The sequence below is a fragment of the Shimia sp. MMG029 genome (assembly GCF_027947445.1).
In the GTDB taxonomy this organism is placed as follows: domain Bacteria; phylum Pseudomonadota; class Alphaproteobacteria; order Rhodobacterales; family Rhodobacteraceae; genus Shimia.
Window position 1 is genome coordinate 1 of the sequence record NZ_JAQJIM010000006.1, and the last position, 57,671, is coordinate 57,671.

The 57,671-nt window shown below is 58.9% G+C and carries 49 protein-coding genes, 2 tRNA genes and 1 pseudogene (1 of these 52 running past the window's edge); 21 read left to right on the top strand and 31 right to left on the bottom strand.

The window, feature by feature from the left end:
• Positions 1-437: 437 nt before the first annotated feature.
• Both PJL69_RS14260 and PJL69_RS20400 read right to left on the bottom strand, forming a co-directional pair.
• Positions 438-848, bottom strand: coding sequence for a TetR/AcrR family transcriptional regulator C-terminal domain-containing protein (locus PJL69_RS14260; RefSeq protein WP_271310255.1), 411 nt, complete (start codon positions 846-848; stop codon positions 438-440).
• Between the two features lie 21 nt (positions 849-869).
• Positions 870-1,013: pseudogene (locus PJL69_RS20400) on the bottom strand (TetR/AcrR family transcriptional regulator); the annotation flags it as partial.
• Positions 1,014-1,266: 253 nt separating this feature from the next.
• Here PJL69_RS20400 and PJL69_RS14265 point away from each other — a divergent pair.
• The 6 genes from PJL69_RS14265 to PJL69_RS14290 all read left to right on the top strand — a co-directional run bounded on the left by PJL69_RS14265 (position 1,267) and on the right by PJL69_RS14290 (position 7,775).
• On the top strand, positions 1,267-1,515 hold the full coding sequence (locus tag PJL69_RS14265; protein WP_271310256.1) for a hypothetical protein: 249 nt from the start codon (positions 1,267-1,269) through the stop codon (positions 1,513-1,515).
• A 4-nt stretch (positions 1,516-1,519) separates the two neighbouring features.
• The gene (locus PJL69_RS14270; RefSeq protein ID WP_271310257.1) at positions 1,520-1,660 is read left to right on the top strand and encodes a hypothetical protein; all 141 of its coding nucleotides are present in this window, start codon (positions 1,520-1,522) and stop codon (positions 1,658-1,660) included.
• Positions 1,661-1,686: 26 nt separating this feature from the next.
• Positions 1,687-2,022 (top strand): hypothetical protein, encoded by a 336-nt coding sequence (locus PJL69_RS14275; protein ID WP_271310258.1) that lies wholly within the window; start codon positions 1,687-1,689, stop codon positions 2,020-2,022.
• 395 nt (positions 2,023-2,417) lie between these two features.
• Positions 2,418-3,113, top strand: a complete 696-nt coding sequence (locus tag PJL69_RS14280) for an ImuA family protein (protein WP_333781883.1) — start codon at positions 2,418-2,420, stop codon at positions 3,111-3,113.
• Positions 3,004-4,419 (top strand): Y-family DNA polymerase, encoded by a 1,416-nt coding sequence (locus PJL69_RS14285; RefSeq protein WP_441347500.1) that lies wholly within the window; start codon positions 3,004-3,006, stop codon positions 4,417-4,419. Before PJL69_RS14280 ends, PJL69_RS14285 begins: the two co-directional genes overlap by 110 nt.
• Positions 4,416-7,775: an error-prone DNA polymerase gene (locus PJL69_RS14290; RefSeq protein ID WP_271310260.1), complete on the top strand. Its 3,360-nt coding sequence runs from the start codon at positions 4,416-4,418 to the stop codon at positions 7,773-7,775. Before PJL69_RS14285 ends, PJL69_RS14290 begins: the two co-directional genes overlap by 4 nt.
• 18 nt (positions 7,776-7,793) lie before the next feature.
• On the opposite strand, the gene PJL69_RS14295 is transcribed toward PJL69_RS14290, so the two are convergent.
• Positions 7,794-10,814 (bottom strand): cyclic nucleotide-binding domain-containing protein, encoded by a 3,021-nt coding sequence (locus tag PJL69_RS14295; RefSeq protein WP_271310261.1) that lies wholly within the window; start codon positions 10,812-10,814, stop codon positions 7,794-7,796.
• A 237-nt stretch (positions 10,815-11,051) separates the two neighbouring features.
• On the opposite strand from PJL69_RS14295, the gene PJL69_RS14300 reads away from it, so the two are divergent.
• Entirely contained in the window at positions 11,052-11,441 is a 390-nt protein-coding gene (locus PJL69_RS14300) for a DUF3307 domain-containing protein (RefSeq protein WP_209100018.1), read from the top strand.
• A 23-nt stretch (positions 11,442-11,464) separates the two neighbouring features.
• Here PJL69_RS14300 and PJL69_RS14305 read toward each other — a convergent pair whose 3' ends face one another.
• The 3 genes from PJL69_RS14305 to PJL69_RS14315 are packed head-to-tail and all read right to left on the bottom strand — an operon-like array spanning position 11,465 to position 13,756.
• Complete coding sequence (locus PJL69_RS14305; RefSeq protein WP_271310262.1) at positions 11,465-12,235, bottom strand: MaoC/PaaZ C-terminal domain-containing protein; 771 nt, start codon at positions 12,233-12,235, stop codon at positions 11,465-11,467.
• Positions 12,236-12,245: 10 nt separating this feature from the next.
• A complete protein-coding gene (locus PJL69_RS14310) occupies positions 12,246-13,478 on the bottom strand; it encodes a beta-ketoacyl-[acyl-carrier-protein] synthase family protein (RefSeq protein WP_271310263.1) in 1,233 nt (410 codons plus the stop codon).
• A gap of 8 nt (positions 13,479-13,486) precedes the next feature.
• Positions 13,487-13,756, bottom strand: a complete 270-nt coding sequence (locus PJL69_RS14315; protein WP_209100012.1) for an acyl carrier protein — start codon at positions 13,754-13,756, stop codon at positions 13,487-13,489.
• Positions 13,757-15,088: 1,332 nt separating this feature from the next.
• Between PJL69_RS14315 and PJL69_RS14320 the strand changes: the two genes are divergently transcribed.
• Positions 15,089-16,852, top strand: a complete 1,764-nt coding sequence (locus PJL69_RS14320) for a patatin-like phospholipase family protein (protein WP_271310264.1) — start codon at positions 15,089-15,091, stop codon at positions 16,850-16,852.
• A 37-nt stretch (positions 16,853-16,889) separates the two neighbouring features.
• Here PJL69_RS14320 and lepA read toward each other — a convergent pair whose 3' ends face one another.
• Positions 16,890-18,692, bottom strand: a complete 1,803-nt coding sequence (gene lepA / locus PJL69_RS14325; protein WP_271310265.1) for a translation elongation factor 4 — start codon at positions 18,690-18,692, stop codon at positions 16,890-16,892.
• Between the two features lie 86 nt (positions 18,693-18,778).
• Here lepA and PJL69_RS14330 point away from each other — a divergent pair, with 86 nt between their 5' ends.
• Both PJL69_RS14330 and PJL69_RS14335 read left to right on the top strand, forming a co-directional pair.
• Positions 18,779-20,194: a hypothetical protein gene (locus tag PJL69_RS14330; protein ID WP_271310266.1), complete on the top strand. Its 1,416-nt coding sequence runs from the start codon at positions 18,779-18,781 to the stop codon at positions 20,192-20,194.
• Positions 20,195-20,683: 489 nt separating this feature from the next.
• Complete coding sequence (locus tag PJL69_RS14335; RefSeq protein WP_271310267.1) at positions 20,684-22,342, top strand: adenylate/guanylate cyclase domain-containing protein; 1,659 nt, start codon at positions 20,684-20,686, stop codon at positions 22,340-22,342.
• Here PJL69_RS14335 and arsJ read toward each other — a convergent pair.
• The 5 genes from arsJ to PJL69_RS14360 all read right to left on the bottom strand — a co-directional run bounded on the left by arsJ (position 22,339) and on the right by PJL69_RS14360 (position 26,849).
• Positions 22,339-23,595, bottom strand: a complete 1,257-nt coding sequence (gene arsJ / locus PJL69_RS14340) for an organoarsenical effux MFS transporter ArsJ (protein ID WP_271310268.1) — start codon at positions 23,593-23,595, stop codon at positions 22,339-22,341. The two genes, PJL69_RS14335 and arsJ, sit on opposite strands and share 4 nt — an antisense overlap.
• Positions 23,596-23,761: 166 nt before the next feature.
• Positions 23,762-24,772 carry an ArsJ-associated glyceraldehyde-3-phosphate dehydrogenase gene (locus tag PJL69_RS14345; RefSeq protein WP_271310269.1) on the bottom strand — a complete coding sequence of 337 codons (1,011 nt, stop codon included), beginning with the start codon at positions 24,770-24,772 and terminating at the stop codon, positions 23,762-23,764.
• 108 nt (positions 24,773-24,880) lie between these two features.
• Positions 24,881-25,939, bottom strand: coding sequence for an ACR3 family arsenite efflux transporter (gene arsB / locus PJL69_RS14350; RefSeq protein WP_271310270.1), 1,059 nt, complete (start codon positions 25,937-25,939; stop codon positions 24,881-24,883).
• A gap of 13 nt (positions 25,940-25,952) precedes the next feature.
• Complete coding sequence (locus PJL69_RS14355) at positions 25,953-26,285, bottom strand: ArsR/SmtB family transcription factor (protein WP_271310271.1); 333 nt, start codon at positions 26,283-26,285, stop codon at positions 25,953-25,955.
• A gap of 87 nt (positions 26,286-26,372) precedes the next feature.
• On the bottom strand, positions 26,373-26,849 hold the full coding sequence (locus tag PJL69_RS14360; RefSeq protein WP_271310272.1) for an Lrp/AsnC family transcriptional regulator: 477 nt from the start codon (positions 26,847-26,849) through the stop codon (positions 26,373-26,375).
• A 95-nt stretch (positions 26,850-26,944) separates the two neighbouring features.
• On the opposite strand from PJL69_RS14360, the gene PJL69_RS14365 reads away from it, so the two are divergent.
• A complete protein-coding gene (locus PJL69_RS14365) occupies positions 26,945-28,348 on the top strand; it encodes an aminotransferase class V-fold PLP-dependent enzyme (RefSeq protein WP_271310273.1) in 1,404 nt (467 codons plus the stop codon).
• Positions 28,349-28,356: 8 nt separating this feature from the next.
• Here PJL69_RS14365 and PJL69_RS14370 read toward each other — a convergent pair whose 3' ends face one another.
• The 7 genes from PJL69_RS14370 to PJL69_RS14400 all read right to left on the bottom strand — a co-directional run bounded on the left by PJL69_RS14370 (position 28,357) and on the right by PJL69_RS14400 (position 35,083).
• Positions 28,357-28,776, bottom strand: coding sequence for a PaaI family thioesterase (locus tag PJL69_RS14370; RefSeq protein WP_271310274.1), 420 nt, complete (start codon positions 28,774-28,776; stop codon positions 28,357-28,359).
• A 117-nt stretch (positions 28,777-28,893) separates the two neighbouring features.
• On the bottom strand, positions 28,894-29,670 hold the full coding sequence (locus PJL69_RS14375) for an SDR family NAD(P)-dependent oxidoreductase (RefSeq protein ID WP_271310275.1): 777 nt from the start codon (positions 29,668-29,670) through the stop codon (positions 28,894-28,896).
• A gap of 1 nt (position 29,671) precedes the next feature.
• Positions 29,672-30,697 (bottom strand): phosphotransferase, encoded by a 1,026-nt coding sequence (locus PJL69_RS14380; protein ID WP_271310276.1) that lies wholly within the window; start codon positions 30,695-30,697, stop codon positions 29,672-29,674.
• A gap of 42 nt (positions 30,698-30,739) precedes the next feature.
• Positions 30,740-31,402 carry a histidine phosphatase family protein gene (locus tag PJL69_RS14385; RefSeq protein WP_271310277.1) on the bottom strand — a complete coding sequence of 221 codons (663 nt, stop codon included), beginning with the start codon at positions 31,400-31,402 and terminating at the stop codon, positions 30,740-30,742.
• Positions 31,403-31,407: 5 nt separating this feature from the next.
• Positions 31,408-32,397: an NAD(P)H-dependent flavin oxidoreductase gene (locus PJL69_RS14390; RefSeq protein ID WP_271310278.1), complete on the bottom strand. Its 990-nt coding sequence runs from the start codon at positions 32,395-32,397 to the stop codon at positions 31,408-31,410.
• 168 nt (positions 32,398-32,565) lie between these two features.
• Positions 32,566-33,405, bottom strand: a complete 840-nt coding sequence (locus PJL69_RS14395; RefSeq protein ID WP_271310279.1) for an alpha/beta fold hydrolase — start codon at positions 33,403-33,405, stop codon at positions 32,566-32,568.
• A gap of 52 nt (positions 33,406-33,457) precedes the next feature.
• Entirely contained in the window at positions 33,458-35,083 is a 1,626-nt protein-coding gene (locus tag PJL69_RS14400) for a long-chain-fatty-acid--CoA ligase (protein ID WP_271310280.1), read from the bottom strand.
• Between the two features lie 251 nt (positions 35,084-35,334).
• Between PJL69_RS14400 and PJL69_RS14405 the strand changes: the two genes are divergently transcribed.
• Positions 35,335-36,246 carry a pirin family protein gene (locus tag PJL69_RS14405; RefSeq protein ID WP_271310281.1) on the top strand — a complete coding sequence of 304 codons (912 nt, stop codon included), beginning with the start codon at positions 35,335-35,337 and terminating at the stop codon, positions 36,244-36,246.
• Between the two features lie 35 nt (positions 36,247-36,281).
• On the opposite strand, the gene PJL69_RS14410 is transcribed toward PJL69_RS14405, so the two are convergent.
• Positions 36,282-36,875 (bottom strand): TetR/AcrR family transcriptional regulator, encoded by a 594-nt coding sequence (locus tag PJL69_RS14410; RefSeq protein WP_271310282.1) that lies wholly within the window; start codon positions 36,873-36,875, stop codon positions 36,282-36,284.
• Positions 36,876-37,004: 129 nt separating this feature from the next.
• Between PJL69_RS14410 and PJL69_RS14415 the strand changes: the two genes are divergently transcribed.
• From PJL69_RS14415 to PJL69_RS14445, 7 genes are all read left to right on the top strand, one after another.
• Positions 37,005-37,247, top strand: coding sequence for a hypothetical protein (locus tag PJL69_RS14415; protein WP_271310283.1), 243 nt, complete (start codon positions 37,005-37,007; stop codon positions 37,245-37,247).
• A gap of 99 nt (positions 37,248-37,346) precedes the next feature.
• Entirely contained in the window at positions 37,347-38,660 is a 1,314-nt protein-coding gene (locus PJL69_RS14420) for a homoserine dehydrogenase (protein ID WP_271310284.1), read from the top strand.
• An 80-nt stretch (positions 38,661-38,740) separates the two neighbouring features.
• On the top strand, positions 38,741-39,715 hold the full coding sequence (gene glpX, locus PJL69_RS14425; RefSeq protein WP_271310285.1) for a class II fructose-bisphosphatase: 975 nt from the start codon (positions 38,741-38,743) through the stop codon (positions 39,713-39,715).
• Positions 39,716-39,805: 90 nt separating this feature from the next.
• Positions 39,806-41,554 (top strand): single-stranded-DNA-specific exonuclease RecJ, encoded by a 1,749-nt coding sequence (recJ, locus tag PJL69_RS14430; RefSeq protein ID WP_271310286.1) that lies wholly within the window; start codon positions 39,806-39,808, stop codon positions 41,552-41,554.
• Positions 41,555-41,720: 166 nt separating this feature from the next.
• A tRNA-Glu gene (locus tag PJL69_RS14435) sits at positions 41,721-41,795 on the top strand.
• A 45-nt stretch (positions 41,796-41,840) separates the two neighbouring features.
• A tRNA-Glu gene (locus PJL69_RS14440) sits at positions 41,841-41,915 on the top strand.
• 218 nt (positions 41,916-42,133) lie between these two features.
• Complete coding sequence (locus PJL69_RS14445) at positions 42,134-42,349, top strand: hypothetical protein (RefSeq protein ID WP_271310287.1); 216 nt, start codon at positions 42,134-42,136, stop codon at positions 42,347-42,349.
• Between the two features lie 8 nt (positions 42,350-42,357).
• On the opposite strand, the gene PJL69_RS14450 is transcribed toward PJL69_RS14445, so the two are convergent.
• The 5 genes from PJL69_RS14450 to PJL69_RS14470 form a co-directional block, all read right to left on the bottom strand.
• Positions 42,358-42,849: an SAM-dependent methyltransferase gene (locus PJL69_RS14450; RefSeq protein ID WP_271310288.1), complete on the bottom strand. Its 492-nt coding sequence runs from the start codon at positions 42,847-42,849 to the stop codon at positions 42,358-42,360.
• Positions 42,850-42,953: 104 nt separating this feature from the next.
• Positions 42,954-44,672, bottom strand: a complete 1,719-nt coding sequence (locus tag PJL69_RS14455) for an ABC transporter ATP-binding protein (RefSeq protein ID WP_271310289.1) — start codon at positions 44,670-44,672, stop codon at positions 42,954-42,956.
• Positions 44,672-45,613 (bottom strand): ABC transporter permease, encoded by a 942-nt coding sequence (locus PJL69_RS14460; RefSeq protein ID WP_271310290.1) that lies wholly within the window; start codon positions 45,611-45,613, stop codon positions 44,672-44,674. The genes PJL69_RS14455 and PJL69_RS14460 overlap by 1 nt, the downstream gene beginning before the upstream one ends.
• Entirely contained in the window at positions 45,613-46,593 is a 981-nt protein-coding gene (locus PJL69_RS14465) for an ABC transporter permease (RefSeq protein WP_209099958.1), read from the bottom strand. Before PJL69_RS14465 ends, PJL69_RS14460 begins: the two co-directional genes overlap by 1 nt.
• A 110-nt stretch (positions 46,594-46,703) precedes the next feature.
• A complete protein-coding gene (locus tag PJL69_RS14470; protein ID WP_209099957.1) occupies positions 46,704-48,269 on the bottom strand; it encodes an ABC transporter substrate-binding protein in 1,566 nt (521 codons plus the stop codon).
• 238 nt (positions 48,270-48,507) lie between these two features.
• On the opposite strand from PJL69_RS14470, the gene PJL69_RS14475 reads away from it, so the two are divergent.
• Positions 48,508-49,239 (top strand): STAS/SEC14 domain-containing protein, encoded by a 732-nt coding sequence (locus PJL69_RS14475; protein ID WP_271310291.1) that lies wholly within the window; start codon positions 48,508-48,510, stop codon positions 49,237-49,239.
• 156 nt (positions 49,240-49,395) lie between these two features.
• On the opposite strand, the gene tuf is transcribed toward PJL69_RS14475, so the two are convergent.
• Genes tuf through rpsL form a run of 4 tightly spaced genes read right to left on the bottom strand, consistent with a single transcriptional unit; the run spans position 49,396 to position 53,622 of the window.
• Positions 49,396-50,571, bottom strand: coding sequence for an elongation factor Tu (gene tuf, locus PJL69_RS14480; RefSeq protein ID WP_271310292.1), 1,176 nt, complete (start codon positions 50,569-50,571; stop codon positions 49,396-49,398).
• 54 nt (positions 50,572-50,625) lie between these two features.
• The gene (fusA, locus tag PJL69_RS14485) at positions 50,626-52,743 is read right to left on the bottom strand and encodes an elongation factor G (RefSeq protein WP_271310293.1); all 2,118 of its coding nucleotides are present in this window, start codon (positions 52,741-52,743) and stop codon (positions 50,626-50,628) included.
• Between the two features lie 21 nt (positions 52,744-52,764).
• Entirely contained in the window at positions 52,765-53,235 is a 471-nt protein-coding gene (gene rpsG, locus PJL69_RS14490) for a 30S ribosomal protein S7 (protein WP_271310294.1), read from the bottom strand.
• Positions 53,236-53,250: 15 nt separating this feature from the next.
• Complete coding sequence (gene rpsL / locus PJL69_RS14495; RefSeq protein ID WP_054000841.1) at positions 53,251-53,622, bottom strand: 30S ribosomal protein S12; 372 nt, start codon at positions 53,620-53,622, stop codon at positions 53,251-53,253.
• Positions 53,623-53,965: 343 nt separating this feature from the next.
• Here rpsL and PJL69_RS14500 point away from each other — a divergent pair, with 343 nt between their 5' ends.
• Positions 53,966-54,766 (top strand): putative rhamnosyl transferase, encoded by an 801-nt coding sequence (locus PJL69_RS14500; RefSeq protein ID WP_271310449.1) that lies wholly within the window; start codon positions 53,966-53,968, stop codon positions 54,764-54,766.
• Here PJL69_RS14500 and PJL69_RS14505 read toward each other — a convergent pair.
• Together PJL69_RS14505 and rpoC are read right to left on the bottom strand one after the other, a co-directional pair.
• A complete protein-coding gene (locus PJL69_RS14505; protein ID WP_271310295.1) occupies positions 54,742-55,629 on the bottom strand; it encodes a DMT family transporter in 888 nt (295 codons plus the stop codon). The genes PJL69_RS14500 and PJL69_RS14505 overlap by 25 nt on opposite strands.
• A gap of 158 nt (positions 55,630-55,787) precedes the next feature.
• Positions 55,788-57,671, bottom strand: partial view of a DNA-directed RNA polymerase subunit beta' gene (gene rpoC, locus PJL69_RS14510; protein ID WP_271310296.1) — the 3' end only. The gene runs 2,364 nt beyond the window's last position; the window shows 1,884 of its 4,248 coding nt (coding positions 2,365-4,248); its start codon lies off the right edge, out of view; its stop codon occupies positions 55,788-55,790.

Genomic DNA, 57,671 nt, shown 5'->3' on the forward strand with positions numbered 1-57,671 from the left:
AATACCCGGCAGAGCCAGCGAACGGGCAAAGCCGCAGAACGCAACAGGGGAGAGGACGGCCCTCCCCTGCTCGGTGCATAAGAGCGCCACGCAAGAGTCGCGGAGCAAACGTGTAGACGGCGTGCGGTGACGTCAGGATATATGAAGTAAAAGTACAACGCCGCACACAGGGGTACAGAGGAGCATCAAGCACAGCCCCCTTCCCCGTCCTAACGCACCGGCAAGCACATTACCCTGGGATGTCGGGGAGACACTTGCCGTAGACCTGGCTCAGCGGGGAAAGGTCACCACCTTACTTTGGCCGATCAGGGAAAGGCGCGCGTCTCGCTGGAGGCGCAGACATATGTCAGCCTGCAGCGTCGGCTCCGGTTGATGTGGCGGCAGCGGCCACCCCTTGTGACAAAAAGGGGGGCAACAGAGCGCGCGCCAGAGTTGCGTCAGCTGTCTGAACTATAATGGGCCATAAACATCGCAACACAGTCGTCCAATGTGCTTGCCGGCGTGGGTGTCTCGCCAAGAAAGAACTCCGGCCAAAAGAAAAAGCCCTTCACAAGCACAAGCAGCTGATTGGTCGCATAGCCCGCATCAGCGGTGCGGATCACCCCCGCCTCCATCGCTTCGCTGATCAGTCTGGTGATCGGATAGGCATGGGTTTCTGTTTCCGCAAAGAACTTCTTGGACCGGTCGAGATCCCGAATGAGTTCAGACATCACCATCCGGTTCAGGCCCAGCGCCGTCTCCTCAGTGATCACAGCAACATATTGCCTCAGCGCGTCCTGCAATTGCTCTACAAAGTCACGATCCGGATCGTAGGGCACCGGGTCCATACGCCCGTTCCGTTCAATCATGATCTCAGAAATCGCCTCAAACAGGGCCTCTTTGCTCTCGAAATGATTGTAGAGCGTGCGACTCGATACGTTTGCGCGCTTGGCGATCGAGGTTGTCTTTGCCCCCAGAAACCCCTGCGCGCGAAACTCTTCAATCGCAGCGTCGATGATATCTTTTCTTTTCAGTACGTTTCATGAATTCCCCACCACAAGGTAAACAAGATTTTTTACAAACAGCTCATCCAAGCACTAAGTAAACAAAACAATTTACTTTGCCAAACCACAATCCCGCCCTCCCCGCAAACGCGAAGCATCACATGATCCATCTTTCCCGTCGCCGCGCACTTCAAACCGCATCTATCGCATCCCTGCTGGCCCTTACAGGCTGGCAGGCACACGCCAAGCAAACCTCACTCCCCACACAAAAAGGATATCTGACATGACCCTCACCGCTGGCAAAAACAATGTAACCTTCAAATCCTTTGGTCTGGATCTGGCCGCTGATCTCTACCTTCCCGAAGACTTCGACGCGAGCAAGACGTATAAGGCCATCGTGGGCGCCAGCCCATTCCCACAGGTCAAAGAACAGATCCCAGCCACATATGGCCCGGAAATGGCCGCATGTGGGTTCATTTACTTGGGCTTTGACTATCTGGGTATGGGCGATAAGCCCTGCGCTGCCCGGTGAGTTCATGCAATCGCGCTACAATTTCCGCCTGATCGAAAACACCTGGGACGCGGTGTCCTATCTGGGCACATTGCCCTTTGTGGAAGAGATTTATGGTCTGGGCGTCTGTCAGGGGGGGGGCAAACCATCGCCTCTGCCGCAGTGACCGACCACCGCATCAAGAAAATCGCCATGGTTTCGGGCATGATGGCTTCGGACGCCTTCCAGTGGACAGACCGCGACATGGCCAATCAGATGATCGCTGCGGCAAACGCTTCGATGCAGAAGCAGTATGAGACTGGAAAGCCGGACTATGTTGCGCCCTTTGGCCTGAACGACGAGATGTCGCGACAAGAGTTTATTGATCTGGGCATCAACCCGATGGCCGGGGAAACCTATGACTACTACGGGCGCGATGGTGCCAAAGGGCCGGTTGCGGTTCCAAACTACACCAACATGCATATCGGCGATCTGCTCTACCGCATTCGTCCAAAAGCTGACAAACACGCACACAGAGCTGGCCTTTGATGAATTCAGCCACGTGGACTTTTACCACAAGCCTGAAGCTGTGAAGGCATCCACCGACGCTGTTGCTGATTTTTCAACGCATGACGTGAAACCTTATGGCCGTTTGCGGTTGATTTGAATCGCCTGCTCGCAGCCTCGTCCATTCGGTTGAACGCGAAAAGCGATCCGCGCGCTTCAAATAAACGCAAACGGCTTTCGGCACAGAACCCACTTATGTTCTCCCGCTTTGGAGGTGGCGCATGCGACGCGCCGCCCGCAGGCGTTGGTGAGGCAAGCCCCGGCACCCAGCATATGGCAGTGTGCGGCCAAAGGCGGCTCCCCTCATGCGCACCTGACTTTTGACATTGCGCGCCTCAAATGTTCTATTTTTGTTCTCTTTGCTCTATACTGGGGGCATGACAGATTCTTCGCTGCCCTTCCTGTCTTTGACCAAAGGTCGCATGCATGAGGCCTACGGTGCGGGTGCGCCGGTGTTTGCCTGCGCGCTGGTGCAGCTGTGCCGGGGTCATGTGATCTGGGTGCGCGAGGGCTGGCGGCTGGAGCAGATCAACCCTGTGGGTATGGCCGCATTTCTGGACCCTGCCACGCTGATCCTGTGCCAGACCAAAGATCAGCTTGAGGCGCTGGCGGTGGCCGAAGATGCCCTGCGCTCTGGAGCGGCGGCTGTGGTGGTGATTGAGCTGAGCAAACCCGTAGGGCTGACCGAAGGGCGGCGTTTGCAACTGGCCGCGCGGGAGGGCAATGCCACGGGGCTGGCGCTGATCGGGGCGGAGGCCATGGGCAGCAATGCGGCGGAAACGCGTTGGCAGTGCCTGCCGGTTTTTGAACCCGACGCGGGGACAAAAGCGGCGATACAGGACTCGACTCTGCAGCAGTGGGATCTTAAAAAGAACAAATCAGGAACATTAGGAAGTTGGCATGTTCGATGGGATGCAGCGTCGCGTCGTATCTGTGTGGTTTCCCCGGCTGGCGACAGACCGGGTGCTGCGCCAGCGCCCGGTGACCGGGCCGTTTGCACTGACGCTTCAACAACAAAACACCAACCGGATTTACTGCCTGAACGCGGAGGCCGCGCGGCAGAATCTGGATAAGGGCATGTCCTATGCGGATGCGCGGGCCTTTTGCCCCGATCTGCAAAGCGGACCGGCGGATCCGGCGGGGGATGCACGGTTTTTGCATATGCTGCGCCGTTGGGCGACGCGCTATTGCCCCTGGGTGGGGCTGGAAGGTGAGGCCGGTCTGGTGATGGACATCACCGGGGCGGCGCATCTGTTTGGCGGCGAGGCCACGATGGTGGCGGATATGCGCGCGCGGCTGGCGCGGGTGGGGCTTGGCGCGTGTATTGGCGTGGCCGACACCCGTGGCGCGGCCTGGGCTTTGGCCCATTATCGGGAGGGCAGCGCCCCGCCCGGCGCGATGCTTGAAGCGCTGAAATCTCTGCCCGTGGCGGCCCTGCGCCTGCCGGAGGACACATCGGTGTCCTTGCAGCGGTTGGGGCTGCGCGAGATTGGCGCGCTGGCGCAGGCCCCGCGCGCGCCGCTGACACGCCGCTTTGGGCTAGAGGTGCTGCGGCGGCTGGATCAGGCGCTTGGCACGCAGCCTGAAGAAATCACCCCGCTGGCGGAGCCCCCTCACTATGGCGTGCGGATGACCCTGCCCGAACCGATTGGCCTGTTGACAGACGTGATGGCGGGCACGGAGCGGCTGCTGACCCAGCTGTGTGCCAAACTCAAGGCGCAGGATATGGGCGCGCGGGTGCTCTGCGTCACCCTGCGGCGGGTGGATCAGGGCCATCAGCAGGTGGAGCTGCGTCTGGCGCGCCCGATGCGCGATGCGGCCCGCATTCTGCCGCTGTTTGAGCGCGGTCTGGCCGCGGTGGAGGCGGGCTTTGGCATTGATCAGCTGCGGCTGGAGGCGACGCAGGTCGCGGCGCTGCCGGTACAGCAGATCAGCCATGTGGCCGATCGCGGCAAAGACCAGCTGGATGATCTGATCACCCGGATTGGCACCCGGATTGGGCTCGACAATATCCAGCGCTTCCTGCCCGCAGACAGCCATATCCCCGAGCGCAGCTTTCTGATTGCCCCGGCCGCCTACGCCGCGCCCAGCAGCGCCTGGAGCACGCATCAGCCGCGCCCGCTGACGCTGTTTCCGCCCGAAGCCATTGCCGCCAGCGGGGCGCGCCCGCCCAAGCGATTTCGCTGGCGGCGCATGGTTTTGCGCACGGGGCGTGCCGTTGGCCCGGAACGCATCGCGCCGGAATGGTGGCTGCAGGATGACGCCTGGCGCAGCGGGTTGCGCGATTACTGGCGGGTGGAGACCAAAGAAGGACGGCGGCTGTGGCTGTTTTACACGCCGCAAAACCCCGGCTGGTTTGTGCAGGGGGAATTTGCATGAGCCAAAACACACGCCCCCCGCGCCCCAAAGGCATGGAAGCTGGCACCACCAGCTATGCCGAGCTGTGCGTGACCAGCAATTTCACCTTTCTCACCGGGGCCTCTCATCCCGAGGAGCTGATGGCGCGGGCCGCAGAGCTTGGCCTGCCCGCGATTGCGCTGACAGATCGCAACTCGCTGGCCGGGGTGGTGCGGGCGTGGAGTGCGCTGAAACAGATGCAGCGCGACAAGGATGAAGCGCTGCAGATCCGGTCCCAGCAACAGGTGGATGCCTCCTCGCGCCAGACCGTTGGCCCCAGCACACCGATTGAAAAACCGGACATCACAACCCTGCCCAAGCTGATTGTCGGCGCGCGTCTGGTGCTGGTGGACAGCACCGTGGAGTGGCTGGCGCTGCCGCGGGACCGCGCCGCCTATGAGAGGCTGACCCGGCTGCTGACCCTTGGCAAACGGCGGGCGGAGAAAGGGCAATGCACGCTTTATACGCAGGATCTGGAAACCGCGTGCCGGGGCATGATCCTGATCGCCCTGCCCCAAAAGAGCCTGCGTGCCGCATTGGCGGACATTCGCAGGCTGCAACCGCAGTTTCCGGGGCATGTCTTTCTGGGAGCCGCGCCAAAATATGATGGCAGCGATCAGGCTTATCTGGCGGCCTGCGCGCGGGTGGCGCTGGCGGCCTCTGCCCCGATGGTGGCGGTGGGCGATGTGCTGATGCATCGCGCCAGCCGCCGACAGTTGGCCGATGTGCTGACCTGTATGCGCCATCATATTACCATTGACCAGATCGGCACCCGCGCGCTGCCCAATGGCGAACGCCGCCTGAAAACCGGGGCGGATATGGCGCGGCTGTTTCGCGACCATCCCGGCGCGCTGCGCCGCACGCTGGAGATTGCGGATCGGTGTGATTTTGATCTGGGCGAGCTGTCTTATGACTACCCCTATGAGGAGGTGGATGGCGAAAGCCCGCAGGACCGGCTGGAGCGACTGGCGCAGGAGGGGCTGAAGCGGCGCTATCCCAATGGCCCAACGGAGAAGGCCGTGACGCTGATGCACAAAGAACTTGCGGTGGTGAAAGATCTGAACTTTCCGGCCTATTTCCTGACCGTGCATGACATTGTGCATTTTGCCCGCTCTCAAGGCATTCTGTGTCAGGGGCGTGGTTCAGCGGCCAATTCGATCCTGTGTTATCTGTTGGGCATCACCGATGTGAGCCCGGATATGATCAGCATGGTGTTTGAGCGCTTTGTCTCCAAATACCGGGGCGAGCCGCCGGATATTGATGTGGATTTTGAGCATGAGCGGCGCGAAGAGGTCATTCAGTGGATCTATGAGAAATACGGCCGCCACCGTGCCGGGCTCTGCGCCACGGTGATTCATTTCCGCTCCCGCGCGGCGATCCGGGAGGTGGGGAAGGTCATGGGGTTGTCCCAAGATGTGACGGCGGGTCTGTCGAGCCAGATCTGGGGAATGAGCGACGGCGGTGTGGATCTGGAACGGATGCGCGAGCTGGGGCTCGACCCGGAGGACCGCCGTCTGATGCAGACCATTCAGTTGATTGCAGAGGTCATCGGCTTTCCGCGCCATCTGTCCCAACATGTGGGCGGCTTTGTCATCACGCGCGGGCGGCTGGATGAGTTGGCGCCGATCGAAAACGCCGCGATGGACGACCGCACCGTGATTGAATGGGACAAGGATGACATCGACGCGCTTGGCATTTTGAAAGTCGATGTGCTGAGCCTTGGCATGCTGACCTGCATTCGCAAATCCTTTGCCCTGTTGCAAAGCCATGAGCAGATCGACCACAGCATCGCCAGCATCCCACAAGGGGACACGCCGACCTATGACATGCTGTGCCGGGCGGATGCAGTGGGGGTGTTTCAGGTGGAAAGCCGCGCGCAGATGAATTTTCTGCCCCGCATGCGCCCGCGCGAATTCTACGATCTGGTGATTGAGGTGGCGATTGTGCGCCCCGGCCCGATTCAGGGCGATATGGTGCAGCCCTATATTCGCCGCCGCAATGGGCTGGAGCAAGCCGAACCGCTGGGCCCCGCGCTGGAAAAAGTCACCGCGCGCACCCTGGGGGTGCCTCTGTTTCAGGAGCAGGCCATGCAGATTGCCGTGGTTGGCGCGGGTTTCTCGGCGGAAGAGGCCGACCATCTGCGCCGCTCCCTTGCCACCTTTCGCCGGATGGGCACGATTGGCGCCTTTCGGGACAAATTTGTGCAGGGCATGCTGAACAATGGCTACAGCCCGGAGATTGCAGAGCGCTGTTTTTCCCAGATTGAGGGGTTTGCGGATTATGGCTTTCCCGAAAGCCATGCGGCGGCCTTTGCCATGCTTGCCTATGTCTCTGCCTGGTTAAAATGCCACCACCCTGCGGTGTTTGCCTGTGCGCTACTCAATTCGCAGCCGATGGGGTTTTATGCCCCGGCACAAATTGTGCGCGATGTGCGCGAACACGGCATTGAGGTGCGGCCGATCTGTGTGAACCATTCTGAGTGGGACAACACATTGGAGCGGCGCAGCGATGGCACGCTGACCCTGCGGCTGGGCTTTCGCCAGATCAAAGGGTTTCGCGAAGAAGATGCGGGCTGGATCGTGGCGGCGCGCGGCAATGGCTATCGCGACCCCGAAGCGCTGTGGCTGCGTGCGGGGCTGCGGCCGGATGTGCTGATCCGGCTGGCGGAGGCAGATGCGTTTTGTGACATGAACCTCACCCGGCGGGATGCGCTCTGGCAGGTGAAGGCGATCCGCAGCCAGAAACCCTTGCCCCTGTTCAATGATCCCATTGATGGGGAAAGCATCGCTGAGCCCAAAACCCAGCTGCCCAATATGCATCTGGGCGAAGAGGTGGTGGAGGATTATGTTTCCACCCGTTTGACGCTGCGCGCCCATCCCATGGAGCTGTTGCGCCCCGCCCTGCCGGGCCTCACCCCCCATGCGGAGCTGGCGACGGTGCCTCTTGGCCAGCACAGCGTGTGCGGATTGGTGATCACCCGCCAGCGCCCCGGCACCGCCTCTGGCGTGATTTTCCTGACGCTGGAGGATGAAACAGGGGTGAGCAATGTGGTGGTCTGGCCCAAGGTCTATGAACAATTCCGCCGCGTGGTCATGGGCGGGCGGCTGCTGCGGGTGCGCGGCTATCTGCAACGTGAGGGCATTGTGGTGCATCTGATTGCCCAAGACATAGAGGATATGTCCTACCGGCTGTCTGAGCTGGGGCATCCGCTGCCGGAGGCCCTCAGTGCGGAAGGCGCGCGCACCGATGATGTGCCCAAACAATCCCGCTATCCGGCGCGTGCCATGCACCCGCGCGATCAGGCCAAGCGCCTGTTTCCGAGCCGGGACTTTCACTAAGCCGGTAGGAGCGAAGGATCAGCTGTCTTCCTTGGCGTCGCTCTGCTCCTGCCGGCGGCTGAGCGCCCCAACATAGCCCGACACGGTCTGCAGAATGCGGAACGCGGTAGAGGCATCGTTTTCCACCACGGCCATGAACTCTGTCTCCCCAAGGCGGAGCATTTCCATATCGGTTTTGGCATACATATCCAGCGCCCGCTTTTCCTTGCGCAGCAGAGCGAGCTCGCCGACCAAGGTGCCTGCCCCGGCTTCGGCCACCTCATGTGCCTCCCCATCGGGTGTGTGGTAGCCAAGCCCGGCCGTGCCTTCGAGGATCAGATAGGCCCCATCCGCCGGATCATCCCCCTGATGGAAAACGTAGTCCCCTGCCTTTTCCTGATGCCATTGCGCACCAAAGGCCAGCAGGCGCATCTGGCGACGGGACAGACCGGCAAACATATCGGCAGAGGTCAGCGCGCGCATCTTGCGCCGCAGGTCGGCGCTGGCGGCATTTTCCGTGTCTTCAATATCCACCGCTTCGCCATCTTTCAGGCGGCCGTGCTCCAGCTCCAGAACCATGTCAAAGCTGTCCTGATCCTCAAACTCCTCTTCCAGAAACACCATGGTGGTGTTGGGCAGAAGGGCGCGCAGATTTTGAATCATCTCCGCTGCCTGCCCTTCCTCGTAGGCGGCAAGGCAGCGATTGAGGATCAGAAGATCCGGTTTCTTGATCGCGGCGCGGCTGATGGCGAGCGGTTCGGCAAAGGCACCGGGCAGATTGGCGCCGCCGATGCCCGTGGGCACCGCAAAGAGCAGCTCGGCGATTTCATCCTTCAGGCCCGCGTCACTGAGGATCTGGGAGACAACATCGCGCAATTGTTCACCACGCCCGCCCGCCGAGGCCGACAGTTTGCCATAGATCGCGTTTTCCAAAACCGTCAGGCCAGGCGCGTAACGCCCTTCCTGAAGGGGCGCGAGGAAGGTGCTCATCCATTCAGAGAGCTTCTCTGCCTCATTGTGGCGCAGCTCCAGAATGGTCTGTTTCAGATCATTGCCAAAGCCCGGCCCAATGCGTTCGGCGGATACAGAGAATGGCAGGTTGAGCATTTGCCCAAGCTCTTCACGCGCCATATTGGCCAGCCCGACCTCGCGGCTTTTGCCCACAAGCTCCACATTGCGCGTGAAGGCATCCGCGCTGAGACCCAGCTGCTGGAACAAGGGATGGTCGGTGCCATCGACGCCAAAGGTCTGATTGAGCATCTCAATCACTTCGCGCGACATGCGCAGAATGCCGTCTTCGATGCCAAGCTCATGCAGCAGATCAAGGAAGGCGTTGACCTCTTCTGGTTCGGGTTCCTCTAATTCACGCAGAGGGGTGGCAAAGAACAGGTTCGCGGCGACGGGCAGCGCGGGGTTATATTCATCCGGGTCAAAGCGATAGTAGGCTTTGGACAGGCCCGCATTTTCCAAGGCTTCATAAATTTTGAGCCGCAGCCGGACCAGCATTTGTGCAAGCTCCGGGTGATCCGCTTCGACAAACACCTGATCCAGACCACGCCGGAACAGGGCGTTGCCCGCGCCGGTGGCATCCATCAATTGCACCCAGAAGTGATGCGCCGCGTCGGTGTCCGCAAACCCCGCCAGATCAGGGTCGACCCAATCGGCAAAAAGCCGATCCGTGCTGTTGCCGGTGCGGCGGCTTTCGTAGGCGCGCTGTTTGTCCTCCGCTGGGCCATGCGGGTCAGGCAGATCGGCGTGCGGCGCGCGTTTGAGCGGCATCATCACATTGTCGCCAAAGGTGCCCTCAAACACATAGGGCGACGGGTCGGCATAGCCGATGCGGCTGGCAATCACCCGCTGGTGCAGATCGTTGAGCTTCTCCCCACCAACCGAGAGGCTGCCGCTCATTGGCAGGATTTCACGGGTGAACAGTTCTGCCAAGGCGCGCCGTTCCTCAGAATCGATCGAACGAATCCCAACGACTTTGCCCTGTGGGATCGTGGTGGAGATGTTTTCCAGCACCGTGTCCCCATCGTGATCGCGCACGTAAACTTTATCCAGATGGATCTCACCAGACAGACGCGGAATGGTGTCCGGCTCGCTCTCAATCAACGTTTCATCCACCATGCCACTTGGATCAAAGCGATCCCCAATCAGGTGCCAGCGCAACGACAGATCAGCGACGCGATTGTAGTAGTTCAGCAGCTCTTTCCATGGGGAAGACAGATCTTTGTAGGCCGCAAGCGCTGCCACCAGCGCGCCCAGCGAGACCTGCCCACGGATCACCAGAAGGCCACCAATGAGGTAAAAGAAAAACGGGGTCAGCTGTGTGATGAAGTTGTTGAGGAACTTCATGAAGAACTTCTTCTTGTAGATATCCAGACGGATCAAGAAGAGTGTGCCCAGACGGCGTGTGGTCTGCGCCATGCGGAATCGCCAGCCACCATTCACGCGCAACTCTGGCGCGCCCGCGGCGGTTTCGCCGATCTCAGCGGCCAGTTTACGGACCTGTTGAATGCGGTCTTTGTTGAGCAGATTGATCTGGCGCTGCAGTTTGGGAATGAGCCACGCCTGCACAGGAATAAGCGCAATCGCCGCAAAGCCAAACCAGACGTTTTGCAAAAACAGGAAGCTCAGGATGGTGATCATCTGGCCGGCCTGCATGACCGGCAGGCTGATCGCATCGCCCATCATACCACCGAGGGGCTCTGATTCTGCGGTGATCATGGAGACCAGTTCGCCCTGTGACGTGCGGCGCAGGTAGGGCTGCGGAAAACGCGTGATCCGCGAAATCAGCGTAAAGCGATAGCGGCGCAGCATGCGTTCAGACAACACCCCCTTCATGGTGTTGATGCGCATTTTCATCAAACCGTGAAACAGGACCGAGAGCAAAAAGAAGCAGCTGAGCATGATCAGGAAGTTTTCCTGTGTCATCTCATAATCGAGCACATCAATGAAATCTTGATCTGCGTCGATGGCGTCGTTGATGATCCGCTTGGGCAGTTCCAGCGTCAGAAACTGCAACGGAAACAGACAGGCGGTCAGTGCCAAAAGCACCATCTGATCGCGTTTTGAAAACTTCCAAATAAAGGAAAACAGCGAGCGTTCTATGACCTCAACTCCCGGTCTTGGGCGACGGGCAAACGCCCGCAATTCCAACAGATGCTATCAATGCATCCCCCCTGTGTTCAAACGGTTTCTTAATCGGCAAGTGCTATCGTCATAAAACATAGGTTTGCGGTGGCGGACTTCTGCGGCTAGTCTCGGAAAGTCGAATACATCATGGGGCTTAGGTCTATGGACCAAATCACGACCATACTTTTGCTGGTCGCTGCATTTCAGATCAAACATCTGGTGGCGGACTTCTTTTTGCAGAACGCCAAAATGATCATGGGACGCGAGCGTTATTGGCATATGGGCCGGGCCCAGCATGCCGGGATTCACGCCGTTTTCTCTGTTGTTGTGCTGGCGCTCTTTGGCACAGGTCCAATGGTGATTTTCTGGATGGTGCTCGCGGAATTCATTGTCCACTTTCACATCGACTGGGGCAAAGCGCGATTCTCTGTGGACCGCGCCCTGACCCCTGAGCAGCCGATGTATTGGTATGCCATGGGATTTGATCAGGCGCTGCATCAGTTGACCTATCTGGTCATGACATGGGCCTATTTTGCCTGCCTCACAGCGTAGAGCTGCGGCTGCGCGTTTGTTGATCAGGTCTTCGCCCCAAAGACGTCAATGATTGCATGAATCTGGTCCGCCTCGCCTACCACAAAAACGCGTGATTTCTGGGTTGCCCCTCCGGCAAAGGGCGACACGATACAGCGCACCGAAGCCCCAACCCGCGCTGCAGACAAAAACCGCGCCCGCACATCAGAGATCTGCAAGCTGCCCCCTGTCGCACGGCAGAGCCCCTCAGACAGGGCGCACAACAACATGCCCGGCACAATCGCCCCGTCAAAGCCCGCGACCTTTGCGATCACGTCATCTGTGTGAATCGGGTTGTCGTCATGAGCGAGCACCAGATAGCGCGCAACAACATCAGGGGTCAGCGGCGCCACCTCTGTGATCACGGCAGTCGGCGGCGCCATGCGGGAGGCAAACCGCGGTGGGCTCATCTCGCGAATCTGGGTGGCGGACAGAAACTTCACACGGGTTTCCATCTGCGCCCCTGCATCGCTCAAACCAAAGCGGAAACTTGCGGCGGCTTCCGTGCGCGTCTGATGCAGGGCGATCTCATGACCGGCATGAATGGCTGCGTCTTGGCAATTGAGAAAACTCTGCGATTCCTGCACCGCGTGGGTGCCAAGTGGGGCGCGCAGGGCACGCCGCACATCCGCCAGTGCCGCATCTCCAAGCAGCAAAACCTTGCTGGTGATCGGGGCGAGCTGCGGCGCGGGGGCCAAGGTCAGCTCTACCAGAAGTGTGGCCAGCGCGGCTTCCTGCGCGGGCGCCACGCCTTGCTGCAGCACCAGCTTCGTCACTGCTCCGTCCTTAGACATCTGCCTCAAACGCCTGTGCAATCAAAGTGGCATTGATGCCGCCAAAGGCCAGAGAATTAGACATCACGGCCTTAAGCGGCACCTGTTTCGCCGTATTTGGCACGGGTTCCAGCCCGATTTTTGGGTCGACTTCTGTGAAGTTTAAAGTCGGCGGCGCGGATTGGCGCAAAAGCGCGCCGATGGCCACGATCAGCTCCAGCGCGCCTGCCGCGCCAAGCGCATGGCCGTGCACGGGTTTGGTGGAGGAAATCTCCACACCAGCCAGATCTTCGCCAAAGACATCGCGCAGCGCTTTGACCTCGTTCACATCATTGGCCACCGTGCCGGTGCCATGGGCATTCACATAGCCGATCTGATCCGGCTCTAGTCCCGCTTGGCGCAGTGCCATGCGCATGCAGGATGCAGCGCGCTCCGGATCCGGGCGCAGCAGGTCACCGGCATCAGAATTGGTGCCAAAGCCGCTGATTTCACAGAGGATATTTGCGCCACGGGCCTGTGCGGCCTCAAGGCTTTCCAGCACTAAAACGCCCGCGCCTTCTCCCAGGATCATGCCGTTGCGGTCTTTGCTGAAGGGGCGGTTGAGATCAGCGGTCATGACCCGCAGCAATTCCCAGACCCTAAAGACACCGGCCTCAAGACAGGCCTCGGAGCCGCCGACAAGACAGCGTTCTACTTGCCCCGAGGCAATCATCTGCATACCCATGCCAATCGACTGGCTGGCCGAGGAACAGGCAGTGGCGAGACAGAGCGCGGGGCCGGTTGCGCCAAACTCCATGGAGACCCAGCTGGCGGCGGCGTTGTTCATGATCTTGGGCACCGCCATGGGATCAAGCCGCATGGAGCCTTCGGCGCCGAACTTGAGGTAGTTTTTGTTCAGCGTCTGCGCGCCGCCAAAGCCTGAGCCGATGGACACACCGCAGGCATCGCCAAAATCCGCCTCTGTCAGCCCGGCGTGGGCCACCGCTTCGCGGGCCGCAGTGAGGGCGTATTCGGCGACGGGTTCGCGCATGCGGTGGGGTTTGTCGCCCAGAATTTCGCCCAGATCCACCTCGGCAATCTTGCCCGCGGTTTTCACGCGCTGAATGTCGAGCGCGTCAAAAGTCACTGGTTTTACACCGGAAATTCCGACCTGCGTGGCCTCAATCAGAGCCTCAGCACCGAGACCACAGGCGGAAACGGCGCCGAGGCCGGTGACGACGACGCGGGTAGAAGCATTTCGCACCATGGGGTGGCTCACGCCTCCTCAGCTTGGTGCGCTTCGATTTTGGAAATCGCCAGATCCAGCAGATCCTGCACGGTCACCACATCGGTCAGCTCGTTGTCGACAGAGACATAAGCGCCATATTTCTCTTCAATCGCCATGAGGATCATCACAAAATCCGCAGACTGGATATCGAGCTCTTCAAGCGGTCTTTCTGGTGTGATTTCAGAGGGATCGATCATCCCTTCTTCGGCCACCATCTCCAGTAGTTCCCGCGTTAGCGTCTCGCGATCGGTGCTCATCGGCGTCCTTCCAGTCGTCAAAGTCTTGTGTTCAATTGGCCCACGTCACATGGGTGCTTGGGCCTCACATTAGGTGGCTCGCACAGATTTTGCCAGATGAAGATGGTCCGAAACACGCGCAAATCCGCTGTCTGTATCGTGTTGGTAACGCGTGCCTGCATCGTGTCGGTAACGCGTCGGTATTGCAGAGGTATCGCGGCGGTGTTGTGTCGGTGTGCTGCCAATACGCCACGAGTGCGCTCACCGTGTGCTGCGCGCCACAGATACGCGCCTAGGGTGCATCGACATCATGCCAAAGCGCACACAGATGCCCAAGAAAAAGGCGCCAGACACAGGAGGCAGACGGGCACATGCAGCAGCCCCGGCCTCACGTCTCTGACGCCTTCCTTGAATGCAGGTGCCGACTGTTTGCCCAGGCAGGCGTTTGACCTGATGAGCGCCCCAAAGCCCGGCACCGCCATTCGGTGCGCGCCAACCTGGCCGTGGCCCTCGTAAGGGACCACTGCGGCGGCACGCCAGGGCGCGCGCCACGACACAGAGCTGGTGCTGCGGGATGCGGGATGCGGGATGCGGGATGCGGATCAAATAGCCAAAGCACGGCGCAAAGGCCAGATGCTTCAACGGATCACCACTCCCCCCTTCCAATGACCACAGACGCCCAAAGGGACACGCGCTGCCACTGGCCTCCGCTTAGGTGCGCCCCTGCCGCCCTGCCCGTGCTCCGCGTGCCAGTGCCCCGTTATGACGTCCCCTAAGGAGACGTGAGTGGGCCTTATACGCCGCGTTGCAACCAGTGTGACAGAGGATCCAGCCCGTTTCTGCGCGGATTGTGATGCGATGCCTCACAGCCAACCCGCGCGGGTCCCGGAGACCTCAGCGTCCCGCGCCGGGCCGATGCGGCCCCTCGCGTTGGGGAGATACTGCGCCTGAGCGGCGAGTCGGGCAAGGAAAAACACAGGTTTGGCAGGGGCGCGCTGGGGGTAAGGCGCGGGGCAAGCCTGTGGGTTTCCTGTGGATAGGTTGGGGATGGATTGGGAAAGGTGAGCGGCGTCGGGGTTTTGGGGGAGGATGGAATTTTTTCTCCACAACGAAGCGAATTTGTGTCGCCGGTATTCCCAACCGGTTCAACTGGAGTTGAAGTCAAAGCAAACTAAGAGCTTACAAAATTGTTGACGGCCGCAGCTCAAATGAATGAAATGCGGCCGTCATACCATTTCAAGTTGTACGTTTGATGAAAAGCATATCTGCTCACCTCTCTACATAAGGCGGTCTTTTCCGACCTACCTTTTTACACGATTGCACACATTAGGTCCACACACAAGGCATAGGCATTTGACTGACAATAGATACGATATAGTGTTTCAAGGAGGTGGTGCGAACTTCGTCAACCTTCTTCCAGCGATAGAATCAATCCACGAAAGCGTCGACAGAAAACAATTACAGGTGAAAAGTATCTACGGTTCTTCTGCCGGTGCCATTGCTGCCGCGCTTCTTGCCACAGGGGCAAGTATACCCGAAACAATCAAACAGATGACTAACGGCAAGGGCTACAAACTTGCCTCGGATCTGCAGTTTGAGGGTGGAACTGTAGCGGCTCTCGCGAAGATCGCAATGGGTTACCCGTTGATTGGCGAAGAAAAGTTACTAACGTTTTTGAGAGAATTGCTCACGACACGAGAAGGGACCGCGCCCGGCGCGCACGCCAATTTGGACTTCAAATACGACGTTTACGCTATCGTCAGCGACTTAGAAACGTCTAGCGCGTCCAAGATCCAACTGAATGGTAGATCTCTAGACGAAGTCTGCAAGATCATCTGTAGCAGTTGTTCAATTCCATTCGTCTTCAGAAACCACCGAACCTTCCCAATATTGGGTAAAGTTTTTTCAAAAAACAAAGATCTAGACTACGCAAGGTACGTAGACGGCGGTTTGGTTCAAAATTTACCCGTAGAGTGCGCTACAACTGTGAAAGGTTCGAATCCCTTCCACACTCTCGCAATTGGCTTTGACGAAAGCGAAAATGACGAGGAAAAAACGACCGAGAGTGAAAATGACGTGACGAGCGCAAAGTATGGCATCAAAGATTACTTCAAAAAGCTAGCTTCGACTTCAATAGCATCAAACGTTTCAAGTAGCAGGGGCTTGCTTCCAGCTTCCAACATTCTAAAACTCAACCCCGAATATGGCCTACTGGCTTTCCAGACCGCGCTTGACGACCTTAAGAATGCTCCTGAAAAATATCGTGAAAAAAAATTACTCTCCGACGAATTTTTGTCCAAAATAGTTGACCGAGACAAGAGTATTTTGGCGAATGAAAATCTACGCAAAAAAAACCCGGTACCGTCGACATTCGATGAGCTCCGAGAGGCCTGTACGAACCTCACCAAGTCAAAACACCCTAAATCTGTCACCAAATCTGGTTACACGTTTGTCGAAATGAATTCTCTCCGTGAAAAATCGGACCCCAGCTACAGCATGTACGACCGCTATTTCCATGAGTTTACCTATCAGGTGCCAGACGAGGGCATGGAGTGCATTCTTCTTGGAGTTTCAAAGTACGACACAGCTGAAGAACTTAAAACTCTTCAACAATTCGAAGTGAAAGATGACAGGGATGAAGATGTAGAATTCGACGTTCTTCCAATTATGGACATATCTGAAAACACCAAAAATGAGGAGTTATCTTACGTCGCAATTCTACTGCGACAGAAAGTAATGCCAACCCAATCTCGTGAACTCAAGGTGCTGCAACGCGAGCTTATTGCAGGCGGCTTCCCTGACTTGGACGACCCTCAAAAACGGCAAGATGTCCTGGACTATTCCCCCGAGCATGGACTTGAATACGAAGAATTGACCCTTGCTTTTGGCCTGTCGGATGAAGCTGCAAAACGCTTTCAGGTATATCCTTTGACCGCGGCCTACGATAAGGACAGCGAAGGCCTCAATTTCATACAACTGAAGAAGACAGACGCCCAGGCGGATTTCAAAAAAATGTGTGCTCCGGGAACTATCATTCACGCTTTCAAAAATACCGAACCATTTGAGGAAGGCGACGCATTCGTCGTCGCTATCAAGCACTCAAGTTGGTCTGGCTAAACTGAAAGTCACCAAAGCTCAATTTCCTAGCTCCGACCTAGTCGTCCATTTTGAGCGCGCTGATAAACGCTTCCTGAGGAATATCCACCTTACCAAACTGGCGCATCTTTTTCTTACCGGCTTTCTGCTTGTCCAGAAGTTTGCGCTTCCGGGTGGCGTCGCCGCCGTAACACTTCGCCGTCACGTCTTTGCGCAGAGCAGACAGTGTCTCACGCGCGATGACTTTGCCGCCGATGGCCGCTTGGATCGGGATCTTGAACATGTGGCGCGGGATCAGGGTTTTGAGTTTTTCACACATCGCCCGCCCGCGCATTTCAGCCCGGTCGCGGTGCACCATCATGGAGAGCGCGTCCACCGGCTCGTCATTGACCAAAACGGACATCTTCACGAGGTTGTCTTCGCGGTAGCCGGTCATCTGATAGTCAAAGGAGGCATAGCCTTTGGTCACCGATTTCAGACGGTCGTAGAAGTCAAACACCACCTCGTTGAGTGGCAGATCATAGACACACATGGCGCGGGAGCCGGCGTAGGTGAGGTCTTCCTGAATGCCGCGGCGGTCCTGACAGAGCTTGAGCACGTCGCCGAGGTATTCATCCGGCACAAGGATGGTCGCCTTGATGCGCGGCTCCTCAAGGTGGTCGACCTTGGACATGTCGGGCATGTCGGCGGGGTTGTGCAGCTCGATCATCTCGCCGTCTTTCATGTAGACGTGATAGATCACGGAAGGCGCGGTGGTGATGAGCTCGATGTTGTACTCACGCTCGATCCGGTCGCGGATCACTTCGAGGTGCAAGAGGCCGAGGAAGCCACAGCGGAAGCCAAAGCCCAGCGCGGCGGAGGTTTCCATTTCAAAGGAGAAAGACGCGTCGTTGAGCGCCAGCTTGTCGATGGCGTCGCGCAGGTCTTCGAACTCCGCGCTATCGACAGGGAAGAGGCCACAGAAGACCACCGGCTGAGCCGGTTTAAAGCCCGGCAGGGCCTGCTCTGTGCCGTGGCGGTCATTGGTGATGGTGTCGCCCACGCGGGTGTCGCGCACCTGTTTGATCGAGGCGGTCAAAAAGCCGATCTCGCCGGGGCCGAGGCTGTCCACCATCTGCATCTCCGGGCGGAAGACGCCGACGCGGTCCACGGAATGCAGGGTGCCGTTTGACATGAATTTGACGCGCTGGCCCTTTTTCAGGGTGCCATCCATGATGCGCACCAGAACGATCACGCCGAGGTAGGCGTCATACCAGCTGTCCACCAGCATGGCCTTGAGTGGCGCATCCAGATTGCCGGTTGGGGCGGGCAGGTCTTTGACGATGGCTTCGAGCGTTTCGTGGATGCCCTGCCCGGTTTTGGCAGAGACCTGAATGGCGCCGGTGGCATCAATGCCGATGACGTCTTCGATCTGTTCCGCCACGCGGTCACAATCAGAGGCCGGCAGGTCGATCTTGTTGAGCACAGGCACCAGCTCGTGATCGGCCTCAATCGCCTGATAGACGTTTGCGAGCGTCTGCGCCTCGACACCTTGGGTGCTGTCCACCACCAGGAGCGAGCCCTCAACCGCTTTCATGGAGCGGGAGACCTCATAGGCGAAGTCGACGTGGCCGGGGGTGTCGATGAGGTTGAGCACATAGGTCTCCCCATCATCGGCCTTGTAGTCGATGCGCACGGTGTTGGCCTTGATGGTGATGCCGCGCTCGCGCTCAATGTCCATGCTGTCGAGCAGTTGCTCTTTCATATCGCGGTCTTCCACCGTGCCCGTCTCCTGAATGAGGCGGTCAGCAAGGGTGGATTTACCGTGGTCGATGTGGGCCACGATGGAGAAATTGCGGATTTTGGACAGATCGGTGCTCATGATGCGGGATATGATAGGGAATCTTGTCTTGGTCAAGCAGCGCTGTAGGGTGCGGGGCGGGATATTTCACGGAAAGGGCTGTTTGAGTGGCAGATGGGGTGAAGATTGAGAGCCTTGATGAGCTAGGGGACTGGCTCAAGACGCAGGATGTGCAGGTGAGCCAAACGATTGCCGCGCGGGCTGCGCTGCGCAGTTTGCCTGCGGCTATGAACTTCGAGGACAGTTCGCCTGAAACAGCTGAACACGAACTCGTTCTATTGGCATGTTTCCGCGCCGCACTTATCGCCGTGATCGCGAGTATATGTTCAGAAAGCACTATTTCTGAAGTCAGGGAGGCTGCGTTTTCAGCAGCAGGCAACTCGATCCGGCGACTTGCAAGCCGATCGGATGCACAGTCTACCTTTAATGCAGCAGATTCAGCTATGTGTACTGCGCCAGGCGCTGCCGCGGCAGCGGCTCTATCTACGTCAAGGTTTTCTGCTGCGGTGCTCCCCTCTTTTAGTGAAGCGGAAATGCTAACCACAATTGAAAGGGAAACAATTCACTCAAGCCCGCTCTGGCGGAATTTTGATGAAGGGGCACGAATGTTGCTAATTTGGGGAAGATACTCCCAAACGCTTGATCCTTTGGGTACATGGCGCTTTTGGCGCAGATGGTATCAAGGCTTTTTGGACGGCAAACCGCTTGATTGGGAGCTTCAACGCAGTGTTGCTCTCATTGATAACGCGATCTGGGAAGCCGGCCCCAAAGCGGTTGCAGCGGAGATTCTGGAGATTGAAGCGGAATGGGTTGCGGAGCAGCTGCCACAAGCTGATCGCATTTTCGTAGACGAAGACACCGGTAAGTTTGATATCTCTCCCTTGGCTCTGTCTCCAGCAGGGATTGTTCAGACCGCCTTGGAACAAGTCGCATTTGCGCGCGGTGTCGCGGAGCGGAGCAACTGTGGCTTCAATACGACGTCGGTTGCGTGGGAGTATATCGAATTCACGCTGAATAGCTGTCGCGAGAATGCCAACGCCATTGAGCAGAATTTTGAGATCGCTCGCGCGGACATTGCCGACGGTTTGAAAAATGGCAGGTACTTTGAAGATCCAAAGTTGGCGGCACTGGAACGGGTGTTGGACACGGCTGTGACGGATTTGCGCGCGCATCACCCTGAGGTCATTGAGGCTTGGGAAAAACGCGTTCAGGTCAAACTACGCATAGCGCAGGACGATCAGAAGCAACTGATCGTGGAAAAAGCGACGGAGTTGATTGCGGCGAGTGCTCCGGCTCTTGGTGAAGAACTGGAACTGGATGCAAAAACCATCGCGAGTTCCGCGGGCGAAGCGCAGAGCGGTGCTATCCGGAGGTTCTTTGGCCGTGTGGCGCAAATGCGTTTGCTTGTGCGCAGTGGAGAAGTTGTAAAGAAGATCGATGCGAGTAGCGGATATAAAGGCACTCGGATTGTGCAAACCTTACAGAGTCTCGTGGATTTAATTGTGGGAATTTGGCCGTTCTGAGCAGCTATTAGCGCCCGACGCAGGACTGCTCTCGGAGGCGACCGCGCCCTTGTACCACTTCTCACCAACAAAGGCCCACTTTAGCTCGGCTGCGCCGAGCAGCGCCCGACCCTCCCCCCAGGAGGGCGCTTTGCACCCACCTAGGGTCGGGCGCTGCTCTCTGTGTTTTAGTCAAATATCGCACCCGGCACCGAGGGCGGTTTTCCGTTTGGCATATCCCTATCTGCACAACCCTGCCATCAGCCGGCGCGATCCGAGTCATGCTGCCCCGGGCGATGGCCTCTGTTCTGAGAAAGACGCTCCGCTCCCCCGATCATGCGTTCGTGAGCAGTGTGACAGGCTCTTGTCAGCGCGAAAGAAAGAAAATAGAACGCGCTGCTCTTGAACCTGCCCTTGGCAGACCCAAGATTCTGGACCAATCATACTTCGAATATTAAGCTACCCAGGGCAGAATGTGCTCAGGCCGCTAACTGTCAGGGAACTTCTTACATGCGCCGTCGTTTGACCACTTTGATGTGTGCAGATCTGGTGGGGTACTCCACCCTCATGGGCGAAGATGAAGCGCTTGCCGTGGCCTCTGTTCAGGAGCTGCGCAATGAGCATCTGGAACCTGTGGCCAAGACCTATGGCGGTGAGGTGCTCAAACGGATGGGGGATGGCTGGATTCTGTCCTTCCCCGGCGTTGAGGCCGCATTAGACTGCGCCGAAGAGGTGCAGAGCAGCCTCGCTGAGCATAAGGTGATCAAACTGCGCATCGGCTGCCATGTGGGCGAGATTGTCGAAGATGAGGCGGATTTCTACGGCAATGGGGTCAACATCACTCAGCGGATTGAGACCGAAGCGCCGCCCGGTGGGGCGATGTTCTCAGAAGATCTGGTCCGCCAGCTGTCTGAAAACCGCCAGCAGGAGCTGAGCGATGTGGGGGTGTTCAACCTCAAAAACATCGCGACTCCGATGCGGCTTTATCAGTGGCGGCCTGCCAATCTGACCACCGCGCCCAACAAAGGGTCCCTGCCCTCCATCGGATTTGAGGATTTTGTTGCGGCGCCCGCCACCCCCGAGAGCAGCGCCCTGGCCCAAGATCTGCACGACGGCATGGTGCAGATGTCGATGAAGCGCACGGGCATCACCACGGTGGATGCCGCCAGTGTCGAAGGCACGCCCACGCTGTTTCTGACCCACGGGCGCCTGCGGGTGTCTGGCACGCGGGCGCGTTTCACCGTCTCGCTGATCCTGCGCCGCGATATGACCACGCTGTGGACGCAAAGCTATGATGGCGATGTGAGTGATCCTTTTGCCTTTGTGGATGAGATCCTGCCTGTGGTGAGCTCTGATCTGCGGCTGCAGACCATCCAATATGATGGCAACCGCTTGGCGCATCTGAAGAATTCACAGCTCAGCGTGTCTGAGCTGCGGGCGCGCGCGGCAGGGCTGTTTTTCAAACAGACTGTCCAGTCCTGGGAAGAAGGCTATGCCGCCTTGGACCGCGCGGTGCAGCTGAGCCCGACCGACGGTATGTCGCTCGCCATGCGGGCGCAAAGCCGCCTGAACCTGAGCAACATCAAATATGAACCGCTGAGCGCAGCGGCGCTTGCCCAGATTGGGCGTGATCTCGACCTCGCGGTGGCGGAATCGCCCAACAGCGATTTTGTGTTCTGGGCGCGGGGGGCCTACCGGCTGCGCGCCTTGCAGGATTTTCAGGGCGCAGCGGCAGATATTGAACATTCCCGCCAGATCAACCCAACCTTCCTCGGCTTTGTCGATCTGATCACCCAGCTGGCCCTGTTGCAGGGGCAGCCGCAAAAAGCAATTGAGGCCCTGTCCACCTATTCGCAAATGACCAGCAATGATCCATTCCGCGTGACGCGCCTGTCGTTTACCGCGCGGGTGTATCTGGCCGCAGGAGACTATGCGATGGCGCGGATGACCGCGCGGGAAGCGGCTGATCTGCGCCCGATGGACCGCGGATTACAGCTGCTCAAAGCGTTGACCAGCGAAAAGGCCGGCGACCAACAGGGGCTGCAGGAGGCCCGCGCGGCGGCGGCAGCGCTGCCAAAGGAGCCCTCCATCGCGATCAACCAGCTGACGCTGCCTCAGGACATGGGCTGGATCAACGACGCGCTGCATCCGCAGGCAGATCCGGTTTAGGCGCGCCGCAGTCGCCGGGCCGCCCACCAGCTAAGCGCAGACATCAGCGCGGCGGTGAACAGGCAGAGCCACAACCCGCCAATCTGGTAACTGAGACCTGAGAGCAAGGTGCCGAGCAGCCGTCCGGCGGCGTTGGACATATAGTAGAACCCAACATCCATAGTGACCCGTTCGTCTGACGTGAAGGCGAGGATCAGGTAGCTGTGGACCGCGGAGTTCACCGCAAAGACAAAGCCAAACACCAGAAGCCCTGCGATCAGGATCACCGTGAGGGCGGTTGAGGCCTCAAGCAGCAGCACGGCGGCGATGAGCGCCAGCGGGATCAGGGTGAGGTAGCCCACCCAGCTGATGGCTTTGCCGACCACCTCATCGGTGCTGGCATTGGCGGCTTTCAGGATGCGCGGGGCGTTGCCCTGCACCGCGCCGTAAAGGATGATCCAGACCGCCATGAAGATGCCAATGATGAAGAAGGCTTCGCGGCGGCCCTCGGCGGTGCCATCGGAGAGCACCGCGTTGAAATAGACCGGGATGCCGACCACAAACCACACGTCGCGCGCCCCAAAGAGGAACATGCGGGCAAGTGACAGGCGGTTTACATTTGGGTCTTTGGAGAAGACCTGCGAAAACTTGGCTTTTTTGGAGCCCTGCGGCAGGCCGGAGGGCATGAAGGTCACCACCCCTGCGAGGATCACCGCGAGGATGATGGCCATGCCCCAGACCGAGGCCTGAAAGCCCCAGAGCGCCAGCAAGGCGGCCCCAAGGAAGAAGCCGCAGCCTTTGACCGCGTTTTTGGAGCCGGTGAGCAGCGCGACCCAGCGGAAAAGCCCGCCGCCCTCTTTGGGGGCGAGCAGCTTGACCGCTGATTTGGAAGACATCTTGGAGAGGTCTTTGGCCACGCCGGACGCGCCCTGCACGCACATCACAAAGATCACGGAGGCGGTGACACCCCAGGCCGGGTCAAGCTGTGCCAATGCGATCAGGGCGGCGATCTGGATGGTGAGCCCCGCATAAAGCGTGGAGGTCAGACCAAAACGCGCGGCGATCCAGCCGGCGGAGAGGTTGGTGACAATGCCCATGACCTCATAGAGCAGGAAGAGATAGGCCAGCTGGATCGGGGAGAAGCCCAGCCCGTTGAAATGCAAAAGCACCAGCATCCGCAGCGCGCCGTCGGTGAGCATAAAGGCCCAATAGGCGGCGGTGACGGTGATGTAGGCGGCGAGGCCGTCTGGTTTTGAACTTGAGGCGGCGGTCATATCCATCTCCTGAGGACCGCGCCCGACCCTGGGTGGGCGCTTGTACAACGGTTTGGTGTGGCACTATGCGCGCCACAGTCCCCACATCGCGTTTGGTGATATGTTGCTATGCGCCCTCCCGTGGGGAGGGTCGGGCGCGGTCCGGCGATGCCGGACCATTAAGCCGTTAGAGGCTGGCCAAAACCATGCGGGTCACATCGGCCAGACGGAAGGCATAGCCCCACTCGTTGTCATACCACGCATAGACTTTCACATGGCGGTTGTTGACCACACGGGTGGAAAGCGCATCGACAATGGTGGAGCGGTCATCATTGGTAAAATCACAGCTCACCAGCGGGCGGGTTTCATAGCCCAGAATGCCGTCCAGTTCCCCTGCGGCGGCCTCGGCGAAGAAAGCGTTGACCTCTTCCGCTGTGGTGTCGCGGCTCACGTCAAAGACGATGTCGGTGAGCGAGGCATTCAAGAGCGGCACGCGCACGGCGTGTCCGTCGATCTTGCCCTCCATGTCGGGGAAGATCTGGATGATCGCCTTGGCGGATCCGGTGGTGGTTGGGATCAGGGAATTGAGGGCAGAGCGGGCGCGGCGAGGGTCTTTGTGAGCGCGGTCCACGATGGTCTGCGTGTTGGTCACGTCGTGGATGGTGGTGAAGCTGGCCTGCTCGATGCCCAGCTTCTCACGGATCACCTTCACAATCGGCGCGATGCAATTGGTGGTGCAAGAGGCGGCGGTGATCACCTTGTGGGCCGTCGCATCATAAGTGGCGTCGTTCACGCCGTAAACGATATTGGCCACATCGTCTTCTTTCACAGGGGCGGAGACCACGACCTTTTTCACGCCCGCATCAAAATAAGGCTGAAGCTTGGCGTTGGTTTTGAAAACCCCTGTGCAATCCACCACCAGATCGACGCCCAGCTCTTTGAGTGGGAGCTCTTCGATCGACCAGGCTTCGGTCTTGCGCATCTGATGACCGTCGATGGTGATGCTGTCTGCGTCATGCGCGAAGTCGGCACGCCAGCGGCCGTGCACGGTGTCAAACTCCAAAAGATGCGCGTGCAGCTCTGCGTCGCCGGAGGGGTCGTTGAGCAAGACGATTTCGGCATCAAGACCGAGATCAAAGAAGCTGCGGATCACCAGCTTGCCCATGCGGCCAAGGCCATTGATTGCGATTTTGGTCATTCGGATTATTCCTTTAACAGAGGAGCGCGCCAGACCCTGGGTGGGTGCCAAAGGCGCCCTCCCGTGGGGAGGGTCGGGCGCGGTCCGGGCTTGCAGCCCGAACCAAGGTTACGGTGAAGTTGGAAACCAGCCGCGGGTGCGGTTGGCGAAAGCGACAAGGCTGAGCATCACGGGCACCTCCACAAGCACACCGACAACGGTCGCGAGCGCGGCACCCGAGCCAAGGCCGAAGAGCGAAATGGCCACGGCCACCGCCAGCTCAAAGAAATTGGACGTGCCGATCAGCGCGCAGGGTGCGGCGACCTCAAAGGGCACTTTCCAGAGCCGGGCCGTGCCATAGGCGATGAAGAAGATGCCGTAGGTCTGGATCAGCAGCGGGATGGCGATCAGCAGAATGTTGAAAGGCTGGCTCAGAATGGTCTGCGCCTGAAAGCCAAAGAGCAACACAACAGTCAGCAGCAGACCGCCCACGGAGGTGGGGCGCAGGCGGTTGCGGTAGGCCTCCACCGCAGCCTCACCGCCCTGCCCGATCAGGCGCTTGCGGGTGACGTAGCCCGCCACCAGCGGCAGCAGGATGTAGAGCACGGCAGACAGGATCAAGGTCTCCCATGGCACGGTGATATTGGTCACCCCAAGCAGGAAGGCCACGATGGGGGCGAAGGCAAAGACCATGATCACATCGTTCACGCTGACCTGCACCAGCGTGTAATTGGCGTCGCCGCGCACCAAATTGGACCAGACAAAGACCATCGCCGTGCAGGGTGCCGCCCCCAGAAGGATCACGCCTGCGATGTATTCGCTGGCCGTGTCCGGGTCGATCCAAGCGGCAAAGACATGTTCAAAGAACAACACGCCCAATGCGGCCATGGTGAAGGGTTTGATCAGCCAGTTGACAACAATAGTGATCACCAGCCCTTTGGGTTTGCGCCCCACATCAGCGAGCGCGCCAAAATCAATGCCGACCATCATCGGGTAGACCATGGCCCAGATCAACACGGCCACAGGCAGGTTGACGGAGGCCACTTCCAGACCCGCCAGAGCCCCAAAGACACCGGGCATAAAGCTGCCCAGCGCCAGGCCCGCTACAATGGCCAGAGCCACCCAGAGCGACAGCAGGCGCTCAAAAGTACCGAGCCCTGCATCCAGTTGCGCGCTGTGATCTGTCATAGCTTTGTGTCCCTTAACATCCGCAAGTGAGATCTTCGATCAGCGGCTGGCACAATTCGGGTCGCCCGCCGCAGCAGTCTTCAAGCAAAAAGCCCAACAGTCCGCGCACGCCATCGGTGTTGGCGAAATAACGAATGCTGCGGCCTTCGCGCTGATTGCGCAACAGGTCGGCCTGCAGCAGAACCGCGAGATTGGCAGACAGCGTGTTTTGCCGCACATCCAGCGCCTCTGCGATTTCCCCTGCGCTCAGGCCAGCCTCTCCGGCCTGAATGAGCAGGCGAAAAGCCTCCAGACGCGTGGACTGTGACAGGGCGGCAAAGGCTGAAAGGGCTGATATCTTATCCATAGTTCATGAATTATGGATATATTGAAAAGAACGCAAGTGAGTCTTTGCCTGCGCCCTATGAAACTTTGATGACAGATGGGCGCCGGATCAGCTTCGGACGTCCAGCGGGCGATCTTCAAGCATGGTTTCCATCGAGAAATAGCCGGTGACCGTATCCAGCTCAAACCCCGTAGTGAGGCGGCGATAGACTTGGTCATAGCCCCCCATGCCAGACGTGACGATCTTGAGCATATAGTCCCAATCCCCACCGATGCGGTGCATCTCCAGCACCTGTGGGATGAGCGAGACATGGCGCTTGAAGCTTTCCGCCCACTCCACCGAGTGGTTGCGGGTGCGCACCATGACAAAGACGGTCAGATCCAGCCCGAGCGATGCCGGATCAATCCGCATGCGCGCGCCCTGCAAAACGCCATCCTCTTCCAATCGCTTGAGCCGCCGCCACAGCGCGTTTTGGGACAAACCAACACGTTCCGCCACTTCTCGCTGAGAGAGTGAGGCGTCGCGTTGCAATACGTCCAGAATATTTCGATCAATTACGTCCATTTGAGGGCAATTATAGATCATCTGACAACGCAGATCCACAAATCAGGCAAAGAAAGGAGCAATTTATCCGCTCTAACCGGGGCATAACCTCTGAAACACCAAAAAAGAGGCTTCATATGTCCACGCTCACCGCGCCCTTCGATCAATTCGCCGCACAACTCAACGCGGTGCAAAACCCTATGGACGCTTTACAGGCGGGGTTGATTGGTGGGGACATGATGATCGACACACCCTATGGACCGCGCAAACTGGTGTATGCGGATTATGTGGCCTCAGGGCGCGCCCTGCGTCAGGTCGAGAGCTTTGTGCTGGAAAATGTGCTGCCTTACTATGCCAACACCCACACCGATGCGTCTTTCTGTGGGGCGCGGATGGGGCAGCTGCGCGAAGGGGCGCGGGCTGTGGTGGCGCGGCATTGCGGCGCGCGCGATGGCGAACATGCGGTGATCTTTGCCGGCTCAGGGGCCACAACGGGCCTCAACCAGCTGGTGCATATGATGCAGGTGGGCGCGGGCGACACCGTGCTGGTGGGGCCTTATGAGCATCACTCCAACCTGCTGCCTTGGCGCGAAAGCGGCGCGAAGGTCCTAGAAATCCCCGAAGGCGCCCTGCCCGGCCCGGATCGTGCAACGCTGACAAAGGCGCTGGCGGAACACAGCCTGAACGGGCGTGTCATCGTGGCGATGAGCGCCGCAGCCAATGTGACCGGCGTGTGCACGGATGTGGCGGCCGTGACGCGGCTGGTGAAAACCTATGGCGGCGTGATGATCTGGGACTATGCGGGCGGCGGGCCATATCTGCCGATGCAGATGACCCCGGCAGAGGGCGCAGAGATTGATGCGCTGGTGTTTTCTGCACACAAGTGCATTGGCGGCCCGGGCGCAAGCGGTGTGCTGGTGGTGCGCGAAGACGTGGTGCGCGCAGTTGTCCCATATCGGCCCGGCGGCGGCACGGTGGCTTTTGTGAACGCCCATCAGCATGACTATGTGGCCCCGCTGGCCCAGCGCGAGGAAGGCGGCACCCCCAATGTTGTGGGTGACATCCGCGTGGCGCTGGCGCTGGTTGTGAAAGAGGTGATTGGCGCAGAGATGCAGAGCCGCAATGCGGCGCTGACCGCGCGGGCGTTTGACGTTTGGAGTTCAGATGCAAATCTGCATGTGCTGGCACCGGAACGCACCGAGCGGTTGCCGATCCTGTCCTTTGTGCCGCTCGACAGCACAGGCGCGCGGATTGATCACAACGCCTTCACCCGCGCGCTGTCAGAACGCTACGGCATTCAGGCGCGCGGTGGGTGTTCTTGTGCGGGGCCTTACGTCCACCACCTGCTGCAGATTGATGATGCGAATTCTGCGCATATCCGCGACGACATCCTGCAAGGTCCAGGGGCAAGCAAACCGGGTTTTGTGCGCCTAAACCTGAGTGTGCTTATGAGCGATGAGACCGTGGAGTTCATCCTTCAGTCAGTCGCGGAGCTGGCGCAGGGTTGGGGCGCGGAAACTCCGCAGGCTCTGGCAGGCTAACCCTCCGATCACAGCGTGGTGGCACGGTATTTGAAGGCGCCTGAGCCGCGCGCGATGATCTCGCCGGTTTCATCGGAAATCGTGCTTTCGGCGAAGAAGGTTTTGGCGCCACCGCCGGTGCGCCAGCCTTCGGCAATGAGCCACTGCCCTTTAGGTCGACTGAGAAAATTCGTTGTCATCGAAAGGGTTAGAGCCAAACGTTTATGTGAGGGATCACCGGTGTAGCAGCCCGCAAAACCCATCACCGTGTCCAGAAGCGTGGCGTAGATGCCGCCATGCGGAATGCCCGCGCGGTTCATCAGATGCGGCGCAATCGGCAGCTCCAGACGGGCGTAATCCACATCCCAATGGGTGATGCGAAACCCGAGATGCTTTTGCAGCTCGTAAGGGGTTTCTTCGAGAGCGGGATCGAGAGGCTTGTGGGTCATTTGGCATTACTTTCGCAAGGTTGGTTTTGCCCGGCACCGCCGGGCTGCGCCTGCCTACCCCTCGGCAGGCGCATTTGCGCCAGCCCAGGTAGGCTTCGCCCTATGTTGTTGCACGTGTCAAACCGCTGTCAGACCACCGTCAATGGCGATCGCCTGTCCGGTCATGAAGCTGTTTTCAGGCGCATTGATCCAGAGCATGGCCTGCACCACCTCTTCGGGCTGTGACACCCGCCCCATGGGCACACGGCTGGAGATATGGGTCATCGCGTCCTCACGTGACAGCCCCGCGCGCTCCCCCACGGTCTCGGCCATTTCATCCACCATCGGCGTGGCTGAAAACGACGGGCAAAGCGCATTCACGCGGATGCCGCGGGTGGCGTTTTCATCGGCGGCGGCTTTGGTCATGCCAACCACCGCATGTTTGGCAGCCGCGTAAAGGGACAGCTGGCCCGCACCCACAAGCCCCGCCGCAGAGGCCACATTGAGGATGGCCCCCGCGCCCGCCTGCTGCATCAATGGGATCTGATATTTCATGCAGAGAAACACACCTTTGGCGTTCACATTCATCATCAGGTCAAAATCATCGACCGAAAGAAACTGCAACGGGCGCACATCATGACCAATGCCTGCGTTGTTGATGCCCACATCCAGCGCGCGGAAGGTTTGCGCAATGCGTGCCACATGGGCGGCGACTTGCGCCTCTTCTGCCACATCCACAACATCAGACACCACCTCGACACCCTGCGATTGCAGGCTTTCCACAACCTCAGCCAGTTGATCGCCATGGATGTCAGACAGGCCCAGCTTGGCGCCTTGGGCGGCAAAACGCTGCGCCGCCATCGCGCCAAAGCCGCTGGCCGCACCGGTGATCATCACCACTTTGTCTTGAAACATTTTACCCACGTTTTGCCGCCTCCAGTCCGGCTTGCGCAAACATCGGCACAAAGCTGCCCAGTTTGGCGGCGCGCTCGGGATCTGAGGCGTTGCCATCGAGCGCGCGTTTCTTCACCCCTTGAATGATCGCCGCCATACGGAAGAAGCAAAACGCGAGATAGAAACCGAACTTTTTGATCCCCGGCAGCCCCACGCGCTGGCAATAAGCCGCGATGAACGCCTCATCAGACGGCAGGCCCAGCGCGGCGCGATCGACACCGGCAAGGCCGCGCCCCTCATGGCCCGGCGGCATCTGCCACTGCATGATCACCGCGGCCAGATCGGCGTAAGGATGGCCAATGGTGGAAAGCTCCCAATCAAGCACCGCAACCACTTCGGGACGGTCTTTGGCAAAGAGCATATTGTCGATGCGGTAGTCGCCATGCACCAATGTGCGTTTGCCGTCATCGGCGGGCAGATGGGTGGTGAGCCAGTCAATCAATTCATCCATCTGCGGTAGGGTTTCTGTTTCAGAGGCGCGGTATTGCTTGGTCCAGCGGCCCAGCTGGCGCTCAAAATAATTGCCTTCGGGGCCATAGTCCGAGAGCCCGACGGCATCAATGTCAACCGAATGAATAGCCGCCAGAACGCGGCCCATTTCATTGATCACCGCAGCTCGATCAGACTCAGACAGCCCCGGCAGGCGTGGGTCATCAAAACTGCGCCCTTCGACAAAATCCATCACGTAGAAGGATGAGCCGATCACAGCGTCATCTTCACAAAGCAGATGCATTTTGGCGACAGGCACATCGGTGTCTGCCAGCGCCTTTTGCACGCGGAACTCTCGATCCACCGCATGGGCAGATTTCAGTAGCACCCCCGGCGGTTTGCGGCGCAGCACATAAGCCCCTGCGGGGGTGTCGAGTTTGAACGTGGGGTTGGACTGACCAATATCAAACTTGGTGGCCGTGATGGGGCCGGAAAAGCCATCCAGATTGTCAGACAGCCATCGCGCCACGGCAGCGGTGTCCAGTTGGGTTGCGTCCATTGTTTCCTCCCTCAGAGCCGCTTGCGCTATGCCCTGCCCTCTCTAGCTATAGGTCAGCATCTCGCCTTCATTGTGCCCGTCAATGTGCGGGGTCTCGTTAAACCCATTGAGCCACTCCTGCCCTTTGGCCATCACGATGCGCGCCACGGCGCAGTTTTTCACCTGCAATTGCAACAGGATCATTTGTTCTGCCGGCGCATCCAGCACATCTGCGACCGTGCGCCCGATGGCCCCGCCGGAGCTGACCGCAATCGGGGTCTTGGCCCCGGAGGCCGCGACAATGGCACGGGCCTGTCGCACGCGGTTGGTGAAGGCCGCAAAGCTTTCTGGCGGATTTGCGATCTCGTCGCGCTGCCATTCCAGCACCGTGTCTCGTAAGATCCGAAAATGGGTTTTGCGGTCGGTGTGCAGATCAGCGGGTTTGTCGGCGCGCCCAGCAAAGCGCGCCTCCAGCAGACCAGCAAAGTCAAATTCGTTCCACCCCGGCACCACAGTGGGGGTGAGCCCCGTACCCAGTGCACGCTCAATACCCTCCCAGGTCTGGCGATGACGTTTCTGCCCGCCAATGAAGACCTGATCAGGCTCTACGCCCTGACGTTTGAGGGCCGCGCCCAGCGCCTCGGACTGGCGATGCCCGAGCGCTGACAGGTTGTCATAGTCGGCAGCCCCGAAACTCGCCTGCGCGTGGCGGATGAGGTGGAACATCTGGCTCACTTCATGCGGTCCTGCAGTCGCTCCCAAGCCGCGATGTACTCACGCTCCAGACGGTCCACGAGATTTGACACGGGGCCAACTTCTTTGACCGCGCCGATGCCCTGACCGGAGCCCCAAATGGTTTTCCATGCCTTTGGTTTTTCACGATCCCCGCCAAAATCCATATCTTTGGCGCTGCCCAATGGCAGATTGTCCGGATCCATGCCTGCGTTTTTGACGGATCCCTTCAGATAGTTACCCCAGACACCGGTGAAGAGCGAAGAATAAACAATGTCATCCGCGCCGCTGTCGACAATCATGTCCTTGTAGCCCTGCACCGCGTTGGCCTCTTCCGTCGCAATGAAAGGCGATCCGATGTAGGCGAGATCTGCGCCCATGGCCTGTGCGGCCAAGATGGAGGAACCTGTGCTGATGGAGCCAGACAGCAGCAAGGGACCATCAAACCATTCGCGGATCTCGCTGATCAGCGCGAGCGGAGACTGCGGGCCTGCGTGCCCACCAGCGCCAGCGGCCACCGCGATCAGGCCATCCGCACCCTTCTCAATCGCTTTTTTGGCGAAGGTGTTGTTGATGATGTCATGCAACGCAATGCCGCCGCAGTCATGGGCCGCGTCATTGACCTCTTTGCGGGCGCCAAGCGAGGTGATCCAGACCGGCACTTGGTGCTTGTGACACAGCTCGATGTCGCGCTCGAGCCGCGTGTTTGAGCGGTGTACGATCTGGTTGACCGCAAACGGGGCCGCGGGGCGATCCGGGTTTTCCTGATTGTGGCGGTCCAGCTCTTCGCGGATCTGCGTGAGCCAAGTGTCCAGAAGTGGGTGGTCGCCCTCGCCTTCACGTGCGTTGAGTGCGGGGAAACTGCCAATGATGCCTGCCTTACACTGGGCAATGACCAGTGCGGGTACGGAAATGATGAAAAGCGGAGAGGCCACTGCGGGAATGCGCAGGCCCTGAAGCGCTTTGGGAAGGTGGCTGTCACCAGACATGAAAAACTCCTGTGTTTGGTGGCAAGATAAGGCCGCGAATGGCGCAGACAAACAAGAGCTTGGCAAAGTAACATGACGTCACATTGGATCTGCCTTGGCGGAAGCCTGAGGGCAGACAAGGGCGTCTATGCCTCCTGCGAGGACGTTTTACGAATGAAACGGCGCAGGTTAGCGCAGAAATTGCCGGATGTGGCGCGCCACTTCGGCGGGCTTTTGATGCAGCAGCCAGTGATCTACGCCCGTAAGCGAAACACGCGTGAGATCGTCACAAAAATCCTCCAGCCCGGCATGGCATTCTGGCAGGAGCGCGGTGTCCTCTTCCCCCCAGAGCAAAAGGTGGGGCATGGGCACGCGCAAGGCATGGGCGGGCCATTGCGGCAACGCCTCTGGTGGCAACGGCTGGCCGGGAGCGGCAACTTTGAGGTTTGAGGCGCGATACCAGTTGACCATGCCGCGCACCTGATCCGCTGTCCCCCAGGCGGCACGATAGGCCGCCACTTTGCCCGCATCCATCCACGACATGTCCATATGCTCTGAAAACAGGGACATCATGCGCAAATGGTTGTTTTCTGTGAGCTTGACCTCAGAACCCTCGGCGCGCAGCCAGTTGATGTATTGGCTGGCCTTTGATTGCGCCCCGCCCGCCGCCAACGCACGCTGAAATGGGATCGGATGCACGCCATTGGCCACGATCAGACGCTCAAACAGCGCTGGATTCCGGAAGGCAAGGCCATAGGCCACGGCCGCGCCCCAGTCATGGCCAAGCACAGCGGCGACGGGTTTGTCAGGGCTGTAATGGCGCAGGATGGCGGCGGCATCCGCGACAAGCGCGGCGGGGGCGTAGTGATCGACCTCTGTGGGGCGCCAGCTTTGGCCGTAGCCACGCTGATCCGGGGCGACGAGGAAAAAATGCTCCTCCAGATGGGGGACCAGATCGTCAAAAGCGCCGGAGTATTCGGGAAAGCCGTGCAGACACAGGATCACTGGGGCCTGAGGGTCGCCAGCCACGCGGATATGATACGCGTGACCGTTGAGTGTTATGATCTGGCTTTGTGCCAAATCACACCATGTCGGGCAGTTTGTAATCGGCAAACTGCTTGCGCAGGGTGAGCTTTGAGACTTTGCCTGTGGCGGTCATCGGCAGCTCTCCTACAAAGACCACATCGTCAGGCAATTGCCACTTGGCGAAGTGCTCTTCGAGCAGGGCCATGAGCTCGCTGATCTCGGGCTTGCCCTCAGGCGACGGCACCACCACCAGAAGCGGGCGTTCATCCCATTTGGGGTGGGCCACAGCGATCACTGCACAATTGGCCACCTTCGGGTGCGCCATGACGGTGTTTTCCAGATCGAGCGAGCTGATCCACTCGCCACCGGATTTGATCAGGTCTTTGGCGCGGTCGGTGATGGTGAGATAGCCATGGCTGTCGATAGTGGCGACATCGCCAGTGCCAAACCAGCCATCTGCGTCAAAGGCGCCTGCGTTGGCCTCGTCATTTTCAAAATAACCCGATGTGATGTTGTTGCCGCGCACAAACAGCTCGCCAGCGGCTTCGCCATCGTGAGGCAGAGGCTTGCCATCCTCATCGACGATTTTCAGATCGACGCCAAAGATACGGCGGCCCTGTTTGGATTTGATCTCCACCCGCTCTTCAAGACTGCGGTCTTCGAGATGCACTGGCAGATTGCCCATGGTGCCAACCGGGCTCATCTCGGTCATGCCCCAGGCGTGGCAGATGTCGATGTTTTGCTCTTCAAAATAGCTGATCATGCTGGCAGGCGCTGCGGAGCCGCCAATCACCAGATGGCTCAGCCCATTGGGCATGCGGCCCTGTTTTTGCATTTCGCCCTGCAACCCCAGCCACACTGTTGGCACACCCCACGCAGAGTAGACGTTCTCATCTTCCATCAGTTTAAACAGGCTTGGCCCGTCCAGAGCGCCACCCGGGAAGACCAGAGACGCGCCGGTGAGCAGCGCGATATAGGGCAGGCCCCAGGCGTTGACGTGAAACAGCGGCACAACCGGTAGAATGCGTTTGCCTGGCTGGCAGACTTTGGGCAGGGACAGGCCCACGGTCATGGCATGCAGCACCGTGGAGCGGTGGGTGTAAAGCGTGCCTTTGGGATTGCCGGTGGTGCCGGAGGTGTAGCAAAGCCCTGCGGCGGTGTCTTCTGGCAGGTCAGGCCAGTCAAAGACGTCTGCCTGCGCCTCAAGCAGTTCCTCATAACAGAGGAAATCGCCCTCGGGCATGTGAGCGCGATCCGTCATCACCACCACTTTGAGCCCCTCTGGCCATTGCGCACGCAGTGCGTTGACCAGCGGCACAAAGGTGGTGTCCACAAACAGCATCGTGTCTTTGGCGTGGTTGACGATGTAGCTCATCTGTTCTGCAGACAGGCGTGGGTTGATTGTGTGACACACGCCCCCTGACCCGGAAATGGCATAATAAAGTTCCAGATGGCGGTAGCCGTTCCACGCCAGCGTCGCGATACGGTCACCAACCTGCATGCCTTCTGCCTTCAGCGCATTGGCGAGGCGGTTCACACGTTTGGCCATATCCGCGTAAGTCTGGCGGTGCAGGTCACCTTCTGTGCGTACAGAGACAACCTCTGCTGTGGGGTGAATTTCGGCTGCATATTTGAGAATGTCCGCAATGTTGAGCGGACGCATCATCATAGACCCTAGCATGTAGGCCTCCCTGCCTTGAGATGTTGTGTCGGTTGCGAGCATAGGCGCAAGCACAAGGCAGTTGAAAGACAGGTTGCAAAATGCCGCTACGTCGCTCAACTCAACATATTGAACTTGTTAATTTTATTTTTCACCACACCCATTTGCCGCGCGCCTCCCCAATCTGTGCAAATCTGCACAATCTGCGCGCGGTTCTGGCGATTTTCAGGCAAGACTGCAGCGCCTACTTTGAGGGGGAAAGGAGAGACATCATGTCGATCAGACCTGTTTTGGAAACGCGCAAAGCCATTCCTGCCAGAGAAGGGGCTGGCGTGCATCTGCATCGTGCCTTTGGGTTTCAGGATCCCGAAGAGCTTGATCCCTTCCTGATGATGGATCACTTCCGCAACGATGATCCCCGCCTTTATCAGGCCGGATTTCCGTGGCACCCGCATCGCGGCATTGAAACCATCACCTATGTGATTGAGGGTGCGGTGGAACATCAGGACAGCCTTGGCAACACCGGAAATTTGGGTGCTGGCGATGTGCAGTGGATGACAGCGGGGCGCGGGATTTTGCATCAGGAGATGCCCACCCCCGGTGCCAACGGCGTGAACCATGGGTTTCAGCTGTGGGCGAACCTGCCGCGCGATCTGAAGATGACCGATCCGCGTTATCAGGATGTGACCGCCCGTGAAATCCCGGAAATCATGGAAGATGACGGCACAAAGGTGCGCGTGGTCATTGGCAGCTTCTGGGGGCAGACCGGCCCAGTGGATGGCATTGCCGCCGACCCGATGTTTCTGGATGTGACTGTGCCTGCGGGGGTGAAAAAGACCTTCCCGATCGACACACGACGGCGCGCCTTTGCCTATGTGTTTGAGGGGGATGCGGCTTTTGCTGATGCCAGCCAACCGACCGGCGTTTTGCTTGAGAAAGAAGTCGCCGGCGAAGAGGTCAACATCCGCGATATGAGCGGGGACCGCACGCTGGTGCGCTTTGGCAATGGCGATGAGGTGACGGTGCAGGCGGGCGAACAGGGCGTGCGCTTTCTGCTGATTTCAGGCCAACCCATTCAGGAGCCGGTGGCCTGGCACGGCCCGATTGTGATGAACACGCAGGCGGAGCTGCAGCAGGCTTTTGCAGAACTGCGCAATGGCACCTTCATCAAACCGGCGCATTGAGCAAGCGTAGGCGGAGGGGGGAACCCCTCCGCTTTTTAGGCAGAGACGCCCACGGCTTGACGCACCATATCCCAGTAGATCTGTTCAACTTCCTCAAGCGACAGGCGGCCGCCTTCGCGAAACCATGTGTTCACACCTGTCAGCATCGCAATCACGGCCATGGTGGTGATCTTGGAGTCTGCTACGGTGAAATCACCGCTTTCGACACCAGCGCGCAGGATCGCCTCCAGCTGATCTTCATAGGCGCGGCGTAGGGCCTCGATGGCGGCAAAGTTGTCCGGGCTGAGGTTGCGCAGCTCCATATAAGCGATGAACACTTCATCAGGGCGCTCTGAGTGAAAACGCAGGTGCAGGCGGGTGAATGTTTCCAAGGCGGCCACGGGGGAGGTTGGCGCATCCAAGCTGGCACGGGTTGCGAGCAGCTCATCCATGTGGTTTTTCATCAGATCAAACAGCAGGCTTTGCTTGTCTGGCGTGTAGTTATAGAGCGCCCCCGCCTGCACGCCGACCTCGCGGGCAATCTGGCGCATAGAGACAGCGGCGTAGCCGTGTTGCGCAAATAGAGAGAGAGCCGCCGCGCGCACACGCGGGCCAGTGATATCGGAGTGGGAGCCTTGGGTTCTTGCCATACTGGCCAATTTAACTGAACAAATGTTTCTTTAAAAGGCCACTTTGACGCAGACAAAGCCCCTGAGGTGGCTTGTGTCTTTGGCCGGGGCTGGGCCATAACAAGGCGACGCAGAAAAAGGGCCACGCGCGTGACAATTCAGATCAAAATGCGCCTTTTGGGGATCTTATGCGCCACTGCTCTGGCGGGCTGCGGCACGGTCCCCGGACTGGATACCGCTGTTTCCAAAGAAGTGGAAGCCGCGCCATACCCGGACCTTCTGCCGATGCGCGACCTGCCCCAAGCGCCACAACAGCGCCTCACAGACACCAGCGAGGAAGAGATTGAGGCGCGCGGTGCGCGACTTCAAAGGCGCGCGCGTGACCTGCAATAAGCCATATCGCCACCGTGACGCGTTGCGCCCCGGCGCATGAGCGGCTACACGGCAAGGCGATACAGCAGACCACTCCAACCATAATCGAGGTAGTGCTTCATGACCGATGCGCAGAACAGCAACCCCAATACCACACCGCTCCGTCTTGGGATTGCCGGATTGGGCACCGTGGGCGTGGGTGTCGTTAAGATTGTACGCCAGAAAGCCAATCTGCTGGCCGCGCGCACAGGTCGCCCAGTAGAAATCACTGCGGTCAGCGCCCGCTCCAAAGACAAGGACCGGGGTGTGTCGCTGGCAAGCTATGCCTGGGAAGACGATCCTGTTGCTTTGGCAAAGCGCGATGACGTGGATGTTTTTGTCGAGCTGATGGGCGGCGAAGACGGCCCTGCGAAAGTTGCCATTGAAGCCGCCCTTGCGCTTGGCAAAGATGTTGTCACTGCCAACAAGGCCCTGCTGGCCCACCATGGTCAGGCACTGGCAGAAGCCGCAGAAGCCAAAGGCGCGGTGATCCGCTTTGAGGCGGCTGTGGCAGGTGGCATTCCGGTGATCAAATCGCTGACCGAAGGGCTGGCAGGCAATGACATCACCCGGATCATGGGCGTGATGAACGGCACCTGTAACTACATCCTGACCCGCATGCAGGATGCAGGGCTTCCTTATGAGGAGGTCTTTGCCGAAGCGGACGCGCTTGGCTATCTGGAAGCGGACCCCAACCTTGACGTGGGCGGGATTGATGCGGGGCACAAACTGTCGCTGCTGTCCTCCATCGCCTTTGGCACTAAGGTGGATTTTGACGGCGTAGAGCTTGAGGGCATCCAGCGCATTTCGATTGAAGACATTCATCAGGCCGCCGAGCTGGGCTATAAGATCAAACTGCTGGGCGTGACGCAGATGACGGGCCGCGGTCTTGAGCAGCGCATGTCGCCCTGCCTCGTGCCCGCAGACAGCCCATTGGGCCAGCTGACTGGTGGCACCAATATGGTGGTGATCGAAGGCGACGCCGTGGAGCAGGTTGTGCTGCGCGGCCCCGGTGCAGGCGAAGGTCCCACCGCCAGCGCGGTGATGGGCGATGTCTGTGACATTGCGCGCGGCTTCCGCCTGTCGACCTTTGGCATGCCCGCAGCGCAACTCGCCACGGCGACTGCCGCACGTTCCAACTCGCCTGCGCCGTTCTATCTGCGCTTGACGCTGGAAGATCGCCCAGGCGCGATGGCAAAAATCGCAACCGCGCTTGGCGACAATGGCATCAGCATCGACCGGATGCGCCAGACTCGTCATGACGACAAGCACGCCCCTGTCCTGATCGTGACCCACAAAACCCAGCGTGCGGCGCTGGACGCGGCCATAGAGGCTATGCAATCCACCGGAGTGCTTGCAAATGCGCCGGTAGCGTTGCGGATTGAACAGGTTTGAAATTTGAATGGCGCGCCCCTCTTGTGAGCGCGCCGCCCCTACGTTAGTCGATACTTAAGTTTGTACATAAGGATCCTCCCATGTCCCAAAAGCCGGAATTTCACGACCGTATGCTGTCCCTTGGTTTGGCCCGTGTGGCTGAACAGGCGGCGATTGCCTCCGCTGCCCTGATCGGCAACGGCGATGAGAAAGCCGCAGACCAAGCCGCTGTGAACGCCATGCGCGAGCAGCTCAACCTTCTGGACATCGCTGGTGTTGTGGTGATCGGTGAGGGCGAGCGCGACGAAGCGCCGATGCTGTTCATCGGCGAAGAAGTGGGCACCGGCAACGGCCCCGGCGTGGACATTGCGCTGGACCCGCTGGAAGGCACCACGCTGACCGCCAAAGACATGCCCAACGCGCTGACCGTGATTGCCATGGGCCCGCGCGGCTCCATGCTGCACGCGCCAGACACCTACATGGACAAGCTGGCCATCGGCCCGGGCTACGCGGAAAACGTTGTCTCGCTGGAAATGAGCCCGAAAGAGCGCGTGGAAGCCCTGGCCAAGGCCAAAGGCTGTGACACCTCCGACATCACCGTCTGCATTCTGGAGCGTCCGCGCCACGAAGACATGATCGCAGAAGTGCGCGCCACCGGCGCCTCCATCCGCCTGATCACCGATGGTGACGTGGCCGGTGTGATGCACTGCGCCGAAGCCGAAGAAACCGGCATCGACATGTATATGGGCCGTGGCGGCGCACCTGAAGGTGTTCTGGCAGCGGCGGCGCTGAAATGCATGGGTGGTCAGATGTGGGGCCGTCTGGTGTTCCGTAACGATGACGAGCGCGCCCGTGCCGCCAAGACCGGCATCACCGATCTGGACCGCATCTATTCCCGCGACGAGATGGTCACACAGGATGTGATCTTTGCCGCAACCGGCGTGACTGGCGGCTCTCTGCTGCCGCGCATCAAGCGCACCCCGGGTTGGATCGAAACCGAGACCCTGCTGATGCGCTCCAAGTCTGGTTCCGTGCGTCGCATGACCTACCGTGCACCGATTGATCAGACCGCTTGATCGCAGCACACTGCACTGATTGACTGGGCTAAAGCGCCCCTTACGGCCCGCCTCTTTGGCGGGCCTTTTGATAAGATGAAAGCCCTGCCCATGACCGACTTCCTTGGTGTATCCGAAAGCCTGACCGGACGACGCTGGCTAGGGCCGGATGTGGAAGCCACCCGCGCAGCTGAGCTGCTGGCGCAGGACACCACCCTGCCCCCAGCCCTTTGTGCGGTGCTGGCCCGGCGCGGGGTGACAGCGGCGGAGGCGGAGAGCTTTCTGGAGCCGCGACTGGCGGACCTGTTGCCCGATCCACGCAGCATCAAAGACATGCAAACCGCCGCCGCGCGTTTCCTGCAAGCGGTGCGCAAACGTGAGCGCATCGCGGTGTTTGCCGATTACGACGTGGATGGCGGCACTTCTGCGGCGCTCTTGATCACTTGGCTGCGCCATATGGGGCTTCAGGCGACGCTTTATGTGCCTGATCGCATTGATGAGGGCTATGGCCCCAATGAGACCGCAATGGCGCAGCTGGCCGACACGCATGACCTGATCATCTGTGTGGACTGTGGCACGCTCAGTCACGACCCGATTGCCGCCGCAAAGGCCGCAGATGTGATCGTGCTCGACCACCACTTGGGCGGCGAGACCCTGCCGGATTGCGTGGCCGTGGTGAACCCCAACCGACAGGATGAAAGCGGCGATCTTGCCCATCTCTGCGCGGCGGCGGTGGTGTTTCTCATGCTGGTGGAGGCCAACCGCCAGATGCGCGAGGCCGATGGCACGCGCGGCCCGGATCTGATGGCGATGCTTGATCTGGTGGCGCTTGGCACGGTGGCCGATGTGGCCCCCCTCGTGGGCGTGAACCGTGCACTCGTGCGTCAGGGCCTGAAGGTCATGGCGCGGCGCGACCGCACCGGAGTTGTCGCGCTCTCTGATGTGAGCCGCATGGACAGCGCCCCCAACAGTTATCACCTCGGCTTTCTGCTGGGACCACGCGTGAATGCTGGCGGACGCATCGGACAGGCGGATCTGGGCGCACGCCTTCTGTCCACAGATAACGAACAGGAAGCCCGCGCGCTGGCCGAGCGGCTGGATGAGCTTAACACTGAGCGGCGCGACATTGAGGCCGCCGTGCGCGCCGCCGCCATGGCACAGGCCGAAGAGCGCGGGCTGGATGCGCCGCTGGTCTGGGCCGCCGGCGAAGGCTGGCACCCCGGTGTGGTCGGCATTGTCGCCTCCCGCCTGAAAGAGGCCACCAACCGCCCCGCCATTGTGATCGGTCTTGATGGCGATGAAGGCAAAGGCTCTGGCCGCTCGGTTTCTGGTGTGGACCTTGGGGCTTCGATCCAGAAACTGGCCGCAGAGGGCCTGCTGGTGAAAGGCGGTGGTCACAAGATGGCCGCAGGGTTGACTGTGGCACGTGATCAGCTGGAGCCCGCCATGGCACGGCTCGCAGAGCTGATGGCCAAACAGGGTGCTGGCGACATGGGACCGGCGGATCTGAAACTCGACAGCCTGCTGATGCCAACCGGAGCCACAGTGGAGCTGATCAGTGACATTGAGAAGGCAGGCCCGTTTGGGGCGGGGGCCCCGGCCCCGCGTTTTGCCTTCCCGGATGTGGAGATTCGCTTCACCAAACGGGTGGGCGAAAGCCATCTGAAACTGACATTTGGCGACGGATTCGGCGCCCGCATCGATGCCATTGCCTTTGGCGCTTATGACACCCCGCTGGGGGCAGCATTGGAATCACACGGCGGTGCGCGATTCCATCTGGCAGGCCGTCTGGAGATCAACACATGGGGCGGTCGCCAGTCTGTGCAACTGCGGCTGGAAGACGCCGCCAGAGCCGCCTGAACCCCGGTTTGCCCTGTATATACTAGGGCAAGCCATGCCGTGTGACAGCCGGTGTAGCCCCCTCAATACCTGCCCAAACGGCTTTCCGAAAAAAAACGTACATAGGCTCAAATTTCCGCTTGCGCCCATCCGCGCCATTCACTAGACACGCCTCACGCTTCAGAGCGTCCCGTTCGTCTATCGGTTAGGACGCCAGGTTTTCAACCTGGAAAGAGGGGTTCGATTCCCCTACGGGATGCCAGAAGCGGGGTATGGGGATTTCATCTCTGACGCGCCCATAAAGAGCGTCCCGTTCGTCTATCGGTTAGGACGCCAGGTTTTCAACCTGGAAAGAGGGGTTCGATTCCCCTACGGGATGCCACTTTATCTTTCACAAAAAAGAAAAGAATACTGGCACAAGCACTGCTGAATAGTCAGCTATGCGCCCCAATTCTTGTCTGGCTTTTTGGCACACAGCCGCAGCGTGCAGACTCTTCATTAACCATTCCTCGGTATTTCTGGCCCCCATCGAAGGTCTTTTAACGGAATCAGATTCGGCACCCACGCGCCGACCTCCGCAGATCCTACGAGGGGGACAAAATGAGTAAGACACATCTGTCTGTATGGGTGCTTCCCAGAGGTGCAGGCCGCAATTCCGCCCGTTCTGAGCGCATCAGAACACGCGCAGGGGCCTTCATCGTGGCCAGCTGCAAAGACGCGGAACAGGCCTTGCTGCCGCCGCCATCCGGCAATCTCAATCGCCGAATCTGGCCCCACACGTCACCAAATGGGCCGACCCTAAAGATCCGCGCCTGAGGCTACCCCTAAGGCTGCACAGGAGGCACATCCACCGCCGGTGCGCTGGGTTTGATATCCAGCAGCGGTGTGCCGTCAAAACAGTCGATCGCATCAATGCCAATCCGGCCCGCCGCGAGATCCAGAGATGTGATCCGCACCGCCGCCAGCGAAATCGGATTGGGCCGATTTGGGGACCTCAGCGCAAATGTGCCCTGTGCTTCCGGTTTGTGACGCGGCCGCTGAGTGATCAGATCGCGCCGCGCCTGATGCATCCAGTAAAACAGCAAAATCCCATCCCCCACAGACAGCCCGGTGAGACCTTCGGCAAAGCCCGGCTCCAGAGTGATTGATGCCCCCTGCCCGCTTTCCCGCGCGCGGGTCACATTCTTGGGGCAATCGCCGCGCTGCCACGGGGTGTGAATGCGGCCAATGAAGCGCAGTTCGGCATCCACGCGCTCCAGCGGATCAAATTCCAACTGGCTTTCACCATCACGCAATTCAGGCAGGGTGTCAGACATGGTGCGCTCCTCGGCTATTTGCAGTCATCCTGCCCAAGTCCTGAAAGAGGCGCCATAAAAAAGCGCCGCTCAATGGCGGCGCTTTCCAGTTTTGGTTCGGCAAGTTAGACGATCTCGCCTTCAAGGCCTTCGGTTGAGAGCCCCTCAAGCTTGGGCATGAGGCTCAGAAGCTCACGTGTGTAGGCCTCTTTCGGGGCAGCAAAGAGGGTTTCGGTGTCGGCCACCTCCACCATCTGCCCCTGACGCATCACGCCCACACGGTCACACATCTGACGCACCACCGGCAGGTCGTGGCTGATGAACAGCATGGTCAGGCCCAGATGCTCCTGAAGATCCTTGAGGATGTTCAGGATCTGCGCCTGAATGGACACATCCAGCGCCGAGGTTGGCTCGTCACAGATCAGGAAGCGCGGCTGGGTGGCCAGCGCACGCGCAATCGAGATCCGCTGGCGCTGACCGCCGGAGAACTCATGCGGGTATTTGCGCCCAGCTTCAGAGCCAAGCCCCACACGCTCCAACAGCTCATCCACGCGGTGCTGAATGGCGTCGCCTTCCAGCAGCTTGTGGTGGCGCACCGGCTCCGCAATGATCTCATCCACCCGCATACGCGGGTTGAGGCTTGAGAAAGGATCCTGAAAGATCATCTGGATCTGACGGCGATAGCTCTCCAGATCCTTGGCGGTTTTGAGGTTTGTTACCTCCTGATCGTCAAAGAAGATCTTGCCGCCGTTGGTCTGATAGAGCGTGGCAATCATCCGCGCGACGGTGGATTTGCCAGAGCCACTTTCGCCCACGATGCCAAAAACCTCACCTTCGCGGATATCAAAGCTGACTTTATCCACGGCGGTGAAGTATTTGCGTCGTGATGGAATGATCGAGCCGTTTTGCAGGAAGGTTTTGGTGAGCCCTTCGACCTTCAGAAGCGTGCCGGATTTGGTCGGCTCCGGGCGCTTCCAGTTGCGCGCCAGATCGTCGATGTGAAACGCGATCTCACGGCCCCCGTAAGAGAGCTGCGGGAAGCGGTGCACCTTCAGCGTAGGGCGCGGCACAGCGGCGATCAGCGACTTGGTGTACTCATGGGCGGGTGCGCCCAGCACCTGTTCGGTGGTGCCGCTTTCCACGACTTCGCCCTGATACATCACGGTCACCTTGTCGGTGGTGTCCGCAATCACACCCATGTCGTGGGTGATCAGGATCACGCCGGTCTGGCGCTCCCGCGCGAGTTCCTTGATCAGCTCAAGGATCTGCGCCTGAATGGAGACATCGAGCGCCGTGGTGGGCTCATCCGCGATGATCACATCCGGCTCTGAACAAAGCGCGAGCGCGATCACCACACGCTGGCGCATGCCGCCAGAGAACTGGTGCGGATACTGATTGATGCGCTCATCCGGGCTGGGAATGCCCACGCGATCCAGCAGTTCAATCGCCCGTTTCTTGCTGTCTGCATCAGAGAGCTTGAGATGGAACTGGATGGTTTCTTCCAGCTGCTGACCAACGGTCAGAAGCGGGTTCAGCGAGGTCAGCGGGTCCTGGAAGATCATGGAGATCTTGGCCCCGCGCAGCGCGCGCATGCCTTCGGCATCCCGCCCGCTGATGGCCTCCCCCTTAAAGCTAACCGTGCCGCCCGCGATATGACCGGGACGTTCCAGCAGGCCCATCACGGCGGCGCCGATGGTGGACTTACCCGCACCGGATTCACCCACAAGACCGTGGATTTCGCCGGGCTCCACCGCGAGGTTGGCTTTGTTCACCGCCACAAAGAGCTTGCGACGGGTCGGGAAGTGGACCGACAGGCCCTCGATATCAAGAAGTGTATCGCTCATCACTGCAACCTCGGGTTCAATGCATCACGCAGCCAGTCGCCCAGCAGGTTCACAGACAGCGCCAGCGCCAGAAGCGTGGCGGAGGGGAACAGCAGAATCCACCATTCGCCGGAGAACAGGAACTGTTGCCCGATGCGGATCAGCGTGCCCAGCGAGGGCTGGGTCGGCGGTGCGCCAACACCAAGGAAGGACAGCGTAGCCTCGGCAATAATGGCCAATGCCAGAGAGATGGTTGCGATCACCAGCACAGGGGACAACACGTTGGGCAGGATGTGACGCAGCATGATGATGCCTCGACCCCGTCCAATCATACGTGCGGCCTGCACATATTCTTTGTCCTTCTCCACCAGTGTTGCACCGCGCACCACGCGGGCAAACTGCACCCAATCCGATAGACCAATCGCAAGGATCAGCACCCAGATCGCCATCGTGTCCTGATGTTCAATTGGGGTGATGCCCTTGGCGATGCCAAAGATCAGCATGGCCACCAGAATGGCGGGGAAGGTCAGCTGCACATCTGCGGCGCGCATGATCACGGTTTCGACCCAGCCGCCAACATAGCCAGCAATCAGGCCGAGCGTGATGCCCAGCACCATGGCAAAGAGCACAGCCGAGAAGCCCACAAACAGCGAAATCCGCATGCCGTAAAGGATGGTGGAAAACACATCGCGCCCTTGATCATCTGTGCCAAGCCAGAAGGTGTCTCCGGTGAAATCATTGGCGGCCATCGGCGCGGTGAAACCGTTCATCAGATCCAGTGAGCCCGGATCAAACGGGTCATAAGGCGCAATCAACGGGGCGAAGATGGCGCTCAGCACCAAGAGCATCACCACAAGGAAGGACACCACAGCCACCGGCGAGCGGCGGAAGTTGTAAGCGAAGTCGCTGTCCCAGGCTTTCGCCAGTCGGGACTGCGGCGCGGTTGAGGTTTGGTCAGACATCAGTGCGCCCCCTTACCATCCGTGCGCAGGCGCGGATCAATTGCAAAATAAAGCAGGTCAACGATCAGGTTGATCGCCACAAACATCACCGAAATCAGCATGAGATACGCCGCCATCACCGGGATGTCGACAAACTGGATCGCGTTGATGAACAGAAGCCCCACACCGGGCCACTGGAACACCGTTTCGGTGATGATCGCAAAGGCGATGATCGAGCCGAGCTGCAGACCTGTGACGGTGATCACCGGCACCAGCGTGTTTTTCAGCGCGTGGCGGAAGTTCACCGTACGCGCCTTTAGACCACGGGCCCGGGCAAAGCGCACATAATCCTGACGCAGCACTTCCAGCATCTCAGAGCGCACAAGGCGCATGATCAGCGTCATCTGGTAAAGGCCGAGCGTGATCGCCGGTAGGACAATCGCCTTCAGGCCGGAGGCGGTCAGAAGACCGGTACTCCACCAGCCGAGCTGCACCACGTCTCCCCTCCCAAAGGAGGGCAGCCAGCCAAGCTCCACCGCAAAGATATATATGAGCAGGATACCGATCAGGAAAGTTGGCAAAGACACCCCAATCAGAGAGATCGACATGATCGCATTCGCCATGAACCCATCTCTGCGGATCGCGGTGAAAACACCCAGGCCGATGCCAATGGTGATCGCCAGAAACCCACTCACCGCAGCCAGCTCCAGCGTGGCGGGTGCGCGCTCCAGAAGGATCTCCCCCACGGGGCGGCCCTGACGATAGCTCACGCCAAAATCGCCCTGCACAGCGCCTTCGAGGAATTTGTAGTATTGGACCGGGAAAGGCTCATCCAACCCCAATTCCGCCCGCAAGCGGGAAATATCTGCATCCGTGCGTTCCTGACCCAGCATATTGTCGATGGGATCACCGACAAAGCGGAACATGCTGAAAGCAACAAGCCCCACGATCAGAAGTACCAGCGCGGACTGCAACACTCGTTTAATGACATACGTCAGCATCACTGCGTCCCTTTGTTTTTATGAGCGGTCCTTGCGCCCTTCTGGAGAGAGGGTCAAGCAAAGCAAAAGAGGCGTCGGAGTGTTGCCCGACGCCTCGTTTTTATGAAGTTTTATTGCACGCTCACCCAGCGCAGAATAAAGAAGTTATCCGGCCGTTGAGTCAGGGTGATATTGTCACGTGCACCCCAAACCAGAGGTTGCACATACATCGGCACATAAGCGGTTTCATCCTGAAGAATCTTGGCTGATTCATCCAGCATCGCCTGACGTTTGCCATCATCAATCTCGGATTGGATCATCGGCAGAAGCTCATCAATGCGGGCGTTGGAGTAGCCACCAAAGTTCCAGCTGCCCAGCTTTTTCTCAGCATTTGGCGTGGACGCCAGAAAGCGGATGGGATGCTCTGCATCAAATGTGCCCGGGGACCAGCCGAGCAGATACATGTCAAAGTTATCGGCGCGCAGTTCCGGCCAGTAGTTTTGTACAGGCATCGCATCAAGCTGAGCCGTGATCCCGACCTTTGCGAGCATGGATGTCACTGCCTGACAGACCGCCTCATCATTCAGATAGCGGTTGTTCGGGCACTTCAGACCAAACGCAAACCCATCAGCATAGCCTGCCTCTGCAAGAAGCGCCTTGGCACCATCCACGTCAAAAGCAGGGCGGTCTGCGTTGGCAGCAGAATACCCGCGCATCGCCGGGCTGACGAGCTGGCTCGCAGGTTCCGCGTTACCGCGCATGATGGTTTTGAGGATCGCGTCTACATTTACGGCCTTCGCCACAGCTTCCCGCACGCGCGCATCTTTGAACGGGTTTGGCTTGCCCGCATCCGCGCCGTATTTCAGCTCATCCGCGTCTTGGGCAAAACCCAGCATGATCACGCGGGCTTCGATGCCCTGAATGATCTGAACACCATCCTGCCCCTGAAGGCGCGCGGCATCCTGAATTGGCACCGGGTTGATCATGTCCACTTCGTCAGACAACAGCGCGGCAACGGCGGTGGCGGCGTTCTGGATCGGCGTGAACTCTGCTTTGGTGATGTTGTGGGTGGCCTCGTCCCACCAGCCGTCATGCGGCGCCAGCTCCGTGCGCAGGCCGGGCTCCCTTGCGGTCACTTTGAACGCTCCGGTGCCATTGGCATTCAGCGTGGCGTAGTTGCCATTCTCTTTGTCTGGCAGGGCCGCGCTGTTGGCCTCTGCCCAGCCTTTGTCCATGATCATCCAGTTGGCAATGCTGTCTGGGAAGATCGGGTTCGGTGCGCTGGTCAGAATGTCCACGGTATAGGCATCCACCACCTTCACGTCAGACACAGGTGCAAACCAGCTGCGCGTGTCAGACACCTCGCTCGAGGCGCGCTGATAGGAAAACAGCACATCTTCCGCATCGAATGTCGCCCCGTCATGGAAGGTCACGCCTTCACGCAGGAAGAAGCGCCAGCCTTCGCCCGCGCCAATCGGCTCCCAGCTGGTGGCCAAAGCGGGTTGCACCGACATGTCTTTGCCGCGGCGCACAAGCCCTTCATAGACGTTGTTCAAAAACCCCAAAACCGGCGCAGAGTTCACTGCATGCGGGTCCATGGTTTGCGGGTCAGTCGTGCCCGCCCATTTAAAAGTCTCTGCCATTGCAGGCGCAGCGCAGACCGCTGCAGCCAAAGCGGCTGACATCATGCGTTTCATAGTGTTCCCCTGTTCGCATCGCTGCCTCAGGCCGGCAGCCATAGGGCCCAATGTCACCTCACCAAACCGTGAATTGCAAGGTCCGAACACCTTTTTGTGAACAGGTTAAGCCGATTAATCTCAGAGACTTGCCAGATCAGCGGGGTTTGGCGCAGCATATACCCTCCTGAGATTTTTCCGACCAAAAGCTGAACGGTGTGGCAGAGTGCTCTCCATATAATTGATTTGGGATCTTGCCATGATTGACGTAAAAACCAGTGAAGACGCGCGTTTTGTTGAAATCACGATGACAGCGCCGATTTCAGAAGACGACTACACAACCACGCTCGCACCTGCGATCGACAAGGCGATCGAAACCGCAGACCACATCCGCCTGCTGGCGATTGTTGACGGCGGCATGAGCGATTTCACCTTCGGCGCCCTGCGCGAAGACAGCCGTATGGGATTGAAACACTGGCGCGGCTTTGATCGGGTGGCTCTGGTCACAGACGATCCTGGCATCCGGCGGATGGTCGGCATGTTCAGCGTGTTTATGCCCTGCCCTGTCGCCCAGTTCTCACTGGCGGAGACGGACACAGCCAGGTTGTGGTTGCGCGAAAGCCTTGGATCGATTCAGATTGATGCGCTTGCGAAAGACACAGTGGTGGTCCGCCTGATGGGCAAACTCGACTCCGAGACCTACGCTGGCAAATCCGAGGATTTGGACACCATCTTTGCCACCATGGGTGAGGTTGGGCTGGTGATCGATCTGCGGGAATTTGACGGCTGGCAGGGTCTTGGGGCACTCAAGGAACACTTTGCGTTGGCCCATTCCCATGTTGGCCAGCTGCGCCGTGCAGCCATTGTCGGTGACGCTGGTTGGCAGGCTATGGCCTCCAAGTTTGGCAAACATGTCGTCGGATTGGACGCCAAGCACTTTGGCGCCTCCGCCTATGAAGAGGCCATCGCCTGGGTGCAAGCGCCGGACTGACCTTTTCAGATCCCCCAAGCTTCCATCACCAGCGCAAAAGCGCGGCGGGCGCGTGCTGGTGAGCGCGTGTTTCTTTGTTTGGGCAGTCTTGGGTCGCGGGCATAGAAAAAGGCCGTCCCGGGGGACGGCCTTTCCATCAAAAATCAGACGCTCTGATTATTCGACGATTTTGGACACAACACCGGAACCAACGGTGCGGCCGCCTTCACGGATCGCGAAGCGCAGGCCGGCTTCCATTGCGATCGGTGCGATCAGCTCAACGTTGAACTTCAGGTTGTCGCCAGGCATCACCATCTCGGTGCCAGCTGGCAGTTCAACAGTGCCGGTCACGTCAGTTGTACGGAAGTAGAACTGTGGACGGTAGTTCGCGAAGAACGGGGTGTGACGGCCACCTTCGTCTTTGGTCAGGATGTAGGCTTCTGCTTCGAACTTGGTGTGTGGGTTCACGGAACCTGGCTTACACAGAACCTGACCACGCTCAACCGCTTCACGGTCAACACCACGCAGCAGCGCGCCAATGTTGTCGCCCGCTTCACCGGAGTCCAGCAGCTTGCGGAACATCTCAACACCGGTACAGGTGGTTTTCTGAGTGTCTTTGATGCCAACGATTTCGATTTCGTCGCCAACGTTGATCACGCCACGCTCAACACGGCCGGTCACAACAGTACCACGGCCAGAGATCGAGAACACGTCTTCGATTGGCATCAGGAACGGCTCGTCAACCGCACGTGGTGGCTGAGGGATGTACTCGTCAACAGCCGCCATCAGCTCTGCGATTTTCTCGGAACCGATGTTGGCGTCGCGGTCTTCCAGAGCCGCCAGAGCGGAGCCTGCGATCACAGGGATGTCGTCGCCTGGGAATTCATACTCAGACAGCAGCTCGCGGATTTCCATTTCCACCAGCTCGAGCAGCTCTTCGTCGTCAACCTGGTCCACTTTGTTCATGAAAACAACCATGGCAGGGATGCCAACCTGGCGGCCCAGCAGGATGTGCTCACGAGTCTGTGGCATTGGGCCGTCTGCTGCGTTCACAACCAGGATCGCGCCGTCCATCTGCGCCGCACCGGTGATCATGTTTTTCACGTAGTCAGCGTGGCCTGGGCAGTCAACGTGTGCGTAGTGACGTGCTTCGGTTTCATATTCCACGTGGGCTGTGGAGATGGTGATGCCACGGGCTTTTTCTTCTGGCGCGCCGTCGATTTCGTCGTACGCTTTGAAGTCACCAAACTGTTTGGTGATCGCGGCGGTCAGCGTGGTTTTGCCGTGGTCAACGTGACCAATGGTGCCGATGTTGCAGTGCGGTTTACTGCGCTCAAACTTTTCCTTAGCCATGATGGCCTCCTTAATGTTGAGAGGGGAAGCGGGCAGCCCGCTTCCCAAATTTCGTTATGCGTATTTCGCTTGGATCTCGTCAGAGATGTTCTGCGGAACTGGATCGTAGTGGTCGAACTGCATGGTGAACTGGGCACGGCCGGAAGACATCGAACGCAGGTTGTTGATGTAACCGAACATGTTGGCCAGAGGCACAAATGCGTCGATTGCAACAGCGTTACCACGAGGCTCCTGACCGGACACCTGACCACGACGGGAGGTGAGGTCACCAATGATGCCACCGGTGTATTCTTCCGGTGTGATCACTTCCACCTTCATGATCGGCTCAAGCAGTTTCGCGCCGGCCAGTTTCATACCTTCACGCATTGCCATACGAGCTGCGATTTCAAAGGCCAGAACGCTGGAGTCCACGTCGTGGAACTTACCGTCGATCAGAGCAACTTTGAAGTCGATCACAGGGAAGCCAGCCAGAGGACCGGAGTCCATGACGGACTGAATGCCCTTTTCAACACCCGGGATGTATTCCTTTGGAACAGCACCACCAACGATGCGGCTTTCAAAGGAGTAGCCCTCACCCGCTTCAGTCGGCATGATTTCCATTTTGACTTCAGCGTACTGACCGGAACCACCGGACTGTTTCTTGTGGGTGTAGGTGTGCTCGATCGCCTTGGAGATGGTCTCACGATAGGCCACCTGTGGCGCACCGATGTTGGCCTCAACCTTGAATTCACGCTTCAGACGATCCACGAGGATGTCCAGGTGAAGTTCGCCCATGCCCTTCATGATGGTCTGACCGGATTCCAGGTCAGTTTCCACGCGGAAGGATGGATCTTCGGCTGCCAGACGCTGCAGACCCTGAGACATTTTCTCTTGGTCGGCTTTGGTCTTTGGCTCAACAGCGATTTCGATCACCGGATCTGGGAAGGTCATGGTTTCCAGAACAACCGGGTCGTTGACGGCGCAGAGTGTGTCACCGGTGGTTGTGTCTTTCAGACCCGCCAGCGCGATGATGTCACCCGCAAATGCTTCGGTGATTTCTTCACGGTTGTTGGAGTGCATCATCATCATACGACCGATGCGCTCTTTACGACCTTTGGTGGAGTTCAGGAGCGTGTCGCCCTTGCTCAGCACACCGGAGTAGATCCGGGTAAAGGTCAGGGAGCCAACAAACGGGTCGTTCATGATTTTGAACGCTAGACCGGAGAACGCCATGTCATCGTCTGCACGACGCGCAATGTTACGCTCTTCGCTCTCATCACCCGGTGCGAAGCCCATGTAATCAACAACGTCCAGTGGGGACGGCAGGTAGTCGATCACAGCGTTGAGCAGAGGCTGAACGCCTTTGTTCTTGAACGCGGAGCCGCCGAGAACCGGAACGAAAGACAGAGACAGAGTGCCTTTGCGCAGCAGTGCGCGCAGGGTTGGCACGTCAGGCTCTTCGCCTTCCAGATAGGCTTCCATGGCATCGTCGTCCTGCTCGACGGCGTTCTCAATCATCTTGGCGCGCCATTCGTCGGCCAGATCTTTGAGTTCGTCGCGAATAGGTGCTTTGATCCAGGACGCGCCCAGATCTTCACCCTGCCACAGCCACTCTTCCATGGTGACCAGATCAACCAGGCCTTCCAGCTCGGTTTCTGCACCGATCGGGAACGCGATTGGAACAGCAACTGCCCCGGTGCGATCTTCGATCATGTTCACACAGTTGAAGAAGTCAGCGCCGATTTTGTCCATCTTGTTGACGAACACCATACGCGGAACCTTGTAGCGGTCAGCCTGACGCCACACGGTTTCGGTCTGAGGTTCAACACCAGCGTTGGCGTCCAGAACACAGACAGCACCGTCGAGAACCGCCAGAGAACGCTCAACTTCGATGGTGAAGTCAACGTGGCCTGGGGTGTCGATGATGTTCAGTCGGTGCTTTGGGGTATCAGCGGTTTGGCCATCCTCGGTGCGCTCCCAGAAAGTGGTCGTCGCAGCGGAAGTGATGGTGATACCGCGTTCCTGCTCCTGCTCCATCCAGTCCATGGTGGCTGCACCATCGTGCACCTCACCGATGTTGTGGGATTTGCCGGTGTAATACAGGATGCGTTCGGAGCAGGTGGTTTTACCTGCGTCGATGTGCGCCATGATACCGAAGTTACGGTAATGTTCGAGCGTATATTCGCGTGCCATTGGTCTAATGTCCTCTGGGCTTTACCAACGATAATGGCTGAAGGCTTTGTTAGCTTCTGCCATTTTGTGAGTGTCTTCGCGCTTCTTAACGGCGGTACCGCGGGAGTTCACGGCATCCAGAAGTTCACCAGCCAGGCGTTCTTCCATGGTGTTTTCGTTGCGGCCACGCGCAGCACCAATCAGCCAACGGATGGCCAGGGCTTCGCGGCGCTCAGGGCGCACTTCGACCGGAACCTGATAGGTGGCACCACCCACACGGCGGGAGCGAACCTCAACCGATGGTTTGATGTTGTCGAGTGCTTCGTGGAACACTTCAACAGGGGCGCGCTTCACCTTGTTTTCAACACGGTCCAGCGCGTTGTAAACGATCTTTTCGGCAACAGATTTCTTGCCGTCGATCATCAGGTTGTTCATGAATTTGCTCAGCACTTTGTCGCCAAATTTGGCGTCAGGCAGAACTTCGCGTTTTTCGGCGGCGTGACGACGTGACATATCAGCCTCTCCTTCTTACTTAGGACGCTTCGCGCCGTACTTCGAACGACGTTGCTTACGGTCTTTAACGCCTTGGGTATCCAGAACACCGCGGAGGATGTGGTAACGGACACCCGGAAGGTCTTTTACACGGCCGCCGCGGATCAGAACCACAGAGTGTTCCTGAAGGTTGTGGCTTTCACCTGGGATGTAAGAGATCACTTCGTAACCGTTGGTCAGGCGCACCTTCGCAACTTTACGCATAGCGGAGTTCGGTTTCTTAGGCGTGGTGGTGTACACACGTGTACATACGCCGCGCTTCTGAGGGCACTGCTCCAGGTGCTGTGACTTGGAGCGCTTGATTTTAGGCTGACGCGGTTTGCGGATCAGCTGCTGAATCGTTGGCATAGGGTCTCTTTCCTATTGCTTCCATTTATACGCCAAGCCGAAGCTCAACGCGGTTATCGGGTCTTTCACAACTTGTGCATGCACAAGCGCAAAAACCGCAATCGTTTCCATTCCGAGGCAAACGACGCGGTGGAGTCTCAGAGGTTGCGGCCTTCAAAGTAGACCGGAACTTGACCACTACAGGTATGAAACGGCGTTAGGCAGACTAAGCCCATTGCCGGATGACGCGCGTATATGGGGAGTCGGCAGACTTGTCAACAGCTGCCCCCTGTTGCGCTGATCCGCCACTGCTGCCAAGGTGCGACCAGCAAGACACAAGGCGCGTAAGATGCAGAGCAAAGACATGCAGGTCATCGGCCTATGCCGGTTTTCATACCCGGCATTGGGCGGGTTTCAAGTGGAACATGACACGATCGAGGACCGCATCACCTTTCTCTATCAGGAGCAACGTCTTGAGGAACGCTTTAAGCTGTTTGAGGTCATTGCCCTGCCCTGCCTGCGGGAACAGACCGATCAGAACTTTGAGCTGATTGTCGTGATCGGGGACAGCCTGCCCAAACACCACAGAGAGCGGCTGCAGGACATCACCGCCACCTTGCCACAGGTTCGGATCGAAGCGCACCCGCCCAAACGGCACCGTTTATTGATGAAAGACATCATCAACCGCGCCCGCAAGGATATGAAAGCGCCCTGCCTGCAGTTTCGTCATGATGATGATGATGCCATCTCTGTGGATTTCATTGAACGTCTGCGCGCGGCTGTAGACGATGTACCAGGTCTTTTACGCGACAATGCCACCGTGGCCTTTGACTGGAACCGGGGCTACATCGCCGAAATGAGTGCGGCAGGCATTTCCGCCACCGACACAGTGCGCAACCTCTATGTTGCCGCGCTTGGCATGTATGTGCGCGGCGGCGTGTCCCAGACCATCATGAACTTTCGCCACGGCATCATGAACCAGCATATGCCCACCGTCTCTTTCACCGATGCGCCAATGTGGCTGCGCACCCACAATGGCTATAACGACAGCCGCCAGAAGAAGGTGAAACCGGTGCCGGTGGAGCCGCTCAGCGCCGCGCAAGAAGAGGAATACCGCCTGCGCTTTGCGGTGGATGCGGATCAGGTGCGCGCGCTGTTTGCCTGAGACAGGCGCCGCCCTCGGATTAGGGTAAAGACCCCGGCCCCGACCACAATCGCAGCTCCGGTCAGAGTAACCGTGTCTGGCCACTCCCCGAACACCAGATAGCCCAACATCAGCGCCCACAGCAGGCTGCTGTAGCGGAACGGTGCGATGAAGCTGATCTCGCCCACGCGCATCACCAGCACCGAAAACAGATAGCCGCCTAAAATGAACACCGCGGCGCCAATCAGCAGAACCCATTGGTCTGTTGTGAGCGCCACCCACTGTGTGCCAAGGCTCGCAACACCCGCAAAAAGCATGACCCCAAGAGAGGCGACAAGCGTCACGGTGAGGGAGGGCACCTCAGATGACATCTTCCGCGTTGCCAGATCGCGCAACGTGACAAAAGCAACCGCGACCAGCGCATAAAGCGCGTATTGATCAAAGCCGTCAGGCCCGGGACGCACAATCAAGAGCATCCCACAAAAGCCTGCGGCAATCGCCAGCGCCCGCCGCCAGCCAACGGTTTCGCCAAAAAACAGCGCCCCACCCAAGGTCACCGTCAAGGGAAGGATCTGCAAAACCGCTGTCACATTGGCAATCGGCATGTGATAGAGCGCGGTGATAAAGAAATAGGCGGCCCCGATCTCAGAGAGGGTGCGCAGCGCCACCAGGCTCCAGTCATGGCGCGACAGTTTCCAGCGCAGCTTGCCAAGCGATCTTGCCAGAAGATAGATCAACGCGCTAGCCACCACGCCGCGCAGAAACAACATCTGAAACAGCGGCACATCCGGCCCCAGCGACTTCACCATCGTGTCGTTGAACGTAAAGGCCGCCATGGAGCACATCATCAGAAGCGCGCCCTTGGTGTTATCAGAAATCGCCATCGGCCCCCTCCCCTTCGTGCAATCGCGCGACGTTAGGGCCGTGTGAGAGATTTGCCAAGCCCGGGTTTCCTCTTGCCAAAAATATCCTAGCCGAAGGCAAAAGGGCCCCCGACGCAATGCCGGGGGCCCTTTCAAAAAGTGGTTCAGCGTTCGACGGTTTAGTCGAAGTCGCGGCTTTCAGGTGTTTCCACCAGACCGCTGTCAAACACATCGTCTGCAGTCACATCGTCGGTTGGCGCGGCCAGACGTGCGGCGGCCTCAGCCTCCTCACGACGGGCTTCGATCACCACGTTGTCACGCTCAGACGCAACGCGGCGCACCTGCTGCGTGGCCCCACCGGTACCGGCCGGGATCAGACGGCCCACGATGACGTTCTCTTTCAGGCCGACCAGCTTGTCTTTCTTACCTTGGACAGACGCCTCGGTGAGAACACGGGTGGTCTCCTGGAACGATGCCGCGGAGATGAAGGAGCGAGTCTGCAGCGACGCTTTGGTGATACCGAGCAGGATCGGCTCACCCTGAGCAGGACGACGGCCTTCGGCCAGTGCCTTCTCGTTGGCAGCGTCAAACTCGATCTTCTCAACGTGCTCGCCTTTGAGCAGGGTGGTTTCACCAGAGTCCTGGATCTCCCACTTCTGCAGCATCTGGCGTACGATCACCTCGATGTGCTTGTCGTTGATCTTCACACCCTGCAGTCGATACACGTCCTGCACTTCGTCGATCATATAGTCCGCCAGCGCTTCAACACCCATGATGGAGAGGATGTCATGCGGTGCCGGGTTACCGTCCATGATGTAGTCACCCTTCTGCACGAAGTCGCCTTCCTGCACTGGGATGTGTTTGCCCTTGGGCACCATGTATTCCACGGTTTCCTGGCTCTCATCAGACGGCTCAATCGCGATGCGGCGCTTGTTCTTGTAGTCGCGGCCAAAGCGCACGTAACCATCGATTTCCGCGATGATTGCGTGGTCTTTCGGACGACGCGCTTCAAAGAGTTCGGCCACACGTGGCAGACCACCTGTAATGTCCTTGGTCTTGGCGCCTTCACGCGGGATACGCGCGACAACGTCACCGGCGCGAACGTCTTCACCGTCTTCAACAGACAGGATGGCGTCCACGGACATTGGGTAGTGTACTGGGTTGCCGGCATCGTTGCGCACTGGCTCGCCGTCAGCATCCACAAGGATCACTTCCGGCTTGAGCTCATTGCCCTTCGGTGCAGCGCGCCAGTCAGACACGATCTTCTGGGTCATACCGGTTGCGTCATCGGTTTCGTCACGGACCGACAGGCCGGTGATGAGGTCAACGAACTTCGCCTTACCATCCTTCTCCGCGAGGATCGGGAGGGTGTATGGGTCCCATTCAAACAGCTTGTCGCCGCGGCCAATGGTCTGACCATCAGTGACAAACAGCTTGGAGCCATAGCCCACTTTGTGGCTTGCGCGCTCGTCGCCGTCTTCACCTTGGATGATCAGCTTCATGTTACGGCCCATCACCAGAGCTTCGCCTTTGGCGTTCTCAAGGATGTTGGCGCCTTCGAAGACGATCTTACCTTCTTGGCTGGCCTCCAGGAACGACTGCTGGCCACCTTGCGCAACACCGCCGATGTGGAAGGTCCGCATCGTCAGCTGTGTACCAGGTTCACCAATCGACTGTGCCGCGATGATGCCCACGGCTTCGCCGCTGTTCACCAGCGTACCGCGTGCAAGGTCACGACCATAGCACATCGCGCAGACGCCTTCCTCAGCCTCACAGGTCAGTGGGCTACGGATACGGGCGTTCTGCACACCGGCTTCGTCGATCGCATCTGCCATACGCTCGTCGATCAGCTGACCATGCGCGACCAGCACCTCATCGGTGCCCGGCTTCATGATGTCCTCTGCCGCAACACGACCCAGGATACGCTCTGCCAGAGAGGCCACAACTTCACCGTCGTTCACAGCCGCTTCCGCGTTGATCGCCGTGTCGGTGCCACAGTCATGCATACGCACGATGCAGTCCTGCGCCACGTCCACCAGACGGCGGGTCAGGTAACCGGAGTT

Excerpts from the sequence above, each read along its gene's own strand:
- PJL69_RS14275 (WP_271310258.1), top strand. The coding sequence starts at position 1,687 with ATGGTTTCGGGCATGATGGCTTCGGACGCCTTCCAGTGGACAGACCGC.
- PJL69_RS14265 (WP_271310256.1), top strand. The coding sequence starts at position 1,267 with ATGACCCTCACCGCTGGCAAAAACAATGTAACCTTCAAATCCTTTGGT.
- PJL69_RS14475 (WP_271310291.1), top strand. The coding sequence starts at position 48,508 with ATGATTGACGTAAAAACCAGTGAAGACGCGCGTTTTGTTGAAATCACG.
- PJL69_RS14385 (WP_271310277.1), bottom strand. The coding sequence starts at position 31,402 with ATGTTCCACCTCATCCGCCACGCGCAGGCGAGTTTCGGGGCTGCCGAC.
- PJL69_RS14355 (WP_271310271.1), bottom strand. The coding sequence starts at position 26,285 with ATGGATAAGATATCAGCCCTTTCAGCCTTTGCCGCCCTGTCACAGTCC.
- PJL69_RS14380 (WP_271310276.1), bottom strand. The coding sequence starts at position 30,697 with ATGGACGCAACCCAACTGGACACCGCTGCCGTGGCGCGATGGCTGTCT.
- rpsG (WP_271310294.1), bottom strand. The coding sequence starts at position 53,235 with ATGTCACGTCGTCACGCCGCCGAAAAACGCGAAGTTCTGCCTGACGCC.
- PJL69_RS14365 (WP_271310273.1), top strand. The coding sequence starts at position 26,945 with ATGTCCACGCTCACCGCGCCCTTCGATCAATTCGCCGCACAACTCAAC.
- PJL69_RS14310 (WP_271310263.1), bottom strand. The coding sequence starts at position 13,478 with ATGGTGCGAAATGCTTCTACCCGCGTCGTCGTCACCGGCCTCGGCGCC.
- PJL69_RS14260 (WP_271310255.1), bottom strand. The coding sequence starts at position 848 with ATGATTGAACGGAACGGGCGTATGGACCCGGTGCCCTACGATCCGGAT.
- PJL69_RS14465 (WP_209099958.1), bottom strand. The coding sequence starts at position 46,593 with ATGCTGACGTATGTCATTAAACGAGTGTTGCAGTCCGCGCTGGTACTT.
- PJL69_RS14295 (WP_271310261.1), bottom strand. The coding sequence starts at position 10,814 with ATGGTGCTTTTGGCACTGACCGCCTGTCTGTTTCCGTTGCAGTTTCTG.
- fusA (WP_271310293.1), bottom strand. The coding sequence starts at position 52,743 with ATGGCACGCGAATATACGCTCGAACATTACCGTAACTTCGGTATCATG.
- PJL69_RS14455 (WP_271310289.1), bottom strand. The coding sequence starts at position 44,672 with ATGAGCGATACACTTCTTGATATCGAGGGCCTGTCGGTCCACTTCCCG.
- PJL69_RS14505 (WP_271310295.1), bottom strand. The coding sequence starts at position 55,629 with ATGGCGATTTCTGATAACACCAAGGGCGCGCTTCTGATGATGTGCTCC.
- PJL69_RS14375 (WP_271310275.1), bottom strand. The coding sequence starts at position 29,670 with ATGTTTCAAGACAAAGTGGTGATGATCACCGGTGCGGCCAGCGGCTTT.
- PJL69_RS14360 (WP_271310272.1), bottom strand. The coding sequence starts at position 26,849 with ATGATCTATAATTGCCCTCAAATGGACGTAATTGATCGAAATATTCTG.
- PJL69_RS14270 (WP_271310257.1), top strand. The coding sequence starts at position 1,520 with ATGCAATCGCGCTACAATTTCCGCCTGATCGAAAACACCTGGGACGCG.
- PJL69_RS14450 (WP_271310288.1), bottom strand. The coding sequence starts at position 42,849 with ATGTCTGACACCCTGCCTGAATTGCGTGATGGTGAAAGCCAGTTGGAA.
- arsB (WP_271310270.1), bottom strand. The coding sequence starts at position 25,939 with ATGACAGATCACAGCGCGCAACTGGATGCAGGGCTCGGTACTTTTGAG.
- recJ (WP_271310286.1), top strand. The coding sequence starts at position 39,806 with ATGACCGACTTCCTTGGTGTATCCGAAAGCCTGACCGGACGACGCTGG.
- tuf (WP_271310292.1), bottom strand. The coding sequence starts at position 50,571 with ATGGCTAAGGAAAAGTTTGAGCGCAGTAAACCGCACTGCAACATCGGC.
- PJL69_RS14400 (WP_271310280.1), bottom strand. The coding sequence starts at position 35,083 with ATGCTAGGGTCTATGATGATGCGTCCGCTCAACATTGCGGACATTCTC.
- PJL69_RS14315 (WP_209100012.1), bottom strand. The coding sequence starts at position 13,756 with ATGAGCACCGATCGCGAGACGCTAACGCGGGAACTACTGGAGATGGTG.
- PJL69_RS14460 (WP_271310290.1), bottom strand. The coding sequence starts at position 45,613 with ATGTCTGACCAAACCTCAACCGCGCCGCAGTCCCGACTGGCGAAAGCC.
- PJL69_RS14335 (WP_271310267.1), top strand. The coding sequence starts at position 20,684 with ATGCGCCGTCGTTTGACCACTTTGATGTGTGCAGATCTGGTGGGGTAC.
- PJL69_RS14410 (WP_271310282.1), bottom strand. The coding sequence starts at position 36,875 with ATGGCAAGAACCCAAGGCTCCCACTCCGATATCACTGGCCCGCGTGTG.
- PJL69_RS14390 (WP_271310278.1), bottom strand. The coding sequence starts at position 32,397 with ATGTCTGGTGACAGCCACCTTCCCAAAGCGCTTCAGGGCCTGCGCATT.
- glpX (WP_271310285.1), top strand. The coding sequence starts at position 38,741 with ATGTCCCAAAAGCCGGAATTTCACGACCGTATGCTGTCCCTTGGTTTG.
- PJL69_RS14420 (WP_271310284.1), top strand. The coding sequence starts at position 37,347 with ATGACCGATGCGCAGAACAGCAACCCCAATACCACACCGCTCCGTCTT.
- PJL69_RS14470 (WP_209099957.1), bottom strand. The coding sequence starts at position 48,269 with ATGAAACGCATGATGTCAGCCGCTTTGGCTGCAGCGGTCTGCGCTGCG.
- PJL69_RS14370 (WP_271310274.1), bottom strand. The coding sequence starts at position 28,776 with ATGACCCACAAGCCTCTCGATCCCGCTCTCGAAGAAACCCCTTACGAG.
- PJL69_RS14445 (WP_271310287.1), top strand. The coding sequence starts at position 42,134 with ATGAGTAAGACACATCTGTCTGTATGGGTGCTTCCCAGAGGTGCAGGC.
- PJL69_RS14345 (WP_271310269.1), bottom strand. The coding sequence starts at position 24,772 with ATGACCAAAATCGCAATCAATGGCCTTGGCCGCATGGGCAAGCTGGTG.
- PJL69_RS14500 (WP_271310449.1), top strand. The coding sequence starts at position 53,966 with ATGCAGGTCATCGGCCTATGCCGGTTTTCATACCCGGCATTGGGCGGG.
- lepA (WP_271310265.1), bottom strand. The coding sequence starts at position 18,692 with ATGAGCACCGATCTGTCCAAAATCCGCAATTTCTCCATCGTGGCCCAC.
- arsJ (WP_271310268.1), bottom strand. The coding sequence starts at position 23,595 with ATGACCGCCGCCTCAAGTTCAAAACCAGACGGCCTCGCCGCCTACATC.
- PJL69_RS14290 (WP_271310260.1), top strand. The coding sequence starts at position 4,416 with ATGAGCCAAAACACACGCCCCCCGCGCCCCAAAGGCATGGAAGCTGGC.
- PJL69_RS14280 (WP_333781883.1), top strand. The coding sequence starts at position 2,418 with ATGACAGATTCTTCGCTGCCCTTCCTGTCTTTGACCAAAGGTCGCATG.
- rpsL (WP_054000841.1), bottom strand. The coding sequence starts at position 53,622 with ATGCCAACGATTCAGCAGCTGATCCGCAAACCGCGTCAGCCTAAAATC.
- PJL69_RS14300 (WP_209100018.1), top strand. The coding sequence starts at position 11,052 with ATGGACCAAATCACGACCATACTTTTGCTGGTCGCTGCATTTCAGATC.
- PJL69_RS14405 (WP_271310281.1), top strand. The coding sequence starts at position 35,335 with ATGTCGATCAGACCTGTTTTGGAAACGCGCAAAGCCATTCCTGCCAGA.